Raw genomic sequence first — 54,247 nt, forward strand, 5'->3', positions numbered from 1 at the left:
CGGCACCGCCGCCGCCGCGACGGTCGTCGAGAAGGGCGACCGCGGCGGCGACGTCAAGAAGCTGCAGCGGGCGCTCGGCGTCCGCGCCGACGGGGTCTTCGGCCCCGGCACGAAGAAGGCGCTGCGCAAGTTCCAGGCGCGCACCGGCCTGCACGTCGACGGCGTCGCCGGCCCGGCGACGTGGAAGGCGCTGAAGCGCTCGGAGGCGAACACCGCGCGCATCAGCCGCAGCGAGGTCAGAGTCGGCGGCAAGACGCGCGTGATCGGCCACACCGTCCGCGCCGTCCAGCGCGAGCTGGGCGTCCCCGCCGACGGCGTCTTCGGCCCGCAGACGCTGAAGGCGCTGAAGCGCTTCCAGCGCGCCCACGGCCTCGTCGCCGACGGCGTCGTCGGCCCGGCGACGTGGAGAGCGCTGACGCGCGACGGCGGCGGCTCCAGCGGCGCGAAGAGCAAGCCGCGCGCCCGCACCGCCAACGAGGGCTCCGGCGTCGCCGCGCTGCAGCGCGCGCTCGGCATCGCCGCCGACGGCGACTTCGGCCCCGCGACCGAGGCGGCGGTCAAGCGCCACCAGCGGGCGCACGGCCTCACCGCCGACGGCATCGCCGGCCCGGCGACGCGCGCCTCGCTCGGCCTCGGCGACGGCCCCGTGCTGAAGCGCGGCGGCGACGGCGGCGGCCGGCGCGCCAGCAGCAGCTCGGCCGACCGCAAGGTCGCGCAGATGATCGCCGCCGGCAACCGGATAGCGAGCACGCCGTACCGCTACGGCGGCGGCCACGGCTCGTTCCAGGACACCGGCTACGACTGCTCGGGCTCGGTCTCCTACGTGCTCCACGGCGCCGGCCTGCTGTCCTCGCCGCTCGCCTCCGGCGGGCTGATGAGCTACGGCGAGCCCGGCCCCGGCAAGCGCGTGACGATCTACGCCAACGCGGGCCACGCCTACATGGTGATCGACGGCAGACGGTTCGACACCTCCGGCGCCAGCGCCGCCGGCACCCGCTGGCAGCCCGACAACCGCTCCAGCGCCGGCTACGTCGCCCGCCACCCGGCGGGGCTCTAGGAGCCGCTCGTCGAGCCGCCGTCGGGCGGCTCGACCGCCGGCCGCTCCGGGTCCGGCTGCGACGGCGCGCCGCCTATGAGGTCGAGGAACCACCTGCCGAAGCGGGCGCCGCGGGTGTCGGGCCCGAACCGCTCGCGGGCGCGCGCGAGCTTCGCGTCGTCGTAGCGGCGGGCCCACGGCGAGCCCGGCTTCGCGAGCCGGAGCGCGGCCCACCCGCCGAAGACGAACGGGACGAAGAAGGCGAGCATGCCGAGGACGATCCGGCCCTTCGCGAACGCGATCGCGGCGAACGTCAGCGTCAGCGAGAACCACGCGGCGGTGCCGACGATCGAGCCGGGGTCGTCGAGGCCGTAGGGGTTGACGCCGATCACGATCAGCGACGCGAAGACGGTCGCGAGGACGACGGCGTCGAGCGAGCTGCGGCCCTCCTGGCTCCAATAGACGTCCTCGAGGTGGACCCAGAGCGCGAACTCGTCGAGCGTGAAGCCGGCGCCGACCCCGAAGCCGACGGCGAGGATCTGCCACCACGGCGCGTCGAGGTCGGTCGCGAAGGCGCCGAAGCCGCTGACGAGCATCAGCACGATCCCCCACACGAGATGGTGGAGGTGGACGCCGCCCTCGGTCTCGACCCCGCCCGGCCACCAGGAGACGCTGCGCGTCAGCCGCGCGCTCGTGCGGATGAAGCCGAACGAGCAGAGGAAGGCGAGCAGGACGATGAACGCCGCCTCGCGCCCGGGCTCGCGATGGGTCTGGAACAGCTCGATCGAGACGACGGTCGCGTCCATGGGCCGTGAACTATCGTCCTCCCCGTGGACGCATCGGTCCAGCAGGCCGCGGCGGAGATCGCGGCGCGCGCTGAGCGCGATCTCGACGCGCTCGTCGCCGTCTCCTCGCCCTCCGGCGACGCGCACGGCGCCGAGGACTGCGTCGCGGTCGTCCGCGCGCTCGCGCCCGCCGGCGCGAGCTTCGAGCGGCTGCCCTGCTCCTCGCCGGCCCACGCCGACGACCTGCTCGTGCGCTTGCACGGCCGCGGGAGCGGCCGCGTGCTGCTGCTCGGCCACCTCGACACGGTCGTCCCGCACGAGCGCCACCAGCCGCTGACGCGCGTCGGCGAGCGGCTGGTCGGCTCGGGCAGCGTCGACATGAAGGGCGGCGACGTGCTCGCGCTCGGCGTGCTGCGGGAGCTGGCCCGCCGGCCGCAGCTGTTCGCCGAGGTCGCGCTGCTGCTCGTCGTCGACGAGGAGTGGCGGACCGGGCCGCTGACGCATGTCGCGCGCTTCGCCGGCTGGGACGCCTGCCTCTGCTTCGAGGCCGGGGAGCTGGCCGCTGACGGCAGCGACGCGGTGATCGTCAGACGGAAGGCGGCCGGGACGCTGCGCGTCTGCGCCGACGGCGTCGCGGCCCACGCCGGCGCCGCGCCGCACAAGGGGCGCAACGCCCTGCTCGCGCTCGCGGCCGCCGCGCAGGCGGTCGCGGCCGCGCACGCGCCCGACGGCCCAGACCGGCTGACGGCCGTGCCGACGACCCTGCACAGCGGCGGCGCCTTCAACGTCGTGCCGGCCGACGGCGAGCTGCACTGCGACCTGCGCTCCGACCGCACCGCCGCGTTCGAGGAGGTGCGCGAGCGCGTGCCGCGCGAGGTCGGCGGCGTCGGGCTGGAGACGGAGCTGACGCGCGTCTGGCCGGCGATGGACGCGCGCGACGCGAGCGGGCCGCTGCTCGCCCGCGCCGCCGCGCTGCTCGGCCGGCCGCTGACGCCGTCGGGCCGCGGCGGCGCCAGCGACGCCAGCCACTTCGCGCCCGCGATCCCGTTCACCGTCGACGGGCTCGGCCCCCGCGGCGGGCTCGCGCACGCGCCCGGCGAGTTCGTGCTGACGGCGTCGCTGCGGCCGCGCGCCGAGGTCGCGCTGGCGCTGGCGCTCGCGGCGCTCGACGGCGGCGGCTGAGCCGGCCGCGGACGGCGCGGGCGAGGACGGGTGAGCGCGGCGCGCGCGGGTATGCTCGCCCCCATGCACGACCTCGGCGACCCGATCGCGTACCTCGTCCTGCAGCCCGGCACCGACGTCTACGACGCCGCCGGCGAACGGGTCGGGAGGGTCGAGCACGTGCTCTTCGACGACCGCACCGACGTCTTCGACGGCATCGTCGTCGACACGAGAGCGGGCCCCGGCGGGCTGCGCTTCGCCGACGCCGACCAGGTCGACGAGCTGTACGAGCGCGGCGTCGTGCTGAAGGTCGCCGCCAGCGCGCTCCACGACCCCGAGCCCGGGCCCGGCGTGATCGACGCCGACGCGGCCGACGGCGACGCGTCGCCGCTGACCGAGAAGCTGCGGCGGGCGTGGGACTGGATCAGTGGGCGCTACTGAGCGCGACGGCGCGCAGCCGCTGGCCGGCCGCGTCGCGCTCGTCACCGGCGCCAACCACGGGATCGGCGCCGCGACGGCGATCGCGCTCGCGACCCGCGGCGCCGACGTGCTCGTCTCCTACCTCGCGCTGCCGCACGCGTCGGCCGGCGACGGCGATCCGCCGGGCGGCGGCCCGGCGGTCGACGCGACGGACGACGCGGTCGGCGACGACGGCATCCCGCTCGCCTACCACCGCTCGCGCGCCCGCGACGCCGGCTGGGTCGTCACGGCGATCGAGACGATCGGCGGACGGGCGCTCGCGGTCGAGGCCGACCTGAGCGACCCGGCCGCGCCGGCGGCGCTGCTCGACGCGGCGGAGCGGGCGCTCGGCCCGGTCGAGATCGTCGTCTGCAACGCGACCGGCTGGGTCCAGGACAGCTTCTCGCCGGCCGAGCGCGACGCGATCGGCCGACCGCTGGCGCCGGTCACCGCCGCCACCTTCAACGCCCAGTTCGCCGTCGACGCACGCGCGACGGCGCTGCTGATCGCCGAGTTCGCCCGCCGCCACGTCGCCCGCGGCGGTCGCTGGGGGCGGATCGTCTCGCTCACCTCCGAGGGCCGCGACGGCTTCCCCTCCGAGGTCTCCTACGGCGCCGCGAAGGCGGCGCTGGAGAGCTACACGCTGTCGGCGGCGCACGAGCTGGCGCCCCACGGGGTGACCGCGAACGTCGTCCACCCGCCGGTCACCGACACCGGTTGGATCGCGGAGTCGGCCCGGCCGGCGATGGAGGCGCACAGCCCGTTCGGCACCGTCGCCCATCCCGAGGACGTCGCCGGCGCGATCGCGCTGCTGTGCCTGGAGGAGTCGGCGCGCGTCACCGCCAACGTGATCCGCATGCGCTGAGGCGGCCCGCGCGACGCGGGCTGCCGCCGGCGTGCCGCCGCTCACAGCCGCGACAGCCACTCGAGCGGGAACGGCGGCTGCGCCAGCGGCTTGACCGCGAGCCGCGTCAGCAGCAGCGGGTTGTCGTCGCCGGCGATGCGGTTGAGGTCGAGCTCGCCGCAGCCGCCGCAGCGGTGGACGAGCACCCACTCGCCGCCGCCGCGGACGGCGACCGCGATCGGCTCCATCGACGAGCCGCAGTCGGCGGCACGGTCGCCGGGCGTGGCGCCGTCGAGGTGCCGGCTCCAGAGGCAGCTGGGGCAGTGGTTGCGATGGGCCGTGCCGGGGGCGTCGGCCGGGATGTCGAGACCGCAGTTGCGGCATCGGAATGCGCGTGGCGCTCGGCGCCGGTCGCGCTGTCGCTGATCTCGCGACAAGGGAACCTCCGTGATGGATGCGGACGAAGCGGCGGGTCACGCGCGTCCGCTGCCTCGTACGGGAGGTAGCGTGCCGCTGCCGCCCTCAGGGCGGCAGCGGGCAGCCGGTCAGCGCTCGTTCAGCCGACCGGGCGCAGCGCGACGATGTCCGCACCGGCATCCATAGATCGTCCCGGACGTTACCGGATCGTCGACGGCGGCGTCCGTCACGCCGGCGGGGCGCGCCCGTTAGCCTCGGTGCGACGATGCGGAAGCGGAGCGCGAGAGCACGATCCGGCCTGGCGGCGGCCGCCGCGGCGCTGCTGGTCGCGCTCGGCGCGGCGGGCTGCGGGTCCGACGGCGACGAGCGCGCCGACCTCACGCTCCCGCGCGACGCCCCGCCGCCGGCGCTGACCCAGCCGCCCGGCGGCACGACGCCGGTCCCTCCCGGCGGCACCACGCCGACGCCACCGGGCGGGAGCGGCCGGACCTACGAGCCGCCGGCGCCGAGACCGAACTTCGGCCGCGGACCGACGATCGGCGCGCTCGTGCGCGAGCGCCACGCGGAGGCGTCGTACGGCGCGCTCCTGCCGGGCTTCGTCCCCGGCGGCATCCCGGTCGGCACACGCGCGGCGATCTGCGTCGTCCCGCCGATCATCGACGCGGTGCGCCGGCAGATCGAGGAGGCGGCGCGCCGGCAGTCCCCGGGAGGCGAGGTGCTGACGCTCCACTCCGACGCGATCCTGCTGGCCGACTGCGGCAGCTCGGGTCGGTGGGCGCTCGTCACCTGGACGCAGATCGAGGGCGGCGACGCCACCAACTGGATCGACGAGCTGCGCTACGACGGCGACGGCCGCTGGACCGGCACGCCGCCGAGAGCCTATCCCGGCTGCCGCATGCCGCTCGCGGCCGCGGCGGCATGGCAGGTCGACGTGCGCAGATGCGGCAGCGCCGCCAGACGCGCCCCCTCGACCCCGCGCCGCCCGCCGAGAGCCGCGCCGTCGCCGAGGCCGCCGAGACCGTCGCAGCCCCAGCCCCAGCCGGGCCCGAGACCGATGCGCCCCGCCCCGCTCGACAGCGTGACGATATGAGCGGGCCTGGGGTCGGCCGGAGCGCCACAGACCGATTGGTGTGGTCACATCGGCTGGTAAGATGACCACATGCGAGAGATCGGGATCCGTCAGCTCAAGAGCGAGGCGAGCGCCCTGATCGACCAGGTCGAGCACGGCGAAGTGATGACGGTGACGCGCCGGGGCAAGCCGGTGGCACGCCTTGTTCCGGCCGGCATGGCGCCCGGGATGGCACGGCTGGTCGCCGAGGGCCGTGTCCGCTGGAGCGGGCGCAGAGCGTCGTTGCCCGAAGCGGTCGAGCTGCGTGGAGACGGCCCTTCGGCCGCCGACCTCGTGATCGACGACCGCGGACCGCGGTGACCCTCTACCTCGACACGAGCGCGCTCGTGAAGCTGCTCGTCGCCGAGGATGGGAGCGGCGTCGTCCGCTCCGCCGCCGGCGCCGCCGGCGAGCTGGCCGCCAGCCACATCGCCTACGTCGAGACGCATTCGGCGTTGGCGCGGATGCGCGCCGGCGACCGCCTCACGAGACGGGTCCACGCGGCGCAGGCGGAAGCGTTCCGCCGTCTGTGGTCCGACGTCGCCGTCGTTCCGGTCACCGACGACGTCGTCGAACGAGCCGCCCGTCTCGCCGAGCGCCACCTGCTGCGCGGCTACGACGCCCTCCAGCTCTCCTCCGCACTGGAGCTGCGCGACGCGAGCGATGTTCGGTTCGCGTCGTGGGACGATCGGCTCAACGTCGCCGCGGCACGCGAGCGGCTGACGCTGCTGCCGCTCGACTGACCCCCCGACGACGCGATCGGGCGTCTCCGCGCACGGCGCGGACCGGCCGGCGGCCCTATCGTTCCCGCATGACCGGGGTTCACCTGGTGATCGGCGAGGGGACGCTGGCCGAGGGCGTGCAGCAGGCGCTGCGCGAGGCGCGGCAGCCGGTCCGCGCGATGCGGCGGCCGGCCGACCGCGAGCTGCGGCGGGCGCTCGCCGACGAGCGGACGAGGGCGGCAACGGTGATCGACCGCGACGACATCGCCGCGCTGCGGACCGCGCTGCTGGTCGAGTACCTGCGGCCCGGCATCCGGCTGGTCGTGACGATCTTCGACCGCACCGTCGCCGAGCAGCTGATCCGCACGATCCCCAACTGCAACGTCGTCTCGATGGCCGACGCGTCGGCCGGGGCGATCGTCGGGCCGTGCGTCGACGCCGGCCTGGTCGCCCTCCACCGCGCCGACGACGGCGCGCTCGTCGCCGTCCACGGCCACGACGAGGCGCACGCGAGCGCCGGCGAGCGGCCGCACGTCGCGCCGTACCCCTACCACCCGCCGAGCGCGCCGCTGCGCGCGGCCCGCCGCCTGCGGGCGCAGTTCCGCCCGCCCGACCGCTCCTCGGCGCTGCTTTTGTGGTCGCTGATCGGGCTCGTCGCACTGGTGCTGCTGGAGGCGGCGCTGGCGATCTCGACCCACCGCGAGCCGGCGGTCGCCGCGCTCTACGAGGCGACGAAGGCGATCGCTGCCGTCGGCCCGAGCGGCTTCTTCGAGCACGGCTCGACGTGGCAGCGGGCGTACGGGATCGCGTCGATGGCGCTCGGCGTCGTGCTCACCGCCGTCTTCACCGCCGCGCTCGTCAACCGCCTGCTGAGCCGCCGGCTGACGGGGACGTTCGGGCCGCGCACGATCCCGCGCGCCGACCACGTCGTCGTCGTCGGGCTCGGCCAGGTCGGCTTCCGCGTCTGCCTCGAGCTGCGCGCGCTCGGGATCGACGTCGTCGCCGTCGAGCAGGATCCGCAGGCGCCGAACGTCGCGCTCGCCCGCGGGCTGAAGGTGCCGGTCGTGATCGGCCGCGGCGGCGACCGCTATGTGCTCGAGCGGCTGTCGCTCGGCCGCGCCCGCGCGCTCGCCGCCGTCACCAGCGACGAGCTCGCCAACGTCGCGATCAGCGTCGCGGCGCTCGCCGTCCAGCCCGGGCTGCGGACCGTCCTGCGCGCCGGCTCCAACGACGTCACGCGCGAGACGGCGGCGCTCTTCCCGATCGGCGTCGCGCAGGACCTCGACCGCGTCGCGGCGACCGCCCTGGCGGCGACGGCGATCGGCCGCGAGCTGGCGCACGCCTTCGTCCACGGCGGCGCCTCCTACATCGAGACGCCGGACGGGATCGAGCGCTTCCCGCGGCCGCAGGGCCGGCCCGACTGACGACCGCTACACGTGGACCGCGACGCCGTCGCCGCCGCCGTGGCCGCGGCTGCACAGCAGCGCGATCAGCGCGCTGAGGAAGGCGAGGCCGGCGCTGACGTACATCGCCGTGTGGAGCCCCTCCATGAACGACTGGAACGAGGCGTCGGTGACCGCCTGCGCCAGCGACGCCGGCATGTCGGGGGAGATCGGCGCGACTCCCTGCGCGATCAGCTCGGTCTTGCCCTCGATCACGCCCGCCGTCTCGGCCGGCACGCCGGCGTCGGCGAGGTTGCCGGCGAGCGCCGACCCGACGCCGGAGACGATCACCGAGCCGAGCACCGCGGTTCCGAGCACGCCGCCGAGCTGGTTGGCCGTCGACTGCAGGCCGCCGGCGAGGCCGCCGCGCTCGACCGGCGCGTTGCCGACGATCGCCTCGGTCGAGGCGACGATCACGAGGCCCATCGCGATGCCGATCAGCAGGTAGAACGGCCACTGGCCGCCGTAGCCGGTGTCGACCTCCAGCCCGGTGAGGCCCAGGAAGCAGCCGGCGAGGATCAGCATGCCGAGGCAGAGCGGCACGCGCGGTCCGAACTTCTCCGTCAGCAGGCCGCCGAGCGGGGCGCTTACCGTGAAGGTGGCCGTCAGCGGCAGCAGCCGCACGCCGGTCTCGACCGGGCTGTAGCCGTGCACGTTCTGCAGGTACAGGCCGATGAAGAAGAGGATCCCGAACAGCGCGAAGAACCCGGTCACGACGAGCACGACGCCGGCCGACAGCGAGCGGTTGCGAAACAGGTCGAGCGGCAGCAGCGGCTCCTTCGCGCGCGCCTCGCGCAGCACGAACAGGACGAGCGTGAGCAGGCCGGCGGCGCCGAAGCCGATCACGTACGCCGAGCCCCAGCCGTGGTCCTGCGCCTTGATGACGCCCCAGATCAGCAGGAAGAGCCCGCCCGACAGCAGCGCGACGCCGGGCAGGTCGAACGAGCCGACGTGCGTCTCGTCCTTGGACTCCCTCACCCACCGCATCGTCACCAGCGCGGCGATCAGGCCGAGCGGCAGGTTGAGCAGGAAGATCGACTCCCACGAGACGTGCTCGACCAGCAGGCCGCCGACGATCGGGCCGGAGGCGACCGCGAGCGCCGAGGAGCCGCCCCAGATGCCGACGGCCCGGTTGAGCTCGGCCGGCGGGAATGCGGCGCGCAGCAGCGCGAGCGTGTTCGGCATCAGCAGCGCGCCGGCGACGCCCTGCAGCACGCGCGCGAAGACGAGCATGCCGATCGAGGTCGACAGCGCGCACAGCAGCGACGTGACGGCGAAGCCGACGATGCCGATCACGAACACCTTCTTGCGGCCGAAGCGGTCGCCGAGCTTGCCGCCGACGATCAGCAGGACGGCGAGCGCCAGCAGGTAGCCGTTGGTGACCCATTGGAGCCCCGCGAGCGAGGCGTCGAGGTCGGCGGCGATCGTGGGGTTCGCGACGCCGACGACGGTGCCGTCGAGGCCGACCATCATCACGCCCAGCGCGACGGCGGCGAGCGTCAGCCAGGGATTGTCGCGGCCGGCGGCGGGCCTCGCCGCGACAGCAGAGGTTGCGTTCATCGGGACCTGAGAGGGTTGGAGGAGTGCTGCGGGCCGGAAAGTGTGACAGACCGTAACGTTTCCACGATGCGCTCCCGACCTCCCCTGCGCGCCGACGCACGCCGCAACTATCGCGCGGTGATCGACGCCGCGATCGGCGTGCTGTCGGAGCGGCCCGACGCGACGATGCGCGAGATCGCCGACGCCTCGGGGGTGACGCGCACGACCGTCTACCGCCACTTCCCGACGCGCGACGCGCTCGTGCGGGCGCTGTTCCAGCAGATCGAGCGCGAGTCGAACGAGGCGGCGCGCGCGGCGCTCGCGGGGAGCCCGCCGCTGGCGGAGGGCCTCGCCGCGATCGCCGCCACGGCGATCGCGTTCGGCACCCGCTACCGCTTCCTCGCCGGCTACGAGGCGATCGCCAGCGACGTGCGCGCCGAGACGATGCGCGCCGCCGCCGACAACCCGGTGCTGCGCTGGCTGCTCGTCGCCCAGCGGCGCGGGGAGGCGCGGCGCGACCTGCCGCCGAGCTGGCAGCTGCGGATGATGCACAGCCTCGCCGTCGTGGCGGTCGAGGAGGTGCTGGCCGGCGCGGTCGACGCCAAGGAGGGCGAGCGGCTGCTCGCCCGCACGCTCCACGCCGCCTTCGCGGCGCCGCGCTGACCGCCCGGCCGAGCGGCGGCGGATTTCCGACACCTCGCTTCAGACCATCGGGCCGCGCCGGTCGGCCCGCGGCTAGGATCGGCGCGATGGGCAGCAGGGGAGCAGGGGCCGGGGGCGGCCGCGAGCACGCCGCCGGAGGCCCCGCGGAGCGTCGGGCCCGCGCGCTCGACGAGGAGGTCCGCGCCGCCGTCGCGGCAGGCGATCTCGGGCAGGCCGAGCGGCGGCTCGCCGCGCTCGAGGGCGGCGCCTTCGCGCGCACCCCGCTCGGCGCGGCGCTCGCCGCCAGCGCGGCGGCGCTCGTCGCGCTCGCGACCGACCGGCCGGCGAACGCCGACGCGCTCGCGACGGCGGCGGCCGAGCATGCGCGCGCGATCCGCTCGCCGGCGCTGGAGGCGCGCGCGGCCGTGCTGGCCGGCCGCGCGCAGGCGGCGCTCGGCGCCGACGACGTCGCCGCCGAGCGGTTCGCCGAGGCGCGGTCGCTGGCGCGGCTCGCCGGCGACGGGCAGCTCGCGCGCGAGGCCGACCGCTGCCGCGCCGCGCTCGCCTCCCGCGCGTCCGCCGCTGCCGCCGGCCCAGCCGAGCGCGGGCTGACGGCCCGCCAGCTCGAGATCGCCCTGCTCGCCGCCGACGGCCGCACCAACCGCGAGGTCGCGGCCGCCCTCGGCATCAGCGAGCACACCGTCAACGCCCACCTGCGCGCCGCATTCCGGCGGCTCGGCGTGTCGCGCCGGCGGGCGCTCGCCACCGTGCTGAACGCACGCGCGCAGCGCTGAGCGGCCGCCGCGCGGCGGCCGCGACCGGCGCGCCGATCGACCGCACGCCGCGGGCACGCGCCGCCGCGGCCGGCGGCCGCGGCGGACAGCCGCGGCGACCGCCACGCGAAGCCCGTCTACTCGCCGGGCGCGCCGGCGCCGCCGTCCTCCTCGGACGGCGCGGCGGTGGCGCCCGTCGAGCAGACCTGCTGGCCGCCGCCCCGCTGGCAGAGCTCGTAGCTGGTGTCGGGCTGCAGCTGCGTGCGGCTGGTGATCGTGTACGGGACGCCGGCCGTCGAGCTGGCGCCGACCGTGACGAGGTAGTAGGCGCCGTCGGTCCAGTCGGAGAAGCCGCCGAGCACGGCGGCGGCGCCCTGTCTGACGCCTTCGGCCTGGCCGCTCGAGATCCCGACCTGCTCGCCTCTCTCGAAGCCGACTCTCTGGCCCTGCGCCGCACCGGCGCGCTCCCCCCTGGCGGTGCCGATCCGGATCCCCTCCGCCTTGCCGGCGTCGAAGATCGCCCTGTAGCCGGCGGTCCCTCTCGCGAACTCGGCGCGGCCCTCCTCGCGGCCTCTTGCCAGACCCTCCTGGAAGCCGGCCTCCTCGCCGGACTGCGTGCCCTCGGAGTCGCCGCTGCTGTGGCCGATCAGGTAGCCGCCGACGCCGGCGACGACGAGCACGCCCACCGCGACGGCCGCGAGCGCGCCGACGCCGAAGCTCCGTCTGCCGCCCTGCCCGGGCGGCGCGGCCCCGGCGGGCTGAGCCGGCGGCGCCGGCCGGCCGGGCTGGCCCTCCGCGCCGCGGCCCGGCGGCGTCACCTCGGTCGGGCGCTCTTCGGGCGGCTGGTCACTGGTCGACATCGGCACGTCCTCCTCGTCGGGCATGCATGGACCGGTTGTCGGTGCGAAGCGTACGGGCCCGCAGCGACGGTTGCGACCCTGAGCGCGGAGACGCGCCGGCTGCCGCTCGTCCGGCGGCCGCCGTCGCTACGCTGTCGGCCGTGCAGCGCCTCCCCACCTGGCCGGTCGCGGCCGGATCACTGCTTCTCGGCTTCGCCGTCGCCGACCTGACCGGCGTCCGTCCGCTCGGCGGGATCGTCCTCTTCCTCGGCGCGCTGTGGTGCGGGCTGCGCTGGCGCCGCCAGCAGGGGCTCGCCGTCGCGATCCTGATCGTGCTCGCCTACCTCGCCGCGTTCGCGCTCTCGCACCCGCTCGGCAGAGCGATCGGCTCGTGGCCGGCGGTCTTCGTCGTCTCGGCGGTCGTCGGGCTGATCGCCTGGGCGCGCGCCGACCGCGAGGCCCCACCGGGAACCGGCGTGTCACCGGCCGCGTCGCGGTAGCGTCAGCGGATCGCCTCGACCGCCCCGGACACCGCCGCCGCGTCCGCGCCGGGCCCGACCCGGCCGCCGCGCGCCGGCCTGCCGCCCGGGCCGCGCGGACCGCGCGCCGTCTCGGCCGCGCGCTTCCTGTTGCAGGCGACCGGCTTCCTGGAGGAGTGCCGCGACCGCTACGGCTCGATCTTCACGCTGGAGATCTCGCAGGGCCGCACCGTCGTGCTCTCCTCCGACCCGACCGTCGCGCGCGAGGTGCTGACCGGCGACCCCGACCTGCTCTACGCCGGACAGGGCAACGTCGTCCTGAGACCGCTGCTCGGCGAGCGCTCGGTACTGCTGCTCGACGGGCCCGAGCACCTGCGCCAGCGACGCCTGCTGCTGCCGCCCTTCCACGGCGAGCGGATGCGCGCCTACGGCGAGCGGATCGACGCGATCGCCGCCGAGCACGTCGCGCGCTGGCCGGTCGGCAGGCCGTTCCCGGTGCGCGACTCGATGCAGGCGATCACGCTGGAGGTGATCCTGCGGGTCGTCTTCGGCGTCGAGGAGCCGGCGCGCGTCGCGCAGCTGTCGGCGCCGCTGCGGCGGCTGCTCGACGCGGCGGTCAGCCCGGCGCAGATGCTGCTGCTCCAGCTGACGAGATCGGAGGGCACGCGGCCGCGCGCGCCATGGGGCCGCATCCGCCGGATGATGGCGCCGGTCGACGCGATGATCCACGAGGAGATCGGCGCCCGCCGCGCCGAGCTGGCCGCGGGCGGCAGCGGTCGCGACGACATCCTCTCGCTGCTGCTGGAGGCGCGCGACGAGGCGGGCGCGCCGATGACCGACGCCGAGCTGCGCGACGAGCTGATGACGCTGCTGGTCGCCGGGCACGAGACAACGGCGACGGCGCTGTCGTGGACGCTGGAGCGCGTCACGCGCGAGCCGGAGGTGCTGGCGCGGCTGGAGCGCGAGGCAGCCGGCGGCTGGGCCGACGGCACCGCCTACCTCGACGCCGTCATCACCGAGACGCTGCGCCTGCGCCCGGTCGTGCCGGCCGTCGTGCGCAAGCTGCAGGCGCCGATGACGTTCGGCGGCTGGCAGCTGCCAGCCGGCGTCAACATCGCGCCGAGCATATGGCTGATCCACCACGACCCGGGCCTCTACCCCGATCCCCATTCCTTCCGCCCGGAGCGCTTCCTCGGCAGAAGACCGGGGACCTACGAGTGGATCCCCTTCGGCGGCGGCATCCGCCGCTGCCTCGGCGCCGCCTTCGCCCTCCACGAGATGCGCGTCGTCCTGCAGGCGATCCTCGCCGCGGCGCGCCTGGAGCCGACGGCCGCCGCGCCGGAGCGGATCGTCCGCCGCTTCGTCACGTTCACCCCCGCCGCCGGCGGCCGTCTCACCGTCGCCGCGAAGCGCTGAGCACGGCCGACGCCGGCCGTCTGACTCACCGCACCAAGTCAACCGCGCTCCTCCAGCAGCGTGGCCACGAGCGCGGAGCTGTCGACGATCACTCGTCGGAGCCGTAGCCGAGATACCTTCCCCATTCGGAACGGGGAACCGGGTCGCTGGGGCCGTCCGGGGCGAGGACCGGCCACACCTCCTGTCTCAGCCAGCGGTGGATGCGGTCGTAACGCTCTTCGGGGCTCTCGGCGTGATCCTGGGACGGATCCATCGGATCACCGTAGCTGGGTGTGGGCGTGTGTGGCGCATGCCGCAACAGAGGTGTGGCAGAGGACCAGTTCGCCCCTGCGCGTGTGTTGTCCGTCTGTCCACTCAACTCTGGACTTCCGCGCAAAGACAGGGGGGCGAGGGGTCCGCATACTCGTCCCATGACGACCACTCGACCCCCGCAGATCGTGGCCTTCGGCGGCGGCGGGTTCTCGATGGAGGCCGGGAACCCGCTGCTGGACAACTACGTCCTGTCGCTCACGGGGAGCGATCGGCCGCGCGTCTGCTTCATCCCCACCGCCTCGGGCGACGCCGACCACTACGTCGTCCGCTTCTACCGCGCCTTCTCGCAGCGCTGCGAGACCTCCCACGTCTCGCTCTTCCGCCGCGACCGCGGCGACGGCGCCGTCGAGGGCGACCTCGCCGCGCACCTGCTCGCGCAGGACCTGATCTACGTCGGCGGCGGCAGCGTCGTCTCGCTGCTCGGCGCCTGGCGCGCCCACGGGCTCGACCGCGTCCTCAGGGCCGCGTGGCGCAACGGGGTCGTGCTGTGCGGCCTCTCCGCCGGCTCGCTCTGCTGGTTCTCGGAGGCGGTCACCGCCTTCCACGGCGCGCCGCGCGTCGTGCGCGGGCTCGGGCTGCTGCCCTTCTCCAACTGCGTCCACTACGACGGCGAGCCGGCGCGGCGCGAGGAGTACCGGCGCTTCGTCGGCGACGGCGTGCGGCCCGGCTACGCGGCCGACGACGGCGCGGCGCTCCACTTCGAGCACCGGCGGCTGCGCCACGTCGTCAGCTCGCGCCCGAGAGCGCAGGCCTACCGGGTCGAGCCGGTCGACGGCGAGATCGTCGAGACGGCGCTCGACCCGCGCTATCTCGGAACGGTGACGCCGGACCTGCTGATGACCGCGTGAGCGATCGACGGCGCATCGTCGCGATGGGCGGCGGCGGCTTCACGATGGAGCCCGACAACCCCGCCCTCGACGACTACATCCTGTCGCTGACCGACGCACGCGAGCCAAGGATCCTCTTCCTGCCGACCGCCTCCGGCGACCCGACCGCGCAGATCACCTCCTTCTACGGCCGCTTCGGCCGCACCGCGTCGGCGGCCCACCTGTCGCTGTTCCGCCGCCACGGCTCGTCGCGCACGCTCGCCGACATCGTGCTGGAGCAGGACGTGATCTACGTCGGCGGCGGCTCGATGCGCAACCTGCTCGCGATCTGGGCGGCGCACGGGCTCGACCTGCTGCTGCGCGAGGCGTGGGAGCGCGGGATCGTGCTCGCCGGCCTCAGCGCCGGGGCGATGTGCTGGTTCGAGGGCGGCATCACCCGCTCCGGCGGCCCGCCGGAGATCATCAGAGGGCTGGGGCTGCTGCCCGGCTCGTTCACCGTCCACGCCGACGGCGAGCCGGAGCGGCTGCCGGTCTGGCTGCACGCCGTCAGACGGGGCGAGCTGCCCGGCGGCTGGGCGGCCGACGACGGCGTCGGCCTGCTCTTCCACGGCAGGAAGATGGCGAAGGTCGTCAGCTCGCGGCCGGGGACGGCCGCGCTCCGGGTCGACGCGATCGGCGGCGAGCTGGTCCGTCACCGGATCGAGCCGCGGCTGCTCGGCCGCACGGCCGGCAGACCGCTGGAGACGCCGACATCCGACGCGATCCGCGAGCTGCGCGACCTGCGCCGCGGCGGGCTGCGGCGCGACTGAGCGGGCGGGCCGTGCGAGCCCGGCGCGCCGCTGCGCATGCGCGGGGCTGCACGGAGGCGGGCGGCGCCGTCGCCGCCGCTACCGCATGCGCAGCGGCTGGACCGAGGCGAGCGGGGCGAGCGCCGGGTAGGCGGCGGCGTAGCGCTCGGCGAGCGGCGCGTAGGCGGCGACCCAGTCGGGGCGCGGCGCGACCGTCCGCTCGGCGCGCACGGTCGCGGCGACCGCGCTCGGGACGTCGGCGAAGATGCCGCCCGCGACGCCGCCGAGCAGCGCCGCGCCGAAGGCGGCGCCGTCGGGGATCGCGCACAGCTCCAGCGGCAGGTCGAGCACGGCGGCGACGATCTCGCGCCACAGCGGAGAGCGCGCGCCGCCGCCGGAGAGCCGGGCGACGTCGTGGCGCCGCGCCGGGTCGACCAGCAGCAGCGACTCGCGCAGCGCGAAGGCGACGCCCTCCAGCACCGCCCGCACGAGCGCGCCGCGCGTGTGGTGGAGCGAGAGGCCGAGGAAGGCGCCGCGCACGTCGGGGTCGGCGTGGGGCGTCCGCTCGCCGGCGAGGTACGGTGCGAAGAGGACGCCGTCGGCGCCCGGCGGCACCTCGGCCGCCTCGGCCAGCAGGCGGTCGATCGGCACCTCGCCGAAGGCGCGCTTCAGCCAGGCGAGCGCGCCGCCGGCCGACAGCACGACGCCCATCGTGTGCCACGTCGCCGGCGCCGCGTGGCAGAAGGCGTGGACGCGGCCGGCGCCGTCGTAGCGGTAGGCGGCCTCGCCGCCGAAGACGACGCCGGAGGTGCCGAGCACGACCGACAGCGGGTCGCCGGGTCCGATCGCGCCGACGCCGAGCGCGCCGGCGGCCTGGTCGCCGGCGCCGGCCGCGACCGGCACGCCGCCGGCACGGCCGCGCCGCCCGCCGGCGCCGCGCGCCGCGCCCTCCGCCGCACCGGGCGCGCCACCGCCGGCCGCGCCCGCCACGCCCGCCGCCGCACCGGGGGCGCCACGGCCGCCCGCGCCCGCCGCGCCCGCCGCCGCACCGCCGCCGCCCGCCGCGTCCGCGTACGCCATCCCGCTCACGTCGGGCGACTCCAGCACCCGCGGCAGCCACGCGCGCTCGACCTCGAGCGCGTCGAGCAGCTCGCCGCTCCAGTCGCGCGCCGCGACGTCGAGCAGCAGCGTGCCCGACAGGTCTGCGACGTCGCTGGCCAGCTCGCCGCACAGCCGCAGCCGGACGTAGTCCTTCGGCAGCGCGATCGCGGCGATCCGCGCCCACAGCTCGGGCTCGTGTCGCCGCATCCACAGCAGCTTCGGCGCGGTGAAGCCGGCGAGCGCGCGGTTGCCGGTCAGCGCGACGAGCCGCTCGCGGCCGATCCGCCGCTCGATCTCGTCGCATTCGGCGCCGGTGCGCGCGTCGTTCCAGAGGATCGCCGGACGCAGGGGACGGCCGGCGCGGTCGAGCGCGACCAGCCCGTGCATCTGGCCGCTCAAGCCGATGCCGTCGGCGTCGGCCGCGCCGACCTCGGCGAGCACCGCCTCGGCGGCCGCCCACCACAGCTCGGGATCCTGCTCGGCCCAGCCCGGTCGCGGCGTCGCGACCGGGTAGGCGCGCTCGGCGCGGGCGAGCACCGTCCCGTCGGGGTCGATCGCCAGGCCCTTGACGGAGGAGGTGCCGACGTCGAGGCCGACCAGCCGCGCGCTCACGCCCGCGATCCTCTCATGCGTCGTCGCGCCGTCTGTTGGTCGTCGCGTCGATCACGACCGCGAGCACGAGCACCGCGCCGGTGACCATGAACTTGACCGACGACTCGAGCGCCAGCAGGTCCATGCCGTTGGAGACCGAGCCGATCACGAGCGCGCCCAGCAGCGCCGACCAGACCGAGCCGCGGCCGCCGAACAGCGAGGTGCCGCCGATCACGGCGCCGGCGATCGCGTTCAGCAGCACGTCGCCGGAGCCCGACGCCTGGTTGACCGCCAGCAGGCGCGAGGCGGCGAGGATGCCGCCGGCGGCCGCGAAGGTCGACGCCAGCACGAAGACGAGCAGGCGGATCCGCTTGACCTTGATGCCGACCCGCCGCGCCGCCTTCGCGTTGCCGCCGATCGCGAACAGGTGGCGGCCGAACAGCGTCCGGCGGCAGACGAGGTCCATCGCGATCACGAGGCCGAGGAAGATCAGCACCGACAGCGGCACGCCGCGCGCGGAGCCGAACATCAGCAGCGCGGCGACGCCGACGGCGGCCGGCAGCGCGATCCGCACGACGTCCCACGCGACGGCGCCGACCGGCAGCCCGGCGGCGGTCCGCGAGCGGCGGCTGCGGACGGTCGCGACGACCGCGACGGCGAGGCCGGCGGCGGCGAGCGCCCAGCCGACCTCGGCCGGGTAGAAGGTGCTCGTCAGGCCGGTGATCGTCGGGTCGGTGACGTTGATCGAGCCGGTGTCGCCGAGCACCATCAGCTGCGCGCCCTGCCAGGCGATCAGGCCGCCGAGCGTGACGACGAACGACGGCACGCCGAAGGCGGTGACGATCGCGCCCTGGAGCAGGCCGATCGCCGCGCCGGCGAGCAGCGCGAGCACGATCGCCAGCACCGGGTCGAGGCCGTGCTTGACGTTCAGCACCGCCATGATGCCGGCGCAGAGGCCGCTGACGGAGCCGATCGAGAGGTCGATCTCGCCGAGCAGCAGCACGAGCACGACGCCGATCGAGATCGTCCCGACGGCGGCGATCTGCAGCGCGAGGTTGGTGAGGTTGGTGGCCGTCAGGAAGCGGTCGTGCGCGAGCGCGAAGACCGTCCAGATCACCACCAGGCCGATCACGACCTGGAGCGAGCCGAGCTTCGCCGCGTTCAGCGACGAGAAGGCGAACAGCCGCTTCAGCGGCGAGCCCTCCGGCCCGCCGCCGGCGTCGGGCGGCCCGCCGGCCGGCTGCGGGGCGGGGGCGGTCGAGAGCGACATCAGGCGAACCCTCCCGCCGCGACCGGGATCCCGCCGTCGGCGCCGGTGATCGCGGCGACGACGGCCTGCTGCTGCTCGGCGACCGCCGGCAGCGTCGCGACCCGTCTGCCGAGCCGCAGGACGATGACGCGATCTGCCACCGCGAACACCTCCGCCATGTTGTGGGAGATCAGCACGACGCCGAGGCCGCGCGCCTTCAGCCGGCGCACGAGGTCGAGCACCTGCTCCTTCTGCACGAGCCCGAGCGCCGCGGTCGGCTCGTCGAGCAGCACGACCCTTGGGGCGCCGAGCAGCGTGCGCGCGATCGCGATGCACTGCCGCTGGCCGCCCGAGAGCATGCCGACGGGCGTGCGCAGCGATGGCACGCGCACCGACAGCTCGTCGAGCAGGCCGACCGCTCTGCGCTCCATCTCGACCTCGGAGAGGACCGCGGCGGCATGCGTCTCGTGACCGAGATGGAGGTTGGCGACGACGTCGAGGTTGTCGCACAGCGCGAGGTCCTGGTAGACGGTCGCGACGCCGAGCCGGCTGGCGTCGGCGGGGCTTCCGAGCGAGACCTCCCTGCCGTCGAAGCGGACCTCCGCGGTGTCGGGGACGAGCGTCCCCGACATCACCTGGATCAGCGTCGACTTGCCGGCGCCGTTGTCGCCGACGAGCGCGACGACCTCGCCGGCGGCGACTTCGAACGAGACGTCGTCGAGCGCTCTGACGGCGCCGAAGCGCTTGCTGACGCCGCGCAGCGACAGCAGCGGCTCCCGTTCCTCCTTCACGGTCACGCGATTCACGTCCCTACAGCAGCCCGGCGTCTCTGCAGGCGGCTCTGTACGGCGCGGTGCAGATCTGCTCGACGGTCAGGAACCCGTCTCTGACGACGGTGTCGGCGACGTTGTCCCGCTTCACCAGGACCGGCTCGTAGAGGTAGGTCGGGACCTGCTTCTGGCCGTTGTCGACCTCGCCGTTGATGATCCCGGCCGGCGGCTCTCTGCCCTGCGCGAGCGCGACGGCGATCTCGGCCGCTCTGGCGCCGAAGACGGGGATCGGCTGGTAGATCGTGTTGAGCTGCTCGCCGGCGAGGATCCGCTGGATCGCGGCGAGCTCGGCGTCCTGGCCGGTGACGGGCTTGGTCGACGGGTCGATGCCGGCGCCCTTCATCGCGGCGATCGAGCCGCCGCCGGTGCCGTCGTTGGCGGCGTAGATCGCGTCGAAGCCGTCCTTGCCGACGGCGGTGATCGCCTGCTCGACCTGCGCCTGCGCTCTCTGCGGGTCCCAGTTCGGAGTGTCGTACTCCTTGACGACTCTGAGGTCGCTGGCGTCGATGACGTTGTGGGCGCCTCTCTTGTAGAGCGGGGCGGCCTGGTCGGTCGGCGAGCCGTTGACCATGATGATGCTGCCGTCGCCCTTGCCGTCCCTCTCGAGCGTCTCGACGAGGTCTCTCGCCTGCATCTCGCCGACCTCGACGGGGTCGAGCGTGATGCCGTAGTCGACGTCCGCGTTCTGGATGATGCGGCCGTAGGAGATGACCTTGACGTCCTGCTGGTGGGCCTTCGCGACGATGCCGGCGGCGGCGTCGGTGTCGACGGCGGTGATCACGAGCACCTTCGCGCCGTTGGTGATCGCGGCCTCGGCCTGGCTCTGCTGCTTGGCGGCGTCGCCCTGGGCGTTGTACGTCATCACCTTGCAGTCGGGGCAGGCTCTTCTCGCCGCCTCGACGAACGCGGGGCGGTCCTGCTGCTCCCAGCGCGTCAGGACGGTGTCGGGCAGCAGGAAGGCGACCGAGCCGGCGTCGCCGCTGCTGCCGCCGCCGGTCGTCGACCCGTCGTCGTCGCTCGATCCGCAGCCGGCCAGCGCCGCGGCGGCCGCGATCGCCAGCAGTGGCACCAGCTTGCGCATATGCGCGATGTTCCTCATGTCAACCGCCTCTCTCCCTGTCGCCGCGGGCTTGCAATGGCGGCGACTTTGTAAGTAACCTTCCCTAACGAACGATGGAAGAGATACTGCCCGACACCCGACATGTCAAGGAGGCGACCGGCTCGCCGGCCCTCATGCGACGGCTCAACGCCGGGCGGATCCTCCGCGAGCTGCGCACCTCCGGCCCGCGCTCGCGCGCCGAGCTGGCCCGCGTCACGGGCCTCTCGAAGCCGACCGTCAACGGGGTCGTCGAGGAGCTCCACCGCGCCGGCTGGGTCGAGCCGGTCGAAGGCGCCGACGGCCCGCCCCAGCGCACCGGGCGCCCGGCGCAGCTGTACGCCTTCCGGGCCGACTTCGGGCACGTGCTCGGGATCGACATCGGCGCCGACAAGCTGATGCTGCTGCTCGCAGACGCGACCGGCGAGGTCGTCGCGCGCGCCCGCCGCAGCCTGCGCGAGCTGGCTCCCCGTGGCCCGCAGGCGATCCTCGACGAGGTCGCCCGCAGCGCCCCCGCGCTGCTCGCGGGCGCCGGCGTCGCGCCCGAGCGGCTGCTCGCCGTCGTCGCCGGCACGCCCGGCGTCGTCTCCGCCGACGGCGTCGTCACGACCGTGCCGCAGCTGCGCGACTGGGAGGGGATCCCGCTGCGCGCGCGGCTGCAGGAGATCTTCGACTGCCCCGTCCAGGTCGACCGCGAGGTCCATCTGTCGCTGCTCGCCGAGCAGTGGCACGGCCTCGCCGCCGGCCTCGACGACGCGCTCTACGTGCAGGTCGGGATGGGCGTCGGCGCGGCGCTGCTCGTCAACGGCCAGGTCGTCCGCGGCGCCGACGGCGGCGCCGGCGAGATCGGCCTGATGCCGCTCGGCGGCGCGCTCGCCGCCGGCGCCTCCGAGCGCGGCGGCTTCGGCCCGTTCGAGACCGCGACCGGCGGCGTCGGCATCGCGCGCCGCGCACAGGCGGCCGCCCTGACCCCGGACGGCGCGCGGCTGCTCGAGCTGGCCGGCGGCGACGTCGCGGCGATCGAGGCGAAGACGGTCTTCGACGCCGCCGCCGAGGGCGACGCGACCGCCCGCGCGATCGTCGACGAGGCGGTCGCCGTGCTCGGCCAGGGGATCGCCTGCCTCGCCTGCGCGCTCAACCCGCGCACGGTGATCGTCAGCGGCGGCCTCTCGCGCGCCGGCGAGGCGCTCGTCGGCCCGCTGCGCGACGAGGTCGCGCGCTACGTCCCCTTCACGCCGCGATTCCTGATCTCGACCCTCAGCGACGAGGCGGTCGCGCTCGGCGCCGTCCGCCGCGCCACCGAGATCGTGGAGCGCACGCATCTCGCCGAACCCGAGCTCGCAGGGAGCACCAGATAGATGAGAGTCCTCGCCGTCGCCGCCCACCCGGACGACCTCGAGCTGCTGTGCGGCGGCACGCTCGCCCGCCTCGCCGCCGAAGGCCACGCGGTGACGATGTGCAACGTCTGCGCGGGTGACCGCGGCAGCTTCGTCCACAGCTCCGAGGAGATCCGCGCGATCCGCCTCCAGGAGGCGCGCAGGGCGGCCGAGATCGGCGGCGCCGCGCACGTCTCGCTCGGCATCCCCGACGGGGAGGCCGACGGCTCCGACCCCGAGCAGCGATGGCTGGTGATCGACCTGATCCGCCGCACGCGCCCCCAGCTCGTGCTGACGCACGCCGAGGGCGACTACATGCGCGACCACAACGAGGTCTCGCGCCTCGTCGTCGACGCCAGCTTCACGGCGACGCTCCCGCTGCTGGAGACCGACGCGCCCCACCACGACGAGGTCGCCGCCGTCTACCACTTCGACACCGTCGCGGGCGTCGGCTTCTCGCCGACCGAGTACGTGGACGTCAGCGACCACATCGAGACGAAGCTGGCGATGCTCGGCGCCCACGACAGCCAGCTGTCGTGGCTGCGCGAGCACGACGGCGTCGACATCGTCGAGCAGGCGCGGATCGCGTCCGCCTACCGCGGCTTCCAGAGCGGCGTCGCCTACGCGGAGGGCTTCGCGCCCTGCCGCACGTGGCTCCGCAACCGCACCGTCCGCCTGCTGCCGTGAAGCACCCGAAAGGACCGACCGTGACCCCGACGACGACGTTCTCCTACGACCTTGCCGGCGTGAGCGCCTTCCGCGACCGCGACGCCTGCGAGCGAGTCCGCGCGATCCCGCGCGCGACGCTGGAGCGCGGAGAGCACCCCAACCCCGACTTCCGCATCTCCGTCGTCGACGACCCCGCCGTCTTCTACCGGCGCTTCGCCGACGACATCCTCGGCCGCATCACGGCCGCCCGCGACGCCGGCGAGCAGTTCGTCGCGATCCTGCCGGTCGGGCCGGTGCCGCAGTTCGAGCTGGCGGCGCGCGCGATCAACGAGCGGCGGATCTCGCTGCGCCACGTCCACACGTTCAACATGGACGAGTACGCCGACGACGAGGGCCGCACCGCCCCGCCGTCGTGGGAGGGCTCGTTCCAGCGCGCGATGTGGCAGCACTTCTTCGGCCGCATCGACCCGGAGCTGCGCCCGCCGGAGGAGCAGATCCACTTCCCGACCAGCGAGAAGATCGGCGACTACAGCGCCCGCCTGGAGGCGCTCGGAGGCGCCGACGCCTGCTATGGCGGCATCGGCTGGTCGGGCCACATCGCCTTCTGGGAGCCGCACCTCGGCCACGAGTTCGACGGCGACCTCGACGCCTACCGCGCCGCCGGCGCGCGCACCGTCGACCTCCACCCGATGACGGTGATGCAGAACGCGCTGCACTCGTTCGGCGGCGACTGGTCGTGGGTCCCGCCGAAGGCGAACACGATCGGCCCGCGCGAGATCCTTGGCGCCAAGCACCGCTCCTTCTGGCTCGACGGCGACCTCGGCGGCGGCTTCTCATGGCAGCGCTTCATCGCCCGCCTCGTCGCCTACGGCCCCGTCTCGGAGTTCGTGCCCGGCACGCTCCTGCAGGAGACGCGGACCGACTACACGCTGCTCGGCAGCGTCGCCGACGACCTCGCGGTCGACATGTCGTAGCGATCACGGCCCGTGTGGTCGAGCGGCTGGCGGCTCGACCACACGGGAGTTGCATAAATTGCGGTTCCTGCGCGCGCGTGCAACTATGGCTATTCATGCAGGAGCGCCACCACCGCCGACGGCCGCTCGAACGTCCGGTGCGCGAGCGCCTTTCGTCTGTGCTCGCCGAGCTGTTCGACGGGGAGGCAGGCCTCCGCTTCGGCTCCGACGTTGCCGGAATCGACGCGGTCGCACGCATCCACGGCCGAGATCTGTGCCTCCATGTCACGCCGTCGTCGCGCCCCGGCGCGATCGACGACGCTGCGACGCAGCTCCGAGAGGTCATGGAATCCGCGGATCCGATCGCCGACGTGGCGGTCGTCGTCCCCTACATGACACGAGCCGGCATGCAGACGGCACGAGAGCGCGGCCTCGATTGGATCGACCTCGCCGGCAATGCCCAGCTCTTCGGCGAGCACTACTACGTGCACGTTCGCGGACGCCCGGACGTGATGAGACCGCGGGGACGTCCCTCCTCTCCCTTCGCCCCCAAGAGCTCGCGCGTCTCCCGAGCGCTGCTGCTGGACCCGTCGAGATGGTGGCGCCAGTCCGATCTCGCAGCGTCGACCGGGCTCGACGACAGCCTCGTGTCGCGCGTCGTGAGACGACTCGACGAGGAGCGCCTGCTGGAGCGCGACGGACGGCGGCTGCGACCCCGCGATCCCGACCTGCTGCTCGACGCCTGGGATGACGACTATGACTTCGCCCAGCACGAGATCGTCCCCGGCCACCTCTCGGGGTCGTCCACGGCGCTGACCGAACAGCTGCATGTCCGCCTCCACGACGTCGGCATCGAACACGCGTTCACCGGTCTTCCCGCCGCCTGGCTGATCGACGAGTACGCTCGCTTCCGGCTGTGCAGCGTCTACGTGCACGGTGATCCGCATTCGGCGGCAGACGCGATCGGCCTGCGGCAGAACGAGCGGGGAGCGAACGTTCAGCTGGTAGCCCCCAACGACGAGGGCGTGTTCGCCGGTGGAGCCCTCCGGCAGCGGATCCCCTGCGTCGCCCCGGTCCAGGTCTACCTCGATCTGCGACACCTTCCCGAGCGCGCCGAGGACGCGGCGACGCAGCTCCGTGGACGACTCTGGCGTCGCGGCTGACCGCCCGCGCGTGCGCGGCGACTATGCCGCCGGCGAGACCGAGCAGGTGCGGTCGGCCTGCCTCACCGTCGCGGTGGCGCTCGGCTCCTTGCTCGACGAGATCTGCATCGTCGGGGGCCTCGTCCCTCTCCTGCTCGTCGATCAGACCGCGCCGGGCCCAGACGGACCGCACATCGGAACGAACGACCTCGACGTCGGACTGGCGATCACGCTGCTCGACGACGCGCGATACGCGGAGATCGCGACGCAGCTGCGACAGGAGCGGTTCGAACCGGACGTCAACGCGAACGGGAACCCGACGAGCCAGCGCTGGAGACTGCAGGGCAGGAAGGTCACGATCGATTTCCTGATCGCACCGCCGGAACCGGACGCGGAGCCGGCGAGCGTGAAACACCTCCTCCCCGACCTCGGCGCGTACGTCGTGCCCGGCGTGGCGCTGGCGTTCGAGGAGCGAGTCTGGACACCGCTCGAAGGCCACACGCTGAGAGGTGAGCGAGCCAGACGCGAGATACCGGTCTGCGGGCCAGGCGCATTCGTCGTGCTGAAGGCGCTCGCTTTCGCCGGCCGCGGCAAACCGAAGGACGTCTACGACCTCATCTACCTGCTGCGCAACTGGAGCCGCGGGCAAGCGGATGTGGTGAACCGTCTGCGAGTGCACGCACACACGCAGCAAGAGCTCGTCAGCGAGGCGTTCGACGTCCTCGCACGCGACTTCGCCACGCTCGACAGCGTCGGACCGTCGCGTGCGGCGGAGTTCCTGGACGGCCCCGATCACGACGCCGACCTCGCCGACGCTCACGGTGAGATCTCGGACCTCCTGACCGCCTGTCGAGCGGCGGGGATCCTGGGCTAGGGAAGTGGCGGGAAGCGGCCCGGTGCGATCCGCACCACCAGCACACCGGGCCGCCTCCTCGCCGGGGCCGACGGGAGGGCACGCTCCCGTCCGCCGCCGCGCGCGCGAGGGGCACGCCTCGCACGCGCGCGTCTCGGCGCCGGCCTCGCGGCCCGCGCCGAGAGGCGTTGGCTATCTGAGCTCCTGCGAGCTCTTGCCGAGCAGCTGGCGGGCGATGATCAGCAGCTGGATCTGCTGGGTGCCCTCGAAGATGTCGAGGATCTTGCCGTCGCGCGCCCACTTCTCCAGCAGCAGCTCCTCGCCGTAGCCGCGCGCGCCGCAGAGGCGCACGCAGCGCAGCGCGACGTCGACGCAGGTGCGGCCGGCCTTCGCCTTGGCGTAGGAGGCCTGCAGCGAGTTGGGCTTGCTGTTGTCGGCCATCCAGGTGGCCTCCATCGTCAGCAGGCGGGCGGCCTCGTAGTCGGCCTCCATCGACAGGTACTCGGCGGCGGCCGCGTGCTGCGACTGGGCCGGCTTGTCGTAGTCGACCTCGACGCCGGCCTCGGCGAGCAGCTCCTTCGTCTGCTCCAGGCAGGCGCGCGTCAGCCCGACGGCCATCGCGGCGACGAGCGGCCGCGTGTTGTCGAACGTCTGCATGACGCCCGCGAAGCCTCTCTTGACGTCGACCTCGGGCGAGCCGAGCAGGTTCTCTCTCGGCACGCGGCAGTTGTCGAGGATGAACGCCGCGGTGTCGGAGGCGCGGATGCCGAGCTTGTGCTCGAGGCGGTCGAGCTTCATGCCCGGGTTGGAGCGCTCGACGACGAACGACTTGATCGCCGCGCGACCCTTGCTGCGGTCGAGCGTCGCCCACACGACGACGAGGTCGGCGCGCTCGCCCGAGGTGACGTAGATCTTCTCGCCGTTGAGGACGTACTCGCCGGTTCTCTCGTCGTACTCGGCGGTCGTGCGGATGGCGGCGGAGTCCGAGCCGGCCTCCGGCTCGGTGATCGCCATCGCCGCCCACTTGCCTCTGAAGCGCTCCAGCTGCTCGTCGTTGGCGACCGACGCGATCGCCGAGTTGCCGAGGCCCTGGCGCGGCATCGACAGCAGCAGGCCGACGTCGCCCCAGCACAGCTCCATGATCCCGAGCGCGGTCGACATGTTCGAGCCGTTGCGGATCTCGTCGCCGTTGCCCTCCTGGCGGCGCACGCCGCCGGCGCCGGCGCCGCCGCCCATGTCGGAGCCGTCGTTCATGCCGTCGAGCAGCGCCGCCAGCATGTCGAGCTCTCTCGGGTAGGCGTGCTCCTCCTGGTCGTACTTGCGCGAGACCGGGCGGAAGATCTCCTCCGCCACCTGGTGGGCCTGGCCGACCAGCGGGAGGAACTTCTTCGGTGTTTCGAGGTTCATCATGAGATCGGTTTCCTCTTCCGGATCGGGCCGCTAGACGAGCAGGGCGCCCTCGGCGACGCCGACGGCACGCAGGTCGCGGTACCAGCGCTCGACCGGGTGCTCCTTGATGTAGCCGTGGCCGCCGAGCAGCTGGACGGCCTCGGAGCCGATCGCCGCGCCCTTCTCGCTGCAGAGATGCCGCGCCAGCGCGACCTCGCGGCCGAACTCCTTGTCGGCGTCGGCGCGGGCCGCCGCGCGCAGCGTCGCCAGCCGCATGCCCTCCAGCTCGATCGCGATGTTGGAGACGGCGAACGCGACCGACTGGCGGTGCGAGATCGGCTCGCCGAAGGCGACGCGCTCGTTGACGTACGGGATCACGTAGTCGAGCGCCGCCTTGCCGGCGCCGACCGACAGCGCGCACCAGCCAAGGCGGGCGCGGCGGATCGCCTCCGCGTAGACCTTCGGCGAGCCGTCGCCGAGCAGCGCGCCGGCGGCGACGCGGACGTCCTCCAGCAGCACCTCGCCGAAGCCGCCGGCGCGGACGCCCATCCCCGGCGCCGGCTTCGCGAGCACGCCGTCGGCCTTCGTCTCGACGAGGAAGAGGCCCGGGCCGTGGCCGGCGATTCTGGCGGCGACGATCAGCAGCTCGGCCTCGCTCGCGCGCGGCACGAGCGCCTTCACGCCGGAGAGGACGTAGTCGGCGCCGTCGATGCGGGCTGTCGTCTGCAGCTCGAACGGATCGAACAGCGCGCGCGGCTCGGCGACGGCGAAGGCGGCGACGGCCGGCTCGTCCTCCAGCAGCGCCGGCAGGTAGGTGCCCTGCTGCTGGGCGTCGCCCCACAGCGACAGCGCGGTCGCGACGCCGGCCGGCGCGAGCGCGGCGACGGCGAGGCCCATGTCGCCGTGCGCGAGCGCCTCGGCGGCGAGCACGGTCGTGACGGCCGAGCGCTCGCTGACGGCGCCGCCGAGCTCCTCCGGCACGCCGAGCATCGTCAGGCCGAGCTCGTTGGCCTCGGCGAGCAGCTCCTTCGGCGCCGCGGCGGCCTCGTCGGCCTTCAGCGCGTTCGGGCGCAGTCTCTCGGCGGCGAAGTCGCGGAAGGCCTCGGCCAGCATCGCCTGCTCGTCGGTCGGCGTGAGGTCGAAGATCCCCGAGCCCGACGGCTTCAGGCGCGCCGGCTGCTTGCCGTTGCGCTGCACCTGCTTGAAGGTGCGGTTGGCGGCGCCGACGGCGCGGAAGCCGTCGCGCGTCGCGCGGTAGACGACGGCCTCGGACTGCTTGCGGATGCCGAGCTTGTCGACGAGGTCCGAGCCCGCGAACTTGCCCAGCGCCCGCAGGCCCAGGCCCATGCTGCGATCTGCGACGCTCACGCGGCAGTCACCGTTCCTTCCAGATGGATCTTCGTGTCGTCTTTGGGGTTGCGGACGGCGAAGCGGCCGTCCTCGGCGGCGAACGTCACCTTCGACGGCAGCAGCACCGGCCGCTTGAAGGTGACGTCGACGGCGTAGGCGTCCGGCAGCGTCGACTCCAGCGCCGCCAGGCAGCGGGCCTTCGTCCACATGCCGTGGGCGATCGCGCGCGGGAAGCCGAACGCCTTCGCCGTCAGCGCGTGGAGGTGGATCGGGTTGCGGTCGCCGGAGACGGCGCCGTAGCGGCGGCCGAGCTCCTCGCCGAGCTTCCACTGCGCGACGAAGGGCAATTGGCTGGCGCCGATTGCCTCAGGCGGCTTGGGCGCGCTCTTGTCGCCCGTGCCGCGGCGCAGCATCGTGCTCGCGTCCTGCCACACCAGCTCGTCGCCGACGCGCGCCTCGCTCACGATCGTGAACGTCCTGCCCTTCGGGTGGGGCTGGAGCGGCATCGTCGAGACGCGCAGGTCGAACCGCTCGCCGGCCTCCACCGGGCGCAGCTGCGTGATGCGGTTGCGCAGGTGGACGAGGCCGACGGCGCCGAACGGGAACGAGCCGTCGGTCATCAGCGCCATGTGCAGCGGGAAGGCCTTCACGTGGATGAAGGTCGACGGCAGCGTGTCGCGCAGCGTGAAGCCGCAGACGCGGTCGTAGGCGGCCAGCTCGTCGCGCGTCGCCTTGACGCCGTCGAGCGTCAGGACCGTTCTCGGGATCTTCGAGCCGCCGCCCGCGACGAACGGCAGCAGCGAGGCGCCCGGGATCAGCGGCAGCGCGGCCTTCGCGTAGAGACCGGCGGTGCCGGGCGAGGAGCGCAGCGCGCGCGTCTTGGCAGTGGCGGCGGCCATCGCGCTACGCCCCCAGCAGGCTCTGGCCGCAGACGCGGACGGTGTTGCCGTTGACGCCGGTCGAGGCCGGGCTGGCGAAGTATGCGATCGCCTCGGCGACGTCGACCGGCAGCCCGCCCTGCGAGAGCGAGTTCATGCGGCGGCCGGCCTCGCGCGTGGCGAACGGGATCTTCGCCGTCATCTGGGTCTCGATGAAGCCCGGGGCGACGGCGTTGATCGTCGCGCCGCGCGCGGCGAGCGTGTCGGCGTAGGCGTCGACGAGGCCGATCACGCCGGCCTTCGAGGTCGCGTAGTTGGTCTGGCCGAAGTTGCCGGCGATGCCCGCTATCGAGGCGACGCAGACGATCCGGCCGCCCTGGTTGAGGACCGCTCTGCTTCTGCCGGCGATCAGCGCGTCGGTGACCCGCTGGACGGCGGCGAGGTTGACCTCGATCACGCTGTCCCAGCGCGCCTCGTCCATCCGGCCGAGCGTCTTGTCGCGCGTGATGCCGGCGTTGTGGACGACGACGTCGACCCCGCCGTGCTCCTTCTTGAGGTAGGCGGCGATCTCTCTCGGGGCCTCCGCGGCGGTGATGTCGAGCGCCAGCGCCGAGCCGCCGAGCGAACCGGTGACGGCCTTCAGGTCGCCCTCCAGCGCGGGGATGTCGAGGCCGACGACGTGGGCGCCGTCGCGCGCGAGCGTCGCGGCGATCGCGGCGCCGATGCCGCGCGAGGCGCCGGTCACGAGCGCGACCTTGCCGGCGAGCGGTCTCTCCCAGTCGATCTCCGGGACGTCGCTGCCGGAGCCGACGCGGATCACCTGGCCGTCGACGTAGGCCGATCTGGAGCTGAGCAGGAAGCGCAGCGTCGAGTCGAGCTGGTCCTCGGCGCCCGGCTCGACGTAGACCAGCTGGGCAGTCGCGCCGGCCTTCAGCTCCTTGCCGGCGGCACGCGTGAAGCCCTCCAGCGAGCGCTGCGCGATCCGCTCGGAGGCCGATCTCGTCGCCGTCGGCGTCGTGCCGAGCACGACGAGGCGGCCGCTCTTGGCGACGCGGCGGATCGTCGGCGAGAAGAACTCGCGCAGCTCGCTCAGCTGGCCGGGCTCGGTGATGCCGGTCGCGTCGAAGACGAGCGCGGCGTACCTCTGCGTCGCGGCGGCGGCCGGCGTCCACGGGCCGGCGTCGAGTCCGGCCGCCGCCGCGGCGGCGCGGAGGTCCTCGCGCAGCGGGGTCGAGGCCTCCGCGCCGATCGACGCGGCCACCTTCGCGAGCGTCGTCGCGAGGCGGCCGCCGGGGGCGCCGCCGATCAGCACGCGCCCGTCGACGACCCTGTCGCCGGGCGTCCAGCGCTTCAGCGGGACCGGTGCGGGCAGTCCGATCTGCTTCTGGACGATTCTGCCGATCGGCGTGTTGATCAGCTCGGTGTAGCGGTCAGCCTGTGCCATGTCCTATGCCTCCAGAATCGCGACGACGCCGATGCCGCCCGCGGCGCAGACCGAGATCAGTCCGCGTCCGCCGCCGTTCTCGTGGAGCGTCTTGGCGAGGTTGGCGACGATCCGCCCGCCGGTCGCCGCGAACGGGTGACCGGCGGCGAGCGAGCCGCCGTTGACGTTGAGCTTGGAGCGGTCGATCGAGCCCAGCGGGGCGTCGAGGCCGAGCCGCTGCGTGCAGAAGGCCGGGTCCTCCCACGCCTTCAGCGTCGACAGCACCTGCGAGGCGAACGCCTCGTGGATCTCGTAGAAGTCGAACTCCTGCAGCCTCAGGCCGTGGCGGGCGAGCAGGCGCGGGACGGCGTAGGCCGGCGCCATCAGCAGGCCCTCGCGGCCGTTGACGTAGTCGACCGCGGCGGTCTCGGCGTCGACGAAGCGGGCGAGCACCGGCAGGTCGCGCTCCCTCGCCCACTCCTCGCTCGCGAGCAGGACGGTCGAGGCGCCGTCGGAGAGCGGCGTCGAGTTGCCGGCCGTCATCGTGCCGTCCTTGCCGCCGAAGACGGGGCGCAGCTTCGCGAGCTTCTCGAGGCTGGTGTCGGGGCGCAGGTTCTGGTCGCGCGAGAGGCCGAGATAGGGCGAGACGAGGTCGTCCTGGAAGCCCCGCTCGTAGGCGGCGGCCAGTCTCTGGTGCGACTGGTAGGTCAGCTCGTCCTGCGCCTCGCGCGTGATCCCCCACTCGGCGCCGGTGCGGGCCTGGTGGGCGCCCATCGAGAGGCCGGTGCGCGGCTCCTCGTTGCGCGGCGGGGCCGGCGCGAAGTGCTGCGGGCGCAGCCGCAGGAACGGCTTCAGCTTGTCCTGCGTCGACTTGCCGCGGTTGGCGTCGAGCAGGATGTTGCGCAGCTCCTCGCCGACCGCGATCGGGGCGTCGGAGGTCGTGTCGACGCCGCCGGCGATGCCCGCGTCGATCTGGCCGAGCGCGATCTTGGCGGCGACGAGGTTGATCGCCTGCAGGCCGGTGCCGCACGCCTGCTGGAGGTCGTACGCCGGCGTGTCGGCGGCGAGGCGGCTGCCGAGCACGCACTCGCGGATCAGGTTGAAGTCGCGGCTGTGCTTCAGCACGGCGCCGCCGACGACCTCGCCGAGGCGCTCGCCCTCCAGGCCGAAGCGGCTGACGAGCCCGTCGAGCGCCGCGGTGAACATGTCCTGGTTGGACGCCTTCGAGTAGTTGCTGTTCGAGCGCGCGAACGGGATGCGGTTGCCGCCGATCACGGCGACGCTCCGGGGACCGGCGGTCATGGTGCTCCTTGGTCTCTGTCAGGGGTCGAGGGGGAAGCCGTCCGGTCCCGCAGCGCGGCGCGCGCCTGCAGGCCGGGTTCGACGGTCGCGACGAGCAGGTCGGCGGCCTCGGCGGCCGGCAGCGCCCCGGTCCGCAGCCACCAGCGCGCGAGCGCCTCGGAGGCGCCGAGCAGCGCGTTGGAGAGCGCCTCGACCTCCGTGGCGGCGCGCTCGCGGCTGTGCTCGGGGATCAGCTCCAGCTGGGTCTGCGCGACGAGCGCGAGCAGCCGGTCGCGGTACTCGGCGACGGCACGGGCCAGCTCGCCGCCGGCCGGCAACGTCTCGTCGAAGAGGACGCGCCAGGCGTCGCGGTCGCCGTCGACGAAGGCGAAGAAGGCCTTGAGCCCGTCGCGCAGCGCCTCCGACGGGCCGGTCGCGGCGGCGACCGCGGCGCCGACGGCGGCGAGCATCGCGTCGCCGGCCCGCTCCATGCAGGCGCTGTACAGCCGCTCCTTGTTGCCGAAGTAGGCGTACAGCAGCGGCTTCGTGACGCCGGCGGCCGCGGCGACCTCGTCCATCGTGACCGCGCCGAAGCCGTGCTCGGCGAAGCGCGCGTGGGCGATGTCGAGGATCTGCAGCTCGCGCTCCTTGCGGGGGAGCCGGGTGCGCGACGCCGGGACGGTCGACTGGACCATGGCGTTCATATTACCCACGTATAAATTTATACGCCAGTAGGTAGCGCGTCAGGAGGTCTGGCGGCAGACCTCCCGCCGGCTGGCTCGCACGGGGCTCGACCGCTCGCGCGGCCCTACTCGCTGAGCGCGTAGCCCATGCCGCGGACCGTGCGGATGCGGTCCCTGCCGAGCTTGCGGCGCAGATATCCCACGTAGACGTCGACGACGTTGGAGCCGGGGTCGTAGAAGTAGCCCCAGACGTGCGACAGCAGCTGCTCGCGGCTCATCACCTGGCCGGGGTGGCGCAGGAAGACCTCGAGCATCGTGAACTCGCGCGCCGACAGCTCGACGGTTCTGCCGCCGACCGCCGCCATCCGCGTGCGCAGGTCGAGCGACAGGTCGCCGCATCTGAGCAGCAGGTCGGCGCCGCTCGGCTCCTCGCGCAGCCGCACGCGGATGCGGGCGAGCAGCTCGTCGAAGCGGAACGGCTTGGTCATGTAGTCGTCGGCGCCGAGCTCGAGGCCCTCGACCGTCTCGTCGCGCGCCGACAGGATCACGACCGGCAGCCGGCTCCCCCGCGCGCGCAGCTCGCGCAGCACGTCCATGCCGTCCTTGCCGGGCAGGCCGAGGTCGAGCACGAGCAGGTCGAACTCCGACTCGTGCGCGAGCGCGGAGGCGGCGTCGCCGTCGCCGACGACGGTCGTCGCGAAGCCGTTCGCCTTCAGCCCCTTCTCGAGGAAGGCGGCGAGCCGCTCCTCGTCCTCGGCGATCAGGATGCGGGTCATCGCTGCGGATCCTCCTCCCTGACGGGAACGACGACGGTGAAGGCGGCGCCCTGGCCGGGGCGCGAGGCGAGCTCGACGCGGCCGCCGTGGGCCTCGGCGATCGCGCGCACGATCGCGAGGCCGAGGCCGGCGCCGTCGGAGCGGCGGCGCGCGCGGCCGGCGCGCGCGAAGCGCTCGAAGATCCGCTCCTGCTCGGCAAGCGGGACGCCCGGCCCGCCGTCGCGCACCCAGATCCGCGCCTCGCCGGCCGCGAAGGCGCTGCCGAGCGCGATCCCGTCGCCGGGGCCGGTGTGCTCGACCGCGTTGCGGGCGAGGTTCATGACCGCCTGCGTCAGCCGCTGGCGGTCGGCGCGCAGCCGGCCGACCGCGACGGCGTCGACGCTCCAGGCGCGGTCGGCGGCGAGCGCCTGCGCCTTCGCCGCCAGCTCCTCGGTCAGCGCGTCGAGGTCGACGTCGGCCGGGTGCAGGAAGTCGGAGCGCTCGGCGCGGGCCAGCGTCAGCAGGTCGTCGACGAAGCGGGCCATGCGGTCGAGCTCGTCGGTCACCAGCGCGATCGTCTCGCGCCGCTCCTCGGGGTCGTCGCCGAGCAGCTCGAGGTGGCCGCGGATGATCGTGATCGGCGTGCGCAGCTCGTGGCCGGCGTCCGAGACCAGCTGGCGCTGGACCTCGAAGGCCCGCTCGAGCCGGTCGAGCATCGCGTTGAAGGCCCGTCCCAGCTCCGCGATCTCGTCGCTGCCGTGCACGTCGATCCGGCGCGTGAGGTCCTCGTCGCCGATCGAGCGGGCGGTGTCGCCGAGCGCGCGCAGCGGCGCCAGCACCCGGCCGGCGACCAGCCACGCGAGGCCGGAGGCGAGCAGCAGCACCGCGAGCGAGACGCCGGCGGCGATCCTGACCGCCTCGTCGACCTCCTCGCGCTGAGGCCGCAGCGCCTCGGTCACCACGAAGGCGCCGCGCGTCCTGCCCTCGACCCGCACCGGCGCGGCGAGGTAGCGGACCGGCCCGCCGGCGGTCTCGATCGTGCCGCGCGAGGCCGCGCCCGCGGGGATCAGCGCGCGCAGCGCCCTGACGACGTCGGGGTCGGGCTCGCCGGTCGCGCTGGAGCGGTACGGGCGGCCGTCGAGGACGGTGTAGAGGTCCTCGTCCTGGCCGGGGACGTTGCGCGCGAGATAGACGTCGAAGATCGCTCTGACGTCGCCGGCGAATGGTCGGCCGTCGCGCGGGTCGCGGCCGTCGATCACGAGGCGGCGGAACTCCTCGACCTCCTGGCTGAGGTTGCGGTCGGTGCGGGCGTCGGCGCGCGCGAGCAGGATCTGCCGCAGCGCGACGGTCGAGACGACCGTCGAGAAGGTCAGCAGCACGACGAAGGCGGCGAGGATGCGGGCGCGCGCGCCGAACAGCACGCGGGGGCGGGAGCGGCTCAATCGTCGTCCCCGTCGTCGTCGTCCCGGTCGTCATCGTCGTCTCCGCCGTGGCCGCGATCGTCGTCATCGTCGTCGTCGAGCGCCGGCGGCGACGGCGCCGGCGGGGGCTGGAAGGAGCCGCCGCTCGAACCGGAGCCGGACGAGCCGGAGCCGCCGCTCGACCCGGAGCCCGACGATCCGGACGAGCCGCTCGAACCGGCGCCGCCCGTCGCCGGCGGCGGCGCGGCCTGCTCGCGCTCGCGCGCCGCCGCCTCGCGCTCGCGCCGGCGGCGCTCCTCGGCCGCGGCGCGCCGCCGCTCCCGCTGCTCGGCCCGCATCGCCTCCCGCCGTCTCTCGGAGGCCTGCCGCTGCTCGCGCGCGAGCTCGGCCGGCGTGCGGCCGGCGGTCGGGTCGACGTCGATCGCGGGCACGGCCTCGGGACCGTCGGGTGCGAGCAGCGCGGTCGCCGCGACGGCGGCGAGCGCGACGGCCGCGAGGCCGAGCGCGACGACGGCTGCGAGGCGGGCGCGGGTCATGGCCGGCACGCTCGCGCGCGGGCGTGAGATGACGATGGACTCGACATGAGAGCGACCTCATGATTCCCGCTGCGAACGTGAGAGCGCTCTCGCGATCGGCTCACGACCATCTCACGGCCCGCGAGGAGGCTGCCTCTCGTCCACTCCACCAACCGGAACGGAGGTGCCCTCGATGGCCTTCTTCTCCGCGGTCAAGCCGGCGCTCGCGTCGTCTTCCCGCAACACGAACACGAACACGAACACCGGTCGCCGCCGGCGCAAGAAGGCGCGCCGGCGCCGCCGCCGTCGCCGCAACACGAACACGGGTCGCAACACCAACACGTGACCCGACCCGCCGGCGCCGCGACCGCGGCGCCGGCAGGCCCCGACCATGAACCGCCTCCGCGAACGCCTCCGCCGCCTGCTCGTGCCCGTCGCCGACGGGCAGGACGTCGTCCCCGCCGCGCCGCCCGTGCCGGTGCGGGAGATCTTCCGCCGCTTCTGGCCCGATGCCCGCCCCTACCGCCCCGCGATCGCGGCCGGGGCGGTCTTCCTCGTGCTCGTGCCGGCGATCGAGGCGGTCGAGATCTGGCTCTTCAAGCTCGTCGTCGACGACGTGCTGGTCCCACGCGACGTCGGCGCGCTGCTGCCGCTCGCCGCGGCCTACGTCGGCCTCACGCTGCTGAGCGGGCTGATCCGCTTCGGCGACGACTACCTCGCGACGTGGGTCGGCGAGCGCTTCCTGCTGAACCTGCGCGCGCGGCTGTTCGCGCACGTGCAGGGACTGTCGCTCGACGTGCTCGACCGCCGCCGCCTCGGCGACCTCCTGTCGCGCCTCACCTCCGACGTGCAGGCGATCGAGCGGTTCGTGCTGACCGGCGTCGGCGACGGGATCTCGGCGCTGGCGCGGATCGTCTTCTTCAGCGGCGCGCTGCTGCTGCTCTCGTGGAGACTGGCGCTCGTCTCGATCGTCGTCGTGCCGCTGTTCTGGCTGACCGCCCGCCGCTTCTCGCGGCTGATCAAGCACGCCTCGCGTGAGAAGCGGCGCCGCTCCGGCTCGCTGACCGCGGTCGCCGAGGAGTCGCTCGCGAACGCCGCGCTGGTGCAGAGCATGGGCCGCGAGCGGCACGAGCTGGCGCGCTTCCGGCGCGAGAACGCGGCGATCATGGAGGCCGAGCTGGCCTCGACGCGGATCCGCGCGCTGTTCTCGCCGCTCGTCGACCTGATCGAGCTGCTCGGCGCGATGATCGTCGTCGGCCTCGGCGTCTGGGCGCTCAGCTCCGGCGAGCTGACGATCGGCGGCCTGCTCGTCTTCCTCGCCTACCTGTCGCAGATGTACGGCCCGGTGCGCGAGCTGAGCGGCCTCGTCAACAGCCTCTACGCCGCCTCGGCCGGCGCCGAGCGCGTGATCGAGCTGCTCGACGAGCGGCCGGCGGTGGTCGAGCGACCCGACGCGCGGCCGCTGCCCGCGGCGGGCGCGACGGTGCGCGGGCGCGTCGAGCTGCGCGACGTCGTCTACCGCTACCCGGGCGCGTCGAGAGCGGCGCTGGACGGCTGCTCGCTGGCGGTCGAGCCCGGGGAGTGCGTCGCGCTCGTCGGCCCCTCCGGCGCCGGGAAGACGACCGCGACCCGCCTGCTGCTGCGCTTCGCCGACCCCGACGCGGGCAGCGTGCTGATCGACGGCGAGGACCTGCGCGAGCTGCGGCTGCGCGACCTGCGGGCGCAGGTCGGGCTGCTGGCGCAGGAGACGCTGCTGTTCGAGGGGACCGTGCGCGACAACGTCGCCTACGGGCGGCCGGAGGCGAGCGCCGCGGAGGTCGAGCGCGTCGCGGCGGCGGTCGGGATCGCCGACCTGCTCGACGCGCGCGTCGGCCAGCGCGGGCGGGCGCTGTCGGGCGGACAGCGCCAGCGGGTCGCGATCGCCCGCGCGATCGTCCGCGACAGCGCCGTCGTCGTGCTCGACGAGCCGACGACCGGGCTCGACGCCGAGGCGCGCGAGGCGGTGCTCGGCGCGCTCGACGCGCTGCTGCCGGGGCGCACGACGATCGTCGTCTCGCACGACCCGGCGGTCGTCGCGCGCGCCGACCGGGTCGTCGAGCTGCGGGCGCCGGGGGACGACGATCGCGACGCTCGCGGGGCCGACGACGACGGCGCCGCGCCGGCCGCCGCCGCTCCCGACGCCGCCCGTCCCGCCGCCGGCCCGCCCGACCCGGGCGCGTCGCCCACCGCCGCCCGCCCGACCGCCGCGGAGCCGGTCGCGTGAAGCCGCTGTCGCCAGGTCGCGAGCTGGTTCCCGGCGTGCGCGTGAGCGCGCACCTCCACCGCTCGCGCCATCTCGACGTCTACGCCGCCGCGTGCGAGCGGCGCGGCTGTCCGGTCGTCGTCAAGACGGTCCGGCCCGACCGCCTCTCGCGGGCGGATGTGGCGCGCGACCTGCTGCGGGAGGGGCGGCTGCTGCGGCGCCTGACCCATCCGCACATCGCGCGCGGATACGACGTCCACCGCGAGCCGCGGCCGGCGATCGTGCTGGAGACGATCGGCGGCGAGACGCTCGCCCACCTGCTCGACCGCCGCGACCTCCCAGCGCGCGAGGTCGCCGAGCTGGGCCGCCAGCTCGCCTCGGCGCTCGGCTATCTCCACGCCGAGGGCTACGTCCACCTCGACCTGAAGCCCTCCAACGTCGTCGCCGACGCCGGCCGCGCGAAGCTGCTCGACCTCTCGATCGCGCAGCGGCCGGGGCCGATCAGAGCCGGCCGCGGCACGTGGTGCAACATGGCCCCCGAGCAGGCGGCCGGCGGGAGGGTGACCGCCGCCGCCGACGTGTGGGGGCTCGGCACCGTCCTGTGGGAGGCGGCGACCGGCGTCAACCCCTTCGACGAGATCGACCAGCTGAGAGAGCGCGCCGAGTCGGTGCGGTCGCTGCGACCGCGGCTGCCGCGGCCGCTGGCGGAGGCGATCGACGGCTGCCTCGAGCCGCGGCCGGCCGACCGCCCCGCGCTCGCCGAGCTGCGCGAGGGGTTGGCCGCCTGCGCCGGCTGAGCGCACGCCGCGCGCCGGCGGTGCGCCGGCGCAGGCGATCGAGCGCGGGCGGCGGTGCGCCGGCGCAGGCGGTGCGCCGGCGCGGACGGTGCGCCGGCGCGGACGGTGCCGCACCGACGCGAGCGCTCACGCGTGCGCCGGCGCGGGCGCCGCCGCGGCGTCGGCACGCGCCGTCACGCCCGGCAGCGCCTGCACGAGCAGCGCCACCAGCAGCGACAGCGCCGCGACGACGATCAGCGCCAGCTCGAAGGCGCGCGCGACGTCGTCCGGCGCCGGCGCCGCGCCGAGCGCGCCGTAGAAGAGCGCGCCGACGACCGCGATCCCGAGCGCGTTGCCGACCTGCTGGGCGGTGCTCAGCACGCCGCTGGCGGCGCCGGCGTGGCGCGGCGAGAGGTCGGCGAGGACGGTCGCGATCAGCGGCGCGGTCAGCAGACCCATCCCGATCCCGTCGACGACGAGGGCCGGCAGCAGCAGCGCCAGCTCGCCGCCGGCGCCGACCGCGGCGACGGTCGCGAGCAGGCCGACGAGCGCGACGCCGCGGACGACGGCGCCGAGCGCCAGCAGCTGGCGACCGAGCCGATGCAGCCGCTGCGCGGCGATCGAGGCGGCGAGGTAGCCGACCGCCAGCGGCGTGAAGACGAGGCCGGAGCCGAGCGCGTCGAGCCCGCGGCCGTGCTGGAGGTGGAGCGCCAGCACGAGGAAGAACGAGCCCATGCCGGTGTAGAAGAGGATCGTCGCCAGCAGCCCGACGGTGAAGGCGCGCTCGCGGAAGAGCAGCGGCGGCACGAGCGGGTCGCCGCCGCGCGCGGCGAGACGGCGCTGGCTGAACGCGAAGGCGGCCAGCAGCACCGGCGCCGCGGCGAGGCTGAGCCACGCCCACAGCGGCCAGCCGTGCTCGCGCCCGAGCACCAGCGGCAGCACGACGGCGAGCAGCGCGGCGGTCGCGAGCACGGCGCCGGCGAGGTCGAGGCGGGCCCCGCTCTCGGCGCGCGACTCGCCGATCGCGTACGGGGTGATCGCCAGCGCGGCGATCCCGATCGGGACGTTGACGAGGTAGCAGGAGCGCCAGCCGAGCCCGAGCAGGTCGAGCTCGATCAGCAGGCCGCCGATCAGTTGGCCGCTGGCGGCGGCGAGGCCCATCACGAGCCCGTAGACGGCGAACGCGCGCGTGCGCGCCTCGCCCTCGTAGGCGAGCCCGACGATCGACAGCGCCTGCGGCGACATCAGCGCGGCGGCGAGGCCCTGCACGACGCGGGCGGCGATCAGCACGTCGGCGTTCGGGGCGGCGCCGCAGAGCGCCGAGGAGGCGGTGAAGAGGGCGAGGCCGATCGCGAACATGCGCCGGCGGCCGCAGAGGTCGCCGAGCCGGCCGCCAAGGATCAGCCCGGCGGCGAGCGCGACCCCGTAGGCGGCGATCACGAGCTGCATCGCGCCGTCGCTCGCGCGCAGGTCGGCCTGCGTCGCCGGGATCGCGACGTTGACGATGAAGAAGTCGAGCGTGACGACGAAGGTGCCGGTCAGCACGACGGCCATCGCCAGCCACGCCGGCGCCGCGCGCCGGCCGATGGCGGGTGGTGTGGAGAAGGCGGTGGAGGACATGCCGACACCGTCCCGCGTCGCGGTCGCCGCGTCGATTACCCGCCACGTAGCCACGGCGCCGATCGCCCGCGCGGCCCGCCCCGCGCCGCGATAGCCTCGCCGCCATGCACCTCGCCCGCTACGACGAGCTGAGACCGTACGTCACCGCCGACGGCTCGACGATCCGCGAGTGGGCCGGGCCCGGCTACTCGCCCGCCCGCAACCAGTCGCTGGCGGAGGCGACGCTGCCGCCCGGCACCGCGACGATCGCCCACTACCACCCGCGCGCCGAGGAGCTGTACCTGTTCAGATCGGGCCGCGGCCGCCTGCGCGTCGGCGAGGAGGAGCGCGACGTCGGCCCCGGCGACTGCGCCGTGATCCCGCCGGGCGTCGTCCACAAGCTGTGGAACACCGCCGACGCCGAGGACCTCGTCCTCGTCTGCGCCTGCTCCCCCGCCTACTCCCACGACGACACGGTGCTGGTCGAGGGGGCGGACGGCAGAGCGGGTTGATCTTCCGTTCCCGCCTGGTGCCTTCAGCTGGTGGCCCCGCGCTTCTAATGCGATTCACGCGGCTGCCGTCAAAGACCTCGGCGAGACCGGGGTCTTTGCATTTGCGGGTTCAGAAGAACCCGGCGGCATCTGCAGTGACCGGGCCGCCGGTCGCAGTTCGGACGACGGGGCCAAGTTGGCTCAAGCAACGATCGACGATCTGATTCCGCGCCCGCAGCGCTCTGTGCGTCTCCTGGAGGCAGGTCCCGGCAGCCGCGGCCGCACTGATCGCAGTCTGAAGCGAACTCGACAGCATGGAGCTCGAAGCTCGTCGGGAGACCGAGTGTGCGGTCGGTCGCGAACTCGCGGCGGGTTCTCTTCCAGAAGCCGAGCGCTTCGCTCCATCTGTCGGCGGCGACGGCGATCGCGCTGAACAGAAGACCGAGCTCCTGGTTCCGTGAATCATCGACGTAGACGAAGTAGTGGCGCACGGGCGCCACGATAAGCGGCGCATCGTGCGCCTGCGCCGCCCCTGCCCTACCCGTCGTCCTGGCGGAAGGCCCAGCGGATCTCGTCGAGCGAGAGGCCGGAGGCGACGCAGGCGAGCAGCTTCATGCGGGCCGCCTGCGGGGAGAGGAAGCCGGCGGGGATGATGCCCGTGCCGCGGAGGTCGCGCTCGGAGCCGGCGTAGCCGTAGGTGCCGGTGAGGACGACGCCGCGCTCGGGGCGGCAGTAGGCGACGATCGGGATCCGCTCGGCGGCGGCGGCCCACAGCTCCAGCACCGGCGGGGCGAGGTGGCCGGCGCCGAGCGTGCCGATCACGACGCCGTCGGGCTCGGTCGCCAGCGCGGCGCGGGCGAGCGTGCCGTCGTCGCCGGAGCCGCTCGGCACGACGAGCACGCTGCGGTCGAGCGCGGGCGGGTCGAGCGGCGGATTGCGCGGCAGGCGCGACCAGATCGTCGGGTGGCCCTCCGTCACCCGGCCGAGCGGGCCGGTCTGCGGTGAGGAGAAGGCGACGAGCGAGGTCGTGTCGGTCTTGCGCGCGCAGCGGGCATGGTGGATCTCGCTGCCGAAGACGACGAGCACGCCCATCCCGGCCGCCTCGGCGGAGGTCGCGACGGAGACGGCGTCGAGCAGGTTGGCCGGGCCGTCGGCGCCGGCGGCGGTCGCCGGGCGGATCGCGCCGGTGAAGACGATCGGCGCCTCGGCGTCGTGGATCACGTCGCACAGCATCGCCGTCTCCTCCAGCGAGTCGGTGCCGTGCGTGACGACGACGCCGATGCCGCGGCGGGCGGCGTCGCGCGCCTGGCGGCAGACCTCGAGCTGGTCGGCGAGCGTCAGGTGGGCGCTCGGCTTGTTGACGACGTCGACGGTCTCTATGCCGTCGCCGCCGGCGAGGTCGGGGATCGCCGCGACGAGCGCGGCGGCGTCGAACCGGGGCGTCGCGGAGTGGGCCGCGCCGCCGACCTCGCCGCCCATCGCGATCGTGCCGCCGGCGCCGAGGATGCGGACATGGCGGACTGCGTGCGGTCGGGTCGCCATCGCCGGACACCCTATCGGCAGCGGACGGAGCGCCGTCCGCCGCGCTCCCAGCCGAGCGCGGGGTCGCCGACGACCGACAGCTCCACCGCCGACCGGTGCTCGGGGTCGTGCAGCAGCTCGTGCTCGACCGGCACCAGGCGGGTCGCCGTGTGCGGCGGCTCGCCGGTACCGGCGTTGCGGGCGTAGCGGGGGTGGGCGCCGCCGGCGACGAGCACGCGGATGCAGTGGCCCGGCCGGAAGCGGTGGGCGGTCGGCCACAGCGGGAAGGCGACGCGGCGGCTGCCGTCGGCGGCCGGCTCGGGCTCGCCGCCCGTCAGCCGCACCAGCGCGTCGCAGACGTTGAGCGAGCGGCCGTCGGGATGGACGTCGCAGATGCGCACGAAGACGTCGGCGTCGGGGCGGCTCGTGCGCACGTGGACGTCGGCGGCGACCGGGCCGATCGCCTCCAGCGGTTCGGTCAGCGGCTCGCTCGTGTAGACGAGCACGTCGTCGCGCGCCTCCAGCGGGCGGTTGTCGACGACCGGCTCGCGGGCCATCAGGACCGGGCCGCCGAGCGACGGCGTCGGATCCTCCGGGTCGTAGGTGAAGCGGCCGGGCGCGGCCCGCTCGGCGGTCGGCGGCTCCGGCGCGAGCGCGCCGCCGGGCTGGAGGTGGAGGCGCAGCCGTCTGGCGGCGGGCGGCGGCCAGTCGGGCAGTGTCCGCCAGCGCTCCTCGCCGCCGACCCAGACCCGCACCGGCGCCGCATCGAGCAGCCGGTCGTCGCCGAGCAGGTGGGCGCGCAGCCACGCGATCCCGTCGCGCGTGCTGCGCGCGAGCAGCGCGGTCGAGGTGTGCGCCCACGGTCCGATCACCAGCTGCGTCGCGCGGCCGGCTCTGCGCAGCGCGACGTAGTCCTCGACCAGCCACGGCAGGAAGATGTCCTGCCAGCCCCCGATCAGCTGGACCGGCGCGGTCACCCCGGCGACGTCGGCGGAGAAGTCGCGGCTTCTCCAGTACGGGTCGTCGGGCGCCGTCACCTCGAACCACTCGCGGAAGAAGGCGACCGGCTCGCCGGCGACGCGCGCGTCGAGCTCGACCAGCGGCAGCGCGTCGAAGGCGCGCGGGAGCTTGCGGCGCATCCCGAAGATCAGGTGCAGCGGTGCCAGCCGCCGCTCCTGCGCGGCGATGATGTACGTCCACGACAGCGCGGTGTCGAGCGACAGCGAGCCGCCGCCGTACGCCTGGCCGTGGAACTGCGAGGCGGTGATCGACGGCGCCAGCGCCCCCAGCTCGCCGTCGGCGGCGGAGGCGACCGCCCACTGCGTGAGGCCCATGTAGCTGCTGCCGATCATCCCGATCGGCCCCTCGCACCACGGCTGCGCGCGCACCCAGCGCAGCGTCGCGAGCCCGTCGGCGCGCTCGTCGAACGGTCTGAACTCGCCGCCGGAGCCGAACGTCCCGCGCACGCTCTGCACGACGACCTGGAAGCCGCGCTCGGCGAGCAGCCGGCCGTAGACGAGGCCGAAGAAGCCGCGCCGCCCGTACGGCGTGCGCACGAGCACGGTCGGCGGCAGCCCGTCGGCGCCCGACGCCGCCGCGCTCGCGACGTAGCGGTCGGCGAGCAGCACGGCGCCGTCGTCCATCTCGGCTGCCAGGTCGCGCTCGACGACGACGTCGCGCGTCTGCGCGCGCGGCAGCCGCAGCGAGCGCCCCGCGATCTCGCTCAGGAGGGTCATCGGCTGTCGCCCCCGATCGGCACCTCCGTCGACCGTAGCGACTCGCCGGCGCCCTGACCATCGGCCGGTCCGCGCGGGAGCCCGTCGGCCCGCACCGGAGATGCCGGCGCGGGCCGACCGCGCCGCGCGGTCAGACGGCGGCCAGGGCGGCCGTCTCGATCCGCTCGCCGCTGTCGCGGGCGAAGAAGTGGAGGCGGTCGCTGCGGACGGCGAGCTCGAGCGGCGTGCCGACCTCGACGGGGATGCCGGCCTCCAGGCGGGCGGTGAGGAGCGCGCCCCTGCCGCCGACCAGCTGGGCGTCGCGCGTGCCCGTCAGGCCGCCGCGGCCGTCGAGGTCGAGCTGGGAGGCGTCGAGCGAGAAGATCACGTGGATCTCCGAGCCGAGCCGCTCGACGACGTCCGGGACGATCCGCATGCGCGGCAGCGCCGGGTCGGCGTCGGCCGCGGCGAGGAAGTCGGTCGGGCGGATGCCAAGGATCACCGCCCGCGTGCCGACGCGGCCGGCGACCTGCTCGCTCAGCGCCAGCGACGAGGAGCCGAAGCGGACGGCGCCGCCGTCGACCGACGCCTCCAGCAGGTTCATCGACGGCGAGCCGATGAAGCCGGCGACGAAGGCGTTGGCGGGGCGCTCGAACAGCACCTCCGGCCGGTCGCACTGCTGCAGGATCCCGCCGCGCAGGACCGCGACGCGGGAGCCGAGCGTCATCGCCTCGACCTGGTCGTGGGTGACGTAGATCGTCGTGACGCCGAGCTGCTCGTGCAGGCGCGCCAGCTCGGCGCGCATCGCGACGCGCAGCTTCGCGTCGAGGTTGGAGAGCGGCTCGTCCATCAGGTACGCGGCCGGCTGGCGGACCATCGCGCGGCCCATCGCGACGCGCTGGCGCTGGCCGCCGGAGAGCTGCGCCGGCTTGCGGTCGAGGTACTCGGTCAGGCCGAGCGAGCCGGCGACCCGCTCGACCCGCTCGGCCATCTCCGTCTTCGGCGTCTTGCGCAGCTTCAGCCCGAAGCCGATGTTCTCGCGCACCGTCAGGTGCGGGTAGAGCGCGTAGTTCTGGAAGACCATCGCGACGTCGCGGTCGCGCGGCTCGAGGTCGGTGACGTCGCGGTCGCCGATCTCGATCGTCCCGTCGCTGACGTCCTCGAGGCCGGCGACCATCCGCAGCAGCGTCGACTTGCCGCAGCCGGAGGGGCCGACGAGCACCATGAACTCGCCGTCGGCGATCTCCAGGTCGACGCCGTCGACGGCGAGCGCGCCGCTGCCGTCGTACTCCTTGCAGACGCCGGTCAGCTTGATCGCGGCCATCTCAGCTCCTCCTCGTGGTTCATGTCATGCGGCCGCGCGCGGCGACGGGCCAACGGTCGACGACCCGCCCTCCTGCGACGACGGTGACGGCGTCGAACAGGTTGACGGCGGGGCAGATGTGGTTCGGGACGAGCGCGAGCCGCTCGCCGACGGCCAGCTCGCCGCCCGGCGGGACGGCGATCAGGCCGTGCTCCTCGCTCGCGCGCGCGACCGGCCAGCCGGCGGCGCGCGCGGTCGCGCCGACCGCCGCCCAGCCTGCCGCGCCCGGCGCGACGGCCCCGTAGTCGGCGGCGGCGTCGCGGACGATCATGCGATCGGAGGTCAGCGCCTTCGCGCCGGCGTCGACGCAGGCGACCTCCGGCGAGGGCCGGCTGACGACCGTCGCGACGACCGCCGCCGCGAGGTCGCCGTCGCGCGCGCTGCCGTGCGCGAGCTGGCTGCGGTCGTTGAAGACGTAGGTACCGGGACGGATCTCGGTGACGCCCGGATGGCCGGCGGCGAAGCGGGCGGTCGCGGTCGAGCCCATCGAGACGACCGGGCAGTCGATCCCGGCGGCGCGGATCGCCTCGGCGCTGGCGACCATCAGGTCGCACGCCTCCGCGGCGGCGCGCGCCAGCTCCGCTTCGCCGTCGGACTGGTAGGCCTGGCCCTCGTGCGTCATCACGCCCTCCAGCCGCAGCGCCGGCAGCGCCGCGACCGTCCGCGCCAGCGCGACGAGCTGCTCGGAGGCCGGCGCCAGGCCGAGCCGGCGCATGCCGGTGTCGACCTCGATCCGCACGCCGACCGACAGCCCGCCGCCGACCGCCTCCAGCGCCCGCGAGATCCCTTCGGCGACCTCCGCCGAGTCGACGGCGACCGCCAGCCGCGGCACGCGCCGCGCGAGCGCGACCAGCCGTCCCAGCTTCGGCTCGCCGACGAGCGGATAGGCGATCAGCAGGTCCTCGACGCCGGCGTCGGCGAAGACCTCGGCCTCGCCGAGCTTCGCGACCGTCAGGCCGACCGCCCCGGCGTCGAGCTGCAGCCGCGCGACCTGCGGCAGCTTGTGCGTCTTCGCGTGCGGCCGCAGCGCGACGCCGCGCTCGCGCGCGAGGTCGGCCATCGCCGCGACGTTGGCGCGCACGACGTCGAGGTCGACGACCAACGCGGGCGTGTCGAGCGCGCCGAGCGTCATGCCGGGTCGGCCCCGTTCACCTCGGCGCCGGCGCCGGCTCCCGCACCGGCGCCGTCGGCGACCGCCGCCGGCGGCACGTACCCGAGCTGACGCGACAGCTCGCCGACGGCCTCGCGCAGCGCCGCCAGCGCCCGCTCGCCGACCTCGTCGTCGTAGCGCGGCGTCGGTATCGAGACCGACATCGCCGCGATCGCGTCGCCGCGCGGCCCGTGGACCGGCATCGCGACGCAGCGGCAGCCGAGCACGTACTCCTCGTCGTCGGTGCCCCAGCCCCTCGCGCGGATCTCGCGCATCTCGTCGAGCAGGTCGTCGACGTCGACGATCGTCGCCGGCGTGAAGCGCGGCAGCTCGACCGAGCGCAGCCGTCGCGCCGCCTCCTGCTCGTCGAGCTGGGCGAGCAGCGTCTTGCCGACGCCGGTGCCGTGCGCGAACAGCCGCTTGCCGACCTCGGAGACGAGCTTCATCGGATGGGGCGACTCGCTGATCGCGAGGTAGACGACCTCCATCGCCTCCAGCTGCGCGAGCTGGACGGTCTCGCCGGTCTGCCCGACGAGCCGGTCCATCAGCGGCTGCGCCAGCGAGACGAGGTCGTCGGCGCGCTCGCTCGCGCGGGCCAGCTCGCGCATCCGCGAGCCGATCCGGTAGCGGCGGCCGTCGTCGGTCGTCTCGACGAACCGCCGCAGCGCCATCGTGCGCAGCAGGTTCGAGGTCGACGAGCGCGGCATCCCCAGCTCGTCGGCGATCTCGATCAGCCGCATCGGCTCGCGGCCCGCGAGCAGCTCCAGCACGACCAGCGCGCGGTCGGCCGACTTGACGGTCGCGAAGCCGGGATCGTCAGCCATCACGACCCTCCGACGGCAGCACGGCAAGACAGTCGATCTCGACCTTGATCCCGAACGCCAGCTCCTGGCCGCCGACCGTCGTGCGCGCCGGCAGCGGCGCGCCGGCGGCGGTCGCGTCGGCGAACGCCTCGCGGTAGGCGGCGTCCATGCCGGGGAAGTCGTCGATCGATCTGAGGAAGATCCCGCAGCGGACGACGTCGGCCATCGACGCGCCGCCGGCCTCGAGGATCCGCCGCAGGTTGCGCAGCGTCAGCGCCGTCTCCTCCTCGATCGTCCCGGGCACGTAGGCGCCGTCGTCCAACGGCCCCTGCCCGGAGACGTGCAGGAAGCGCCCCTCGGCGACGATCCCCGGCGAGTAGGCCCCCGTCGGCGCGCCGCCCTCCACTGCCTTCTTCACCGCTCTCCCTCCATCCGCTCGTCGTGGACGATCGCACCGGCCCGGACCGTCAGCGCGCTCCGCAGGCGCCGGCTCCCGGTGAAGGTCTGCCCGCGCGTGTCCCCGTAGGAGACAGGACCCTCGACCAGCTCGAACGCGGCGACGTCGGCTGGCGCGCCGACGCGCAATGTACCGACGCCGTCAGCGATCAGGCCGGCATGCCGCGCCGGCGCGGACGTCGCGCAGGCGACCACCTCCTCCAGCCCCATCCCGAGCGCGAGGAACTTCGACATCACCGCCGGCAGGTCGCCGACCGAGTTGATCGAGTAGGCGTGGACGTCGGAGCTGATCGTGTCGGGCCGGAAGCCCTCCGCCAGCATCCCCGCGGCGACCTCGGCGTCGAAGGCCGACATCCCGTGCGCGACGTCGAAGACGACGCCCCGCCGCCGCGCCTCCAGCACGCTCTCGCGGACCCGCCCGTCGACCAGCAGGCGGTTGTCCTCGAAGCCGGTGTAGCAGTGGGTCAGCACGTCGCCGCGGTGGAGCTGGGCCATGATCTCGTCGCTGCCGGGCGGCGCCGGGCCGAGGTGGATCATCAGCGGCAGGCCGAGCTCGTCGGCGACGCGGCGGGCGCGCAGCATCGGCTCGGCGCCGGCGGCGCCGACGACGTTGCCCGACGCCCGCACCTTGATCCCGATGATCTTGTCGGCGTGCTCGCGCGCGGCCGCCAGCGCGCTGCGCTCGTCGCTGTAGGCGAGGTTCTCGAGCTCGCCGGCGAGCAGGATCGAGGTCGCGCCGATCGAGGAGATGTTGAGGAAGGCGAGCACGCGCGCGTGCGCGACGTCGAGCGTCGTGCGGCGGAAGGCGCCGAAGAGGTGAGCGCCGGCGCTGCCGGTGTCGACGAAGGTCGTCGTGCCCGAGCGCGGCCCGACCTCGTCGGGGTCGACGCCGAGGTCCTGCCCGACGAAGACGTGCGCGTGCAGGTCGACGAGGCCGGGCGTGACGAGCAGCCCGCTCACGTCGACGCGCTCGGTCCCCTCCGGGACCTCCAGCGCCGCGCCGGCCGGCGCGACCGCGGCGACGCGGCCGTCGACCAGCAGGACGTCGGCGAGCGTGCCGGCGCCGGCCGGGCCGGGCCGGCCGCCGGAGCCGCCGGCGGCCGGCGCGCCGCCGACCGCATCCGGGTCGACGACCTCGCCGCCGTGCAGGAGCAGCGCGCGCACCGCCTACATCCCCAGCAGCTCGCCGCCGTCGACGACGAGGTCCTGCATCACGATGTGCGCCGCCTCCGGCGACAGCAGGAAGCGGGCGGCGACGGCGATGTCCTCGCTGGTCGCGACGCGGCCGACGGGGATCCGCGGCCGCAGCGCGACGGCGCTGCCCTGCGCGAGGTCGTTGACCGACGAGTGGTCGCTCGCCAGCTCGCGCATCATCGGCGTGTCGGTCGGGCCGGGCGAGACGGTGTTGATCCGCACGCCGTCGCCGGCGACCTCCATCGCGAGCACTCTCAGCGCCTGGCGGATGCCGGCCTTCGAGGCCGAGTAGGCGGCCTGCCGCATCCGCGGCATCCGCGCGGCGATCGAGGCGATGCCGACGATCGCGCCGCCGCCGTTGCGCGCCATCTCGCCGGCGTACAGCTGCGCGACGTGGAAGCAGCCGACGAGGTTGACGCGCAGGATCCGCTCCATCTCGTCCCGCTCCAGCTCCAGCGACGGGCTGGCGCCGAAGACGCCGCCGGGGATCGCGACGCGCTCGGCGTCGCGGCTGGACTCGAACAGCGCCGTCACCGACGCCGGGTCGGCGAGGTCGACCTGCGCGGCGACGACCTCCGCGTCGCCGCTCGCGGTCGCCGCCGTCTCCTGCGCCAGCGCGAGGTCGAGGTCGGCGACCACGAGCCGTCTCACCCCGGCGTCGCGCGCCAGCTCCAGCGCGATCGCGCGGCCGATCCCGCGCCCCCCTCCGACCACCACAGCGGTCCCGCTCATGCCGTCCAGTCCTTCCTGTCTTCCGTGTCGATTGCCGCGGCGGCTTCCCGCTGCCGCAGCGAGGCGGCGAGGGAGGTCGCGACGACCTCGGCCTCGCCCGCTTGCAGTTGGGTGGGGGTGACGCGCAGCAGCCCGCGCCACGCCAGCGCCTCGTCGAGCGCGATCGACGGCGTCCCCGCCGCCAGCTCGCGCACGACGTCGTAGGCGGTGCGGCCGAGCGCGCGCTCGTCGAGCGCGATCTCGGCGACCGGCCAGCCGCGCTCGCGGCCGTCGGCGGGGAGCACCTCCGCCCGCACGCCGTCGATCCCGTCGAGCGCCGCGACGACCGTCTCGCAGTCGGCGGTCCAGCGGGCGCGGTCGGCGTCGTGGTCGCGCGCGACCCAGGCGCGGAGCGCGGCGAGCAGGCCGGCGATCTCCTCCTTGCCGACCTTGAGCGCGCGCCCGATCCCCTGGTGGGGCGGCCCGGGGACGATCCCCTCCGCGACCAGCGGCGCGCCGTGCCAGGTCTCCATCCGCACGTCCTGGTCCTGGTGCTGGAGCGCGACCGAGCGGATCAGGTCGGCGCGGCCGTAGAGGAAGCCCGACGCCGCCGGGCCGCCGATCCACTTGCCGCCGCTGACGGCGACGAGGTCGACGCCGAGCGCGGCGAACCGTCTCAGGTTCGCGACCGGCGGCACTGCCAGCGAGGCGTCGAGGATCACCGGCACGCCGCGGCGATGGGCGATCGCGACGACCTGCTCGAGCGGGATCGCGTTCGCGCCGCTGTTGGAGAGGTAGGCGACCGCGGCGGTCCGCTCGCCGATCGCCGCGTCGAGCTCGCGCGGGAAGGTGAGGTCGTGGAAGCCGATCTCGACCAGCCGCGCGCCGGCGGCGCGCAGCGCGTGGTCGTAGGCGATCCGCTGGCCGCGGTGGATGACGATCTCGTCGCGCGCGCCGGAGGCGTCGGGCAGCCGGTCCATCAGCGCCGGGTCGTCGCCGGCGATGCAGGCGGCGGCGGCGAGCATCAGCCCGCCCGCGGCGCCGTTGGTGACGTAGCCGGCCTCGGCGCCGCAGATCGCCGCGATCTCGGCGCCGGCCGCCGCCTGCAGCTCGTGCATGCGGACGAAGGCGCCGGCCGCCTCGGCCATCGCCGCGAGCACGTGCGGCCCGGGGGTCGACGAGCCGAGCCGGGTCGCCGGACCGACGGCGTTGACGACCGGCTCGAGGCCGAGCGATGCGAGCAGCTCGCTCACGCGGCGCCCTCCGCCACGGCGGCGGCGCCGCTCGCGCCGCCCGCCGGGCCGTCGCCGGCCGCCGGCTCCCCGGCGGGGGCCGGCTCGATCGCGACGCCGGCCTCCGCGGCCAGCGCCTCGACGCGCGAGAGGTCCCACGCGAACGCCTTCGCCGGGTTCTCGACCATCATCGTGTGGATCTGCTCGTCGCTGACGCCGCGCTCGCGCAGCATCGGGACGAAGTTGACGATCACGTTGTCGTAGCCGCAGCCGCCGTAGAACGACAGCTGGCCGAGCTCGCAGATGTCGTTGGAGAGCATGATCTGCCCGACGAGGCCCTCGGCGCACAGCCCGGCGACGTTGTCGGCCCGAACCGACAGCGGCGCGTAGCCGCCGATGAAGGCGAGGTTGTCGACGTCGAGCCACGCGCCCTTCTCGGCGATCGGGAGCCAATGGCGGATGCCGGGCCGGTCGCCGAGATGGGAGATGACGATCCTGCTCGGGTCGACGCCCTCCTCGCCGAGCAGGTCGATCTGCTCGACCGCCAGCTCGCCCCAGTGGGTCGTGTGGGTCATGATCGGTACGCCGGTGCGCGCATGGGCGCGCCCGGCCGCGCGGAAGACCCGCTCCTGCGCCGGCGTCACGTGGAACCGCTCCGTCCCGATCTCGCCGATGAAGCCGGGCCGCACGCCGGTCCCCTCGGCGCCGCGGACCAGCTCGTCGACCAGCCGGTCGGCGAGCTGGCTGGGCAGCTCCTCGTGGACGTAGTCGGGGTAGACCCGCTCGCGGTACCAGCCGGCGCCCATCACGACGTGGACGCCGCTGCGCTCGCTGATCCGCCGCAGCGCGGCCGGGTCGCGTCTGAGCCCGACGTTGGTCGGGTCGCAGATCGTCCCGCCGCCGGCCGCCTTGTAGCGCGCGGCCTCGGCGACGGCCAGCTCCTCGTCGTCGAGGATCGCCTCGTACAGCTCGCGGATCCCCCACCCGTCGACGAGCAGGTGGTCGTGGCTGAGCGTGATCCCCATCCGCTCCGGCGCGATCGGCCCGCGGACGGTCATCACCTGCTGCTCTCGATTCATCGGACGCTCCCGCGGGCGAGCCCGCTGACGATGTAGCGCTGGAAGAGGACCGCGATCAGGACCGGCGGGATGAGGCTGAAGATCGACGCCGCGGCCAGCGTCGTCCACGAGAACTGCTGCAGGTTCTGGAGCCCCGCGACGACCGGCGGCGCGGTCAGCTCGTTGGTCAGCACCAGCGCGTAGAAGAACTCGCTCCACGCCTCCAGGAAGACGAGCAGCCCCGCGGCGATCAGACCCGGCCGCGCCAGCGGCAGGACGATCGAGATCAGGCACTTCAGACGCGAGGCGCCGTCGAGCATCGCCGCCTCCTCCAGCTCCTTCGGGACGCTGTCGAAGTAGCTCTTCAACAGCCAGATCGCCAACGGGAGCGTGAAGACCAGGTAGCTGATGATCAGCGCCGGAGCCGTGTTCAGCAGCTCGGTCTTGCGGAAGAAGACGAAGAACGGCGAGACGATCGCGATCGCCGGCACCACGCGCGAGGCGAGCAGGCCGAGGTAGGCGATCTTCGCCCCGCGGAAGGGGTAGCGCGAGAAGGCGTAGGCCGCCGCGCCGCCGACCACGAGGTTGATGAAGACGACGACGAGGCCGACGATCACGCTGCGGCCCATCGCCGGCATCAGCCGCTCGACGGCGTTGGTGCTGGAGGCGACGACGCCGCCGCCGGCGTCGTCGGAGAAGGGCGTCGAGTCGCCGCGCAGGATCGCCGAGTAGTTGGCGAGGGTCGGTCTCTCCGGCACCCAGTGGAACGGCACTCTGCCGACCTCCGCCGGGGTCATGAAGCTGCTCGTGACCGTGAAGTAGAGCGGGAACAGGACCCAGATCGCGAACAGCAGCACCGCGAGGTAGATCAGGACCTGGCGCAGCGGGCGCCGTCTCGCCTTGCGGCCACGCCCAGGCCGGGGGCGCGAAGGAGCCCCTGGCGAGTTCGCGGACGGAATCCGAGGCCTCAGGCCGAGTGATTTCGCGCTCAAGAGACTCCCTCCGTCACGTCGCCGGAGCGGTACAGCAGCTTCACGAACAGCAGCCCGATCAGCAGCGCGACGACGCCGAGGACGACCGCGACGGCCGAGCCCATGCCGACGTTCGTGTACACGAACAGCTGCTGGTACAGGAAGATCGACAGCACCTCGGTCGCGTTGCCGGGGCCGCCCTGCGTGAGGGCGTAGATGACGTCGAACTGCATGAAGCCGAAGATCACGTTGATGACGATCACGACGACGATCACCGGCTTGAGCCACGGCAGCGTGATGAGGCGGAACCGCTGCCACGCGGTCGCGCCGTCGACCTTCGCCGCCTCGGGCAGCTCGTGCGGGATCGTCTGCAGGCCGGCGAGGAACAGCAGCGCCGCGAACGACGCCTGCCGCCACGCGGCCGCGAGCACGCTGATGATGAGCGCGCCGGTGTCGCTCGACAGCCACGCCTTGTACTCGTCGATGACGCCGAGCTGGTAGAGCGCGCCGTTGAGCGCGCCGACGTCGCCGTCGGCGAACCACTTCCAGATGATGCCGGCGATCACCCACGGGCAGGCCCACGGGACGATCAGCAGCGTGCGGGCGAGGAAGCGCCCGCGGAACTGCTCGTTCAGCAGCAGCGCGAAGGCGAGCCCGAGGCCCGTCGAGACGACCAGGAAGGCGATCGCGTAGACGGCCGTCAGCCACAGCGAGTGGATGAAGTCGGGGTTCTTGAACAGCAGCTCGAAGTTTCTGAAGCCGACCCATCTCGTGTCGCCGTTGAGCGCGACTCTCTGCAGCGAGTAGATCAGCGTCTGGATCGCCGGCCAGGCGATCAGCCCGAGCACCACCACCAGCGCCGGCAGCGCCAGGTAGAGGCCGAAGCGGCGGTCCGCGGCAGCGCGGCGCGAGCGCTTCTGCGCCCGCGTCCGCGCCGGCTTCGACGGCCGGGGGGAGGATGCGGTGGCGGTGCGGCCCGCCGCCGCGGCGGTGTCAGCCTGCGGCGGCAAAGTTCTTCGCGTCGTCGGCGAGCGACGAGATCGTGTCCTTCACGCTCGCCTGGCCGAGCAGCATCGCCTGGATGCGGTCGCCGACCTTCGTCTGGAAGGACGAGTACCACGGCAGCACGCGCGCCGGGACGACCTGCGAGGCCTCGAACGCTCTCTCCAGCTGGCCGAGGTCGTAGTAGTCGGGGAACGCTCTTCTGAACTGCGGATCCTGGAAGAGGCCGGGGTAGGGACCCAGCAGCGCGGCCGACTCGGCCCACGAGACGAACGTGCCGTAGCGGCCGTCCTTGTCCTTCCAGCCGTAGAACTTGAGCAGCTCCCAGGCGGCGTCGGCGCGGCCGCCCTCGGCGGCGGCGCCCAGCTGGACGACCTCGCCGATCTGCAGCGACTGGCCGTTCTCGCCCGGTATGCGGTAGTCGAGCACGACGTCGCTCGACGCCGGGCCTCTCGCGTTGCGGATCTCCTTGAGGAAGTAGTGGTGCAGGGTGAAGTAGGTGGAGGTGCCCTGCGCCATCGCCGCGACGTGCTTGCCGGGATCGTCGGTGAGGATCGATCTCGCGGTGAGGCCGTCCTGGTACATCGACGTCCACCAGTCGAGGACGCCCTCGGTCTTGGCGTCGTCCTGGAAGGTCGGGTTGCCCTCCTCGTCGAACGGGACGATCCCCTCGGCGACGAGGTAGAGGATGAAGTACTCCTCGGAGAACTGCTTGGTCCAGTAGGCGGCGTACGGGGCGCGGACGCCGTCGGCCTTCAGCTTCTCGCACTGGTCGTAGATCTCGCTCAGCGACTGGGCCGGTCTCGCGAAGCCCGCTCT

Annotated in this window: 56 protein-coding genes (2 of these 56 cut by a window edge); 24 read left to right on the forward strand and 32 right to left on the reverse strand. The window is 74.4% G+C overall.

Features of this window, described 5'->3' with window-relative positions; all coding sequences use genetic code 11:
- A protein-coding gene (locus tag BDZ31_RS25340) for a peptidoglycan-binding protein (protein WP_183338476.1) crosses the window boundary here: on the forward strand, positions 1-1,057 show its 3' portion. It extends 293 nt beyond the left edge of the window; 1,057 of the gene's 1,350 nt are visible here — the last part of the coding sequence; the start codon falls outside the window, past its left edge; it ends in the stop codon at positions 1,055-1,057.
- Here the strand turns inward: BDZ31_RS25340 and BDZ31_RS02020 are convergent.
- Entirely contained in the window at positions 1,054-1,842 is a 789-nt protein-coding gene (locus BDZ31_RS02020; RefSeq protein ID WP_183338478.1) for a hypothetical protein, read from the reverse strand. The two genes, BDZ31_RS25340 and BDZ31_RS02020, sit on opposite strands and share 4 nt — an antisense overlap.
- 24 nt (positions 1,843-1,866) lie before the next feature.
- Between BDZ31_RS02020 and BDZ31_RS24695 the strand changes: the two genes are divergently transcribed.
- From BDZ31_RS24695 to BDZ31_RS02035, 3 genes are all read left to right on the forward strand, one after another.
- Complete coding sequence (locus tag BDZ31_RS24695; protein WP_343075504.1) at positions 1,867-3,003, forward strand: M20/M25/M40 family metallo-hydrolase; 1,137 nt, start codon at positions 1,867-1,869, stop codon at positions 3,001-3,003.
- Between the two features lie 63 nt (positions 3,004-3,066).
- Positions 3,067-3,423 carry a PRC-barrel domain-containing protein gene (locus tag BDZ31_RS02030; protein WP_183338480.1) on the forward strand — a complete coding sequence of 119 codons (357 nt, stop codon included), beginning with the start codon at positions 3,067-3,069 and terminating at the stop codon, positions 3,421-3,423.
- Positions 3,410-4,306: an SDR family oxidoreductase gene (locus BDZ31_RS02035; RefSeq protein WP_183338482.1), complete on the forward strand. Its 897-nt coding sequence runs from the start codon at positions 3,410-3,412 to the stop codon at positions 4,304-4,306. The genes BDZ31_RS02030 and BDZ31_RS02035 overlap by 14 nt, the downstream gene beginning before the upstream one ends.
- A gap of 41 nt (positions 4,307-4,347) precedes the next feature.
- Here the strand turns inward: BDZ31_RS02035 and BDZ31_RS02040 are convergent, their stop codons facing one another.
- Complete coding sequence (locus BDZ31_RS02040; RefSeq protein ID WP_183338484.1) at positions 4,348-4,722, reverse strand: RNHCP domain-containing protein; 375 nt, start codon at positions 4,720-4,722, stop codon at positions 4,348-4,350.
- A gap of 245 nt (positions 4,723-4,967) precedes the next feature.
- Here BDZ31_RS02040 and BDZ31_RS02045 point away from each other — a divergent pair, with 245 nt between their 5' ends.
- The 4 genes from BDZ31_RS02045 to BDZ31_RS02060 all read left to right on the forward strand — a co-directional run bounded on the left by BDZ31_RS02045 (position 4,968) and on the right by BDZ31_RS02060 (position 7,956).
- On the forward strand, positions 4,968-5,792 hold the full coding sequence (locus BDZ31_RS02045) for a hypothetical protein (protein ID WP_183338486.1): 825 nt from the start codon (positions 4,968-4,970) through the stop codon (positions 5,790-5,792).
- A 69-nt stretch (positions 5,793-5,861) separates the two neighbouring features.
- Positions 5,862-6,131 carry a type II toxin-antitoxin system Phd/YefM family antitoxin gene (locus tag BDZ31_RS02050; protein ID WP_183338488.1) on the forward strand — a complete coding sequence of 90 codons (270 nt, stop codon included), beginning with the start codon at positions 5,862-5,864 and terminating at the stop codon, positions 6,129-6,131.
- Positions 6,128-6,553 carry a PIN domain-containing protein gene (locus BDZ31_RS02055; protein ID WP_183338490.1) on the forward strand — a complete coding sequence of 142 codons (426 nt, stop codon included), beginning with the start codon at positions 6,128-6,130 and terminating at the stop codon, positions 6,551-6,553. Before BDZ31_RS02050 ends, BDZ31_RS02055 begins: the two co-directional genes overlap by 4 nt.
- A gap of 68 nt (positions 6,554-6,621) precedes the next feature.
- Positions 6,622-7,956, forward strand: coding sequence for an NAD-binding protein (locus tag BDZ31_RS02060; RefSeq protein ID WP_183338492.1), 1,335 nt, complete (start codon positions 6,622-6,624; stop codon positions 7,954-7,956).
- Between the two features lie 6 nt (positions 7,957-7,962).
- Here BDZ31_RS02060 and BDZ31_RS02065 read toward each other — a convergent pair whose 3' ends face one another.
- On the reverse strand, positions 7,963-9,534 hold the full coding sequence (locus BDZ31_RS02065; RefSeq protein ID WP_183338494.1) for an MFS transporter: 1,572 nt from the start codon (positions 9,532-9,534) through the stop codon (positions 7,963-7,965).
- Between the two features lie 66 nt (positions 9,535-9,600).
- On the opposite strand from BDZ31_RS02065, the gene BDZ31_RS02070 reads away from it, so the two are divergent.
- Both BDZ31_RS02070 and BDZ31_RS02075 read left to right on the forward strand, forming a co-directional pair.
- Entirely contained in the window at positions 9,601-10,176 is a 576-nt protein-coding gene (locus BDZ31_RS02070) for a TetR/AcrR family transcriptional regulator (protein WP_183338496.1), read from the forward strand.
- 86 nt (positions 10,177-10,262) lie between these two features.
- The gene (locus tag BDZ31_RS02075) at positions 10,263-10,949 is read left to right on the forward strand and encodes a helix-turn-helix transcriptional regulator (protein ID WP_183338498.1); all 687 of its coding nucleotides are present in this window, start codon (positions 10,263-10,265) and stop codon (positions 10,947-10,949) included.
- 116 nt (positions 10,950-11,065) lie between these two features.
- On the opposite strand, the gene BDZ31_RS02080 is transcribed toward BDZ31_RS02075, so the two are convergent.
- Entirely contained in the window at positions 11,066-11,788 is a 723-nt protein-coding gene (locus tag BDZ31_RS02080) for a FliH/SctL family protein (RefSeq protein ID WP_183338500.1), read from the reverse strand.
- A gap of 140 nt (positions 11,789-11,928) precedes the next feature.
- On the opposite strand from BDZ31_RS02080, the gene BDZ31_RS02085 reads away from it, so the two are divergent.
- Together BDZ31_RS02085 and BDZ31_RS02090 are read left to right on the forward strand one after the other, a co-directional pair.
- On the forward strand, positions 11,929-12,267 hold the full coding sequence (locus BDZ31_RS02085; protein ID WP_183338502.1) for a hypothetical protein: 339 nt from the start codon (positions 11,929-11,931) through the stop codon (positions 12,265-12,267).
- A 129-nt stretch (positions 12,268-12,396) separates the two neighbouring features.
- Positions 12,397-13,662, forward strand: a complete 1,266-nt coding sequence (locus tag BDZ31_RS02090) for a cytochrome P450 (protein ID WP_221242786.1) — start codon at positions 12,397-12,399, stop codon at positions 13,660-13,662.
- Between the two features lie 88 nt (positions 13,663-13,750).
- On the opposite strand, the gene BDZ31_RS02095 is transcribed toward BDZ31_RS02090, so the two are convergent.
- Positions 13,751-13,915: a hypothetical protein gene (locus BDZ31_RS02095; protein ID WP_183338504.1), complete on the reverse strand. Its 165-nt coding sequence runs from the start codon at positions 13,913-13,915 to the stop codon at positions 13,751-13,753.
- A gap of 157 nt (positions 13,916-14,072) precedes the next feature.
- Here BDZ31_RS02095 and BDZ31_RS02100 point away from each other — a divergent pair, with 157 nt between their 5' ends.
- Both BDZ31_RS02100 and BDZ31_RS02105 read left to right on the forward strand, forming a co-directional pair.
- Positions 14,073-14,822 (forward strand): Type 1 glutamine amidotransferase-like domain-containing protein, encoded by a 750-nt coding sequence (locus tag BDZ31_RS02100; RefSeq protein ID WP_183338506.1) that lies wholly within the window; start codon positions 14,073-14,075, stop codon positions 14,820-14,822.
- Positions 14,819-15,610, forward strand: coding sequence for a Type 1 glutamine amidotransferase-like domain-containing protein (locus BDZ31_RS02105; RefSeq protein ID WP_221242787.1), 792 nt, complete (start codon positions 14,819-14,821; stop codon positions 15,608-15,610). Before BDZ31_RS02100 ends, BDZ31_RS02105 begins: the two co-directional genes overlap by 4 nt.
- A 78-nt stretch (positions 15,611-15,688) precedes the next feature.
- Here the strand turns inward: BDZ31_RS02105 and BDZ31_RS02110 are convergent, their stop codons facing one another.
- From BDZ31_RS02110 to BDZ31_RS02125, 4 genes are read right to left on the reverse strand one after another with little or no spacing between them, the layout of a single operon-like run.
- The gene (locus BDZ31_RS02110; protein WP_183338508.1) at positions 15,689-17,302 is read right to left on the reverse strand and encodes an FGGY family carbohydrate kinase; all 1,614 of its coding nucleotides are present in this window, start codon (positions 17,300-17,302) and stop codon (positions 15,689-15,691) included.
- Positions 17,303-17,315: 13 nt separating this feature from the next.
- A complete protein-coding gene (locus BDZ31_RS02115; RefSeq protein WP_183338510.1) occupies positions 17,316-18,551 on the reverse strand; it encodes a sugar ABC transporter permease in 1,236 nt (411 codons plus the stop codon).
- On the reverse strand, positions 18,551-19,327 hold the full coding sequence (locus BDZ31_RS02120) for an ATP-binding cassette domain-containing protein (RefSeq protein ID WP_343075505.1): 777 nt from the start codon (positions 19,325-19,327) through the stop codon (positions 18,551-18,553). The genes BDZ31_RS02115 and BDZ31_RS02120 overlap by 1 nt, the downstream gene beginning before the upstream one ends.
- 13 nt (positions 19,328-19,340) lie before the next feature.
- Positions 19,341-20,441, reverse strand: coding sequence for an ABC transporter substrate-binding protein (locus BDZ31_RS02125; protein WP_183338512.1), 1,101 nt, complete (start codon positions 20,439-20,441; stop codon positions 19,341-19,343).
- A 92-nt stretch (positions 20,442-20,533) separates the two neighbouring features.
- Here BDZ31_RS02125 and BDZ31_RS02130 point away from each other — a divergent pair, with 92 nt between their 5' ends.
- The 5 genes from BDZ31_RS02130 (at position 20,534) to BDZ31_RS02150 (ending at position 25,470) form a co-directional block, all read left to right on the forward strand.
- The gene (locus BDZ31_RS02130) at positions 20,534-21,814 is read left to right on the forward strand and encodes an ROK family transcriptional regulator (protein WP_183338514.1); all 1,281 of its coding nucleotides are present in this window, start codon (positions 20,534-20,536) and stop codon (positions 21,812-21,814) included.
- Entirely contained in the window at positions 21,815-22,519 is a 705-nt protein-coding gene (locus tag BDZ31_RS02135; RefSeq protein ID WP_183338516.1) for a PIG-L deacetylase family protein, read from the forward strand.
- 20 nt (positions 22,520-22,539) lie between these two features.
- Positions 22,540-23,475, forward strand: coding sequence for a sugar phosphate isomerase family (locus BDZ31_RS02140; protein ID WP_183338518.1), 936 nt, complete (start codon positions 22,540-22,542; stop codon positions 23,473-23,475).
- 95 nt (positions 23,476-23,570) lie between these two features.
- A complete protein-coding gene (locus BDZ31_RS02145; protein ID WP_183338520.1) occupies positions 23,571-24,617 on the forward strand; it encodes a hypothetical protein in 1,047 nt (348 codons plus the stop codon).
- Entirely contained in the window at positions 24,592-25,470 is an 879-nt protein-coding gene (locus tag BDZ31_RS02150) for a nucleotidyl transferase AbiEii/AbiGii toxin family protein (RefSeq protein WP_183338522.1), read from the forward strand. The genes BDZ31_RS02145 and BDZ31_RS02150 overlap by 26 nt, the downstream gene beginning before the upstream one ends.
- 171 nt (positions 25,471-25,641) lie before the next feature.
- Here the strand turns inward: BDZ31_RS02150 and BDZ31_RS02155 are convergent, their stop codons facing one another.
- From BDZ31_RS02155 to BDZ31_RS02195, 9 genes are all read right to left on the reverse strand, one after another.
- Positions 25,642-26,859 carry an acyl-CoA dehydrogenase family protein gene (locus BDZ31_RS02155; RefSeq protein ID WP_183338524.1) on the reverse strand — a complete coding sequence of 406 codons (1,218 nt, stop codon included), beginning with the start codon at positions 26,857-26,859 and terminating at the stop codon, positions 25,642-25,644.
- 30 nt (positions 26,860-26,889) lie between these two features.
- Complete coding sequence (locus BDZ31_RS02160) at positions 26,890-28,185, reverse strand: acyl-CoA dehydrogenase family protein (protein ID WP_183340942.1); 1,296 nt, start codon at positions 28,183-28,185, stop codon at positions 26,890-26,892.
- A gap of 17 nt (positions 28,186-28,202) precedes the next feature.
- Positions 28,203-29,087, reverse strand: coding sequence for a MaoC family dehydratase (locus tag BDZ31_RS02165; protein WP_183338526.1), 885 nt, complete (start codon positions 29,085-29,087; stop codon positions 28,203-28,205).
- A 4-nt stretch (positions 29,088-29,091) separates the two neighbouring features.
- Positions 29,092-30,510, reverse strand: coding sequence for a 3-oxoacyl-ACP reductase (locus BDZ31_RS02170; RefSeq protein ID WP_183338528.1), 1,419 nt, complete (start codon positions 30,508-30,510; stop codon positions 29,092-29,094).
- Positions 30,511-30,513: 3 nt separating this feature from the next.
- Positions 30,514-31,791: an acetyl-CoA C-acetyltransferase gene (locus BDZ31_RS02175; protein ID WP_183338530.1), complete on the reverse strand. Its 1,278-nt coding sequence runs from the start codon at positions 31,789-31,791 to the stop codon at positions 30,514-30,516.
- Positions 31,788-32,474: a TetR/AcrR family transcriptional regulator gene (locus tag BDZ31_RS02180; RefSeq protein WP_183338532.1), complete on the reverse strand. Its 687-nt coding sequence runs from the start codon at positions 32,472-32,474 to the stop codon at positions 31,788-31,790. The genes BDZ31_RS02175 and BDZ31_RS02180 overlap by 4 nt, the downstream gene beginning before the upstream one ends.
- 104 nt (positions 32,475-32,578) lie before the next feature.
- Positions 32,579-33,229, reverse strand: coding sequence for a response regulator transcription factor (locus tag BDZ31_RS02185; protein ID WP_183338534.1), 651 nt, complete (start codon positions 33,227-33,229; stop codon positions 32,579-32,581).
- On the reverse strand, positions 33,226-34,650 hold the full coding sequence (locus BDZ31_RS02190) for a sensor histidine kinase (protein WP_221242788.1): 1,425 nt from the start codon (positions 34,648-34,650) through the stop codon (positions 33,226-33,228). Before BDZ31_RS02190 ends, BDZ31_RS02185 begins: the two co-directional genes overlap by 4 nt.
- Entirely contained in the window at positions 34,647-35,165 is a 519-nt protein-coding gene (locus BDZ31_RS02195) for a hypothetical protein (protein ID WP_183338536.1), read from the reverse strand. Before BDZ31_RS02195 ends, BDZ31_RS02190 begins: the two co-directional genes overlap by 4 nt.
- A gap of 172 nt (positions 35,166-35,337) precedes the next feature.
- On the opposite strand from BDZ31_RS02195, the gene BDZ31_RS02200 reads away from it, so the two are divergent.
- The 3 genes from BDZ31_RS02200 to BDZ31_RS02210 are packed head-to-tail and all read left to right on the forward strand — an operon-like array spanning position 35,338 to position 38,183.
- The gene (locus tag BDZ31_RS02200; protein ID WP_183338539.1) at positions 35,338-35,490 is read left to right on the forward strand and encodes a hypothetical protein; all 153 of its coding nucleotides are present in this window, start codon (positions 35,338-35,340) and stop codon (positions 35,488-35,490) included.
- A gap of 45 nt (positions 35,491-35,535) precedes the next feature.
- On the forward strand, positions 35,536-37,407 hold the full coding sequence (locus BDZ31_RS02205; RefSeq protein ID WP_183338541.1) for an ABC transporter ATP-binding protein: 1,872 nt from the start codon (positions 35,536-35,538) through the stop codon (positions 37,405-37,407).
- Positions 37,404-38,183: a protein kinase domain-containing protein gene (locus BDZ31_RS02210; RefSeq protein ID WP_183338543.1), complete on the forward strand. Its 780-nt coding sequence runs from the start codon at positions 37,404-37,406 to the stop codon at positions 38,181-38,183. Before BDZ31_RS02205 ends, BDZ31_RS02210 begins: the two co-directional genes overlap by 4 nt.
- A 126-nt stretch (positions 38,184-38,309) precedes the next feature.
- On the opposite strand, the gene BDZ31_RS02215 is transcribed toward BDZ31_RS02210, so the two are convergent.
- On the reverse strand, positions 38,310-39,782 hold the full coding sequence (locus BDZ31_RS02215; RefSeq protein ID WP_183338545.1) for an MFS transporter: 1,473 nt from the start codon (positions 39,780-39,782) through the stop codon (positions 38,310-38,312).
- A gap of 104 nt (positions 39,783-39,886) precedes the next feature.
- Between BDZ31_RS02215 and BDZ31_RS02220 the strand changes: the two genes are divergently transcribed.
- Complete coding sequence (locus tag BDZ31_RS02220; RefSeq protein WP_183338547.1) at positions 39,887-40,273, forward strand: cupin domain-containing protein; 387 nt, start codon at positions 39,887-39,889, stop codon at positions 40,271-40,273.
- A gap of 293 nt (positions 40,274-40,566) precedes the next feature.
- Positions 40,567-40,713, forward strand: a complete 147-nt coding sequence (locus tag BDZ31_RS02225; RefSeq protein WP_183338549.1) for a hypothetical protein — start codon at positions 40,567-40,569, stop codon at positions 40,711-40,713.
- A gap of 76 nt (positions 40,714-40,789) precedes the next feature.
- On the opposite strand, the gene BDZ31_RS02230 is transcribed toward BDZ31_RS02225, so the two are convergent.
- The 13 genes from BDZ31_RS02230 to BDZ31_RS02290 all read right to left on the reverse strand — a co-directional run.
- A complete protein-coding gene (locus BDZ31_RS02230) occupies positions 40,790-41,794 on the reverse strand; it encodes an asparaginase (protein ID WP_183338551.1) in 1,005 nt (334 codons plus the stop codon).
- 11 nt (positions 41,795-41,805) lie between these two features.
- Complete coding sequence (locus tag BDZ31_RS02235) at positions 41,806-43,509, reverse strand: CocE/NonD family hydrolase (RefSeq protein WP_183338553.1); 1,704 nt, start codon at positions 43,507-43,509, stop codon at positions 41,806-41,808.
- A gap of 130 nt (positions 43,510-43,639) precedes the next feature.
- A complete protein-coding gene (locus BDZ31_RS02240) occupies positions 43,640-44,812 on the reverse strand; it encodes an ABC transporter ATP-binding protein (RefSeq protein ID WP_183338555.1) in 1,173 nt (390 codons plus the stop codon).
- A 19-nt stretch (positions 44,813-44,831) separates the two neighbouring features.
- Complete coding sequence (locus BDZ31_RS02245; RefSeq protein ID WP_183338557.1) at positions 44,832-45,983, reverse strand: alanine racemase; 1,152 nt, start codon at positions 45,981-45,983, stop codon at positions 44,832-44,834.
- Complete coding sequence (locus BDZ31_RS02250) at positions 45,980-46,825, reverse strand: IclR family transcriptional regulator (RefSeq protein ID WP_183338560.1); 846 nt, start codon at positions 46,823-46,825, stop codon at positions 45,980-45,982. The genes BDZ31_RS02245 and BDZ31_RS02250 overlap by 4 nt, the downstream gene beginning before the upstream one ends.
- The gene (locus BDZ31_RS02255; protein WP_183338562.1) at positions 46,818-47,222 is read right to left on the reverse strand and encodes a Rid family hydrolase; all 405 of its coding nucleotides are present in this window, start codon (positions 47,220-47,222) and stop codon (positions 46,818-46,820) included. Before BDZ31_RS02255 ends, BDZ31_RS02250 begins: the two co-directional genes overlap by 8 nt.
- The gene (locus BDZ31_RS02260; RefSeq protein WP_183338564.1) at positions 47,219-48,424 is read right to left on the reverse strand and encodes an amidohydrolase family protein; all 1,206 of its coding nucleotides are present in this window, start codon (positions 48,422-48,424) and stop codon (positions 47,219-47,221) included. The genes BDZ31_RS02255 and BDZ31_RS02260 overlap by 4 nt, the downstream gene beginning before the upstream one ends.
- 3 nt (positions 48,425-48,427) lie before the next feature.
- Entirely contained in the window at positions 48,428-49,186 is a 759-nt protein-coding gene (locus BDZ31_RS02265; RefSeq protein ID WP_183338566.1) for an SDR family NAD(P)-dependent oxidoreductase, read from the reverse strand.
- Complete coding sequence (locus BDZ31_RS02270) at positions 49,183-50,418, reverse strand: aminotransferase class V-fold PLP-dependent enzyme (RefSeq protein WP_183338568.1); 1,236 nt, start codon at positions 50,416-50,418, stop codon at positions 49,183-49,185. The genes BDZ31_RS02265 and BDZ31_RS02270 overlap by 4 nt, the downstream gene beginning before the upstream one ends.
- Positions 50,415-51,476: a phosphotriesterase family protein gene (locus tag BDZ31_RS02275; RefSeq protein WP_183338570.1), complete on the reverse strand. Its 1,062-nt coding sequence runs from the start codon at positions 51,474-51,476 to the stop codon at positions 50,415-50,417. Before BDZ31_RS02275 ends, BDZ31_RS02270 begins: the two co-directional genes overlap by 4 nt.
- Positions 51,473-52,312 carry a carbohydrate ABC transporter permease gene (locus BDZ31_RS02280; RefSeq protein ID WP_343075507.1) on the reverse strand — a complete coding sequence of 280 codons (840 nt, stop codon included), beginning with the start codon at positions 52,310-52,312 and terminating at the stop codon, positions 51,473-51,475. The genes BDZ31_RS02275 and BDZ31_RS02280 overlap by 4 nt, the downstream gene beginning before the upstream one ends.
- Positions 52,313-52,443: 131 nt before the next feature.
- The gene (locus tag BDZ31_RS02285; protein ID WP_183338572.1) at positions 52,444-53,436 is read right to left on the reverse strand and encodes a carbohydrate ABC transporter permease; all 993 of its coding nucleotides are present in this window, start codon (positions 53,434-53,436) and stop codon (positions 52,444-52,446) included.
- Positions 53,420-54,247 carry the 3' portion of an ABC transporter substrate-binding protein gene (locus tag BDZ31_RS02290; protein WP_183338574.1) on the reverse strand. 579 nt of this gene lie beyond the right edge of the window, so the window shows 828 of its 1,407 coding nt (coding positions 580-1,407); the start codon falls outside the window, past its right edge; the stop codon is at positions 53,420-53,422. The genes BDZ31_RS02285 and BDZ31_RS02290 overlap by 17 nt, the downstream gene beginning before the upstream one ends.

The sequence above is a fragment of the Conexibacter arvalis genome, from assembly GCF_014199525.1.
In the GTDB taxonomy this organism is placed as follows: Bacteria; Actinomycetota; Thermoleophilia; order Solirubrobacterales; family Solirubrobacteraceae; genus Conexibacter; species Conexibacter arvalis.

What these genes read in the sequence shown, in the direction of transcription:
- BDZ31_RS02050 (WP_183338488.1), top strand. Translation starts at nt 5,862, where the DNA reads ATGCGAGAGATCGGGATCCGTCAGCTCAAGAGCGAGGCGAGCGCCCTG.
- BDZ31_RS02165 (WP_183338526.1), bottom strand. Translation starts at nt 29,087, where the DNA reads ATGGCCGCCGCCACTGCCAAGACGCGCGCGCTGCGCTCCTCGCCCGGC.
- BDZ31_RS02245 (WP_183338557.1), bottom strand. Translation starts at nt 45,983, where the DNA reads ATGACGCTCGGCGCGCTCGACACGCCCGCGTTGGTCGTCGACCTCGAC.
- BDZ31_RS02215 (WP_183338545.1), bottom strand. Translation starts at nt 39,782, where the DNA reads ATGTCCTCCACCGCCTTCTCCACACCACCCGCCATCGGCCGGCGCGCG.
- BDZ31_RS02020 (WP_183338478.1), bottom strand. Translation starts at nt 1,842, where the DNA reads ATGGACGCGACCGTCGTCTCGATCGAGCTGTTCCAGACCCATCGCGAG.
- BDZ31_RS02030 (WP_183338480.1), top strand. Translation starts at nt 3,067, where the DNA reads ATGCACGACCTCGGCGACCCGATCGCGTACCTCGTCCTGCAGCCCGGC.
- BDZ31_RS02135 (WP_183338516.1), top strand. Translation starts at nt 21,815, where the DNA reads ATGAGAGTCCTCGCCGTCGCCGCCCACCCGGACGACCTCGAGCTGCTG.
- BDZ31_RS02145 (WP_183338520.1), top strand. Translation starts at nt 23,571, where the DNA reads ATGCAGGAGCGCCACCACCGCCGACGGCCGCTCGAACGTCCGGTGCGC.
- BDZ31_RS02095 (WP_183338504.1), bottom strand. Translation starts at nt 13,915, where the DNA reads ATGGATCCGTCCCAGGATCACGCCGAGAGCCCCGAAGAGCGTTACGAC.
- BDZ31_RS02170 (WP_183338528.1), bottom strand. Translation starts at nt 30,510, where the DNA reads ATGGCACAGGCTGACCGCTACACCGAGCTGATCAACACGCCGATCGGC.
- BDZ31_RS02130 (WP_183338514.1), top strand. Translation starts at nt 20,534, where the DNA reads ATGGAAGAGATACTGCCCGACACCCGACATGTCAAGGAGGCGACCGGC.
- BDZ31_RS02205 (WP_183338541.1), top strand. Translation starts at nt 35,536, where the DNA reads ATGAACCGCCTCCGCGAACGCCTCCGCCGCCTGCTCGTGCCCGTCGCC.
- BDZ31_RS02195 (WP_183338536.1), bottom strand. Translation starts at nt 35,165, where the DNA reads ATGACCCGCGCCCGCCTCGCAGCCGTCGTCGCGCTCGGCCTCGCGGCC.
- BDZ31_RS02275 (WP_183338570.1), bottom strand. Translation starts at nt 51,476, where the DNA reads ATGAATCGAGAGCAGCAGGTGATGACCGTCCGCGGGCCGATCGCGCCG.
- BDZ31_RS02230 (WP_183338551.1), bottom strand. Translation starts at nt 41,794, where the DNA reads ATGGCGACCCGACCGCACGCAGTCCGCCATGTCCGCATCCTCGGCGCC.
- BDZ31_RS02265 (WP_183338566.1), bottom strand. Translation starts at nt 49,186, where the DNA reads ATGAGCGGGACCGCTGTGGTGGTCGGAGGGGGGCGCGGGATCGGCCGC.
- BDZ31_RS02220 (WP_183338547.1), top strand. Translation starts at nt 39,887, where the DNA reads ATGCACCTCGCCCGCTACGACGAGCTGAGACCGTACGTCACCGCCGAC.
- BDZ31_RS02235 (WP_183338553.1), bottom strand. Translation starts at nt 43,509, where the DNA reads ATGACCCTCCTGAGCGAGATCGCGGGGCGCTCGCTGCGGCTGCCGCGC.
- BDZ31_RS02065 (WP_183338494.1), bottom strand. Translation starts at nt 9,534, where the DNA reads ATGAACGCAACCTCTGCTGTCGCGGCGAGGCCCGCCGCCGGCCGCGAC.
- BDZ31_RS02080 (WP_183338500.1), bottom strand. Translation starts at nt 11,788, where the DNA reads ATGTCGACCAGTGACCAGCCGCCCGAAGAGCGCCCGACCGAGGTGACG.
- BDZ31_RS02160 (WP_183340942.1), bottom strand. Translation starts at nt 28,185, where the DNA reads ATGGGCCTGGGCCTGCGGGCGCTGGGCAAGTTCGCGGGCTCGGACCTC.
- BDZ31_RS02225 (WP_183338549.1), top strand. Translation starts at nt 40,567, where the DNA reads ATGGAGCTCGAAGCTCGTCGGGAGACCGAGTGTGCGGTCGGTCGCGAA.
- BDZ31_RS02240 (WP_183338555.1), bottom strand. Translation starts at nt 44,812, where the DNA reads ATGGCCGCGATCAAGCTGACCGGCGTCTGCAAGGAGTACGACGGCAGC.
- BDZ31_RS02250 (WP_183338560.1), bottom strand. Translation starts at nt 46,825, where the DNA reads ATGGCTGACGATCCCGGCTTCGCGACCGTCAAGTCGGCCGACCGCGCG.
- BDZ31_RS02075 (WP_183338498.1), top strand. Translation starts at nt 10,263, where the DNA reads ATGGGCAGCAGGGGAGCAGGGGCCGGGGGCGGCCGCGAGCACGCCGCC.
- BDZ31_RS02100 (WP_183338506.1), top strand. Translation starts at nt 14,073, where the DNA reads ATGACGACCACTCGACCCCCGCAGATCGTGGCCTTCGGCGGCGGCGGG.
- BDZ31_RS02070 (WP_183338496.1), top strand. Translation starts at nt 9,601, where the DNA reads ATGCGCTCCCGACCTCCCCTGCGCGCCGACGCACGCCGCAACTATCGC.
- BDZ31_RS02175 (WP_183338530.1), bottom strand. Translation starts at nt 31,791, where the DNA reads ATGACCGCCGGTCCCCGGAGCGTCGCCGTGATCGGCGGCAACCGCATC.
- BDZ31_RS02200 (WP_183338539.1), top strand. Translation starts at nt 35,338, where the DNA reads ATGGCCTTCTTCTCCGCGGTCAAGCCGGCGCTCGCGTCGTCTTCCCGC.
- BDZ31_RS02125 (WP_183338512.1), bottom strand. Translation starts at nt 20,441, where the DNA reads ATGCGCAAGCTGGTGCCACTGCTGGCGATCGCGGCCGCCGCGGCGCTG.
- BDZ31_RS02115 (WP_183338510.1), bottom strand. Translation starts at nt 18,551, where the DNA reads ATGTCGCTCTCGACCGCCCCCGCCCCGCAGCCGGCCGGCGGGCCGCCC.
- BDZ31_RS02060 (WP_183338492.1), top strand. Translation starts at nt 6,622, where the DNA reads ATGACCGGGGTTCACCTGGTGATCGGCGAGGGGACGCTGGCCGAGGGC.
- BDZ31_RS02045 (WP_183338486.1), top strand. Translation starts at nt 4,968, where the DNA reads ATGCGGAAGCGGAGCGCGAGAGCACGATCCGGCCTGGCGGCGGCCGCC.
- BDZ31_RS02180 (WP_183338532.1), bottom strand. Translation starts at nt 32,474, where the DNA reads ATGAACGCCATGGTCCAGTCGACCGTCCCGGCGTCGCGCACCCGGCTC.
- BDZ31_RS02155 (WP_183338524.1), bottom strand. Translation starts at nt 26,859, where the DNA reads ATGATGAACCTCGAAACACCGAAGAAGTTCCTCCCGCTGGTCGGCCAG.
- BDZ31_RS02185 (WP_183338534.1), bottom strand. Translation starts at nt 33,229, where the DNA reads ATGACCCGCATCCTGATCGCCGAGGACGAGGAGCGGCTCGCCGCCTTC.